This is a genomic window from Actinomadura harenae, assembly GCF_003696215.1.
GTDB classification, from domain to species: Bacteria; Actinomycetota; Actinomycetes; order Streptosporangiales; family Streptosporangiaceae; genus Spirillospora; species Spirillospora harenae.
In genome coordinates this window covers 56178-111178 of record NZ_RFFG01000008.1, presented here as the reverse complement: position 1 = coordinate 111178, position 55001 = coordinate 56178, and the positions used below count along the sequence as shown (strand labels likewise).

Here is a 55001-nt window from a genome sequence, read left to right as displayed (position 1 = left end):
CGGGATCTTGCCGAAGCTTCAACGGGGTCGAGTGCCATTCGGCCTGCGGATTGTGGAGCTCGGCGGGATCCGACTCGGTTCCGATGAAGGGAGAACGTTCGTGGCTGCTGGGACGAACCGGTACCTGTTCAAGGTCAGTACGTTGTGCAACGGTGAGGACGCCGGGTGCGGGTGTGTGGAGGTCGCCACCAACCTCGCGGACGCGGAGACCGGCGGGACGATCGGGCTCCGCGACTCCAAGACCGGCGTCACCTCGGTGTTCACCCGCCACGAGTGGGAGGGCTTCATCCAGGGCGTGAAGGCCGGAGAGTTCGACATCTGACCGACCGGCGGGCCTGGCCCTCGTCCCTGGTCGGGAGGGCCAGGCCACTCCTTATACCCAGGGGAGACAGTGGCGACGTTCGATCACGACTACTGGCGGGACGCGTCCCCGGCCATATGGGAACGGCGAGGGCTGCACTGGCACTGCCACTCGTCCCGCATGGACGGCGAGACCTACGGCAACGAAGCGGCACGACGTGACCCGGCGATGGACCACGCCCCGAAGGTGATCAGGGACTGGCTGCGAAAGCCCACCCGCACGATCCGGTGCGTGGCCACGACCCCGGAGGACGGCATCGCCTGGCTCCGCGCCCAGTGGACCCCGATCAGAGACCACATCGGCCAGGAAGCGGACGCCATCCCTGACCAGGTCAGATTCGGACGAGCCCTGCACGACCTCCGATCCGGGAACGACGTGTGCTGGGGACACTGGCTCGGCGGCACCACCCACCTCCACCTGGCGCTGATCGGCACGCCCGAGACCTGCCACTGACACCCCACGACCAAAACGCGGCGGCCGGACACCCGGACCTCCTCCTCAAACGGCGGCTCACCCGGAGCGCCCTCGAATCCGGCGAGGCACCGCTCCTCCCTGCCGCGCCCGCTCGTGGACGGCCACCGTCCAGGCCGTCCACGATTCGCCTACCGACTCAAGCGAGGAAGCCGCCGGTTGAGTCCTGTGACGCGCACGCGCGGCGCGTCGATCACCATGATCGGGACGGGTCTCACACCCCCGGGTTCCGGCCGCCGCCGGAACCCGCCCCCCGAAAGGACGCCCCGACATGAAGCACCCCAAGGCCGCCCTCGCCGCCGCCGTCGCCACGTTCGCCCTCGCCCTCGGCGGCCTGACCGGATGCGGCGCCAAGTACGCCGAGCCGTTCAAGGACGCCCCGCGCTCCGGACACGACAACGGCGTCCCCGCCGACCTCATCCGCATGCCGGACGGCTTCAGCAACGCCGCCACCAAGTGCGACCACGGCAACCGCATCTACACCGCGTACCACGGTGACCAGCCGTACGGCTCGATCGCCGTCGTCCCACAGGACCCCACCTGCCGCAACGTCACCCCCTGACGCCTCCGCCGCACCGCCACCCTCGGCGGGGCGGGGACACCCTCCAACCGCCCTCCGCCCAGCCGCGGTTCAGCCGGGCGCCCGACGCCCCCGCCCGGAAGCTCTCACCCAGGCGAACCGGCCGCCCGGCCGCTGCGGCCGGTCAGCTCCTGCGCGAGATGACCATGATGTATTCGCAGGGGGCGTCCGTCCGGTTGGCGAAGCCGTGGTCCGCGTCGGCCTGGAGGAACAGGGAGTCGCCCGCGTCCAGGGTCTCGCTGATCCCGCCGACCGCGACCGTCAGGGACCCCTCGATCACCATGAGCTGCTTCTCCGTCCCCGGCGGATACGCGGGCAGCAACCCGGTCGACACCTGCGCCGGAAGATAGTGGACGACCATCTCGGCCCGTCCCGCCCCCGGCGCCGCCGACACGATGTGCCGCTCGAAACCGGTCTCCGGGTCACGGAACACGGCCCGGTCGTTCTTGCGCATGACCACGGCCACCCCGGACGCCGCAGCGCCCGGCGCACCGATCAGATCCGACAGCGACACCTCGAGCGCATGCGCGATCCTGGACGCGACGCCGATCGTCGGGCTCTTCTCACCACGCTCGACCTTGGACAGCATCGCCCGGCTGACCGACGACCGCTCGGACAACTGTTCCAGCGTCAGGTCCGCCTCCTCACGCCGCCGCCGCACGTTCCCGCCGAACGCCCCGGCCAGGTCGTCCCCGTCCCGCGTCCCGTCCGCGCCTCCGCCTTGCCCGATCACCGTGCTCCTCGATCGCTGGGTTCCTCGCCGTCCACAGTGTATGTATTCTCCTAAAGAAGATACAGTCTCCTATAGAAGATGTGACGGAGGATTCCATGCGCCTGCTCTCGACCGGCCGGCTCCACGCCACGTTCGAACTCGGCGACCTGCGAGTGGTCTCGCTGCGGGACGGCTACATCGACATGCCGCCCACCCGCCTCCGCGACGAGGACGGCTGCGCCCTCGCCGAACTCCCCGCCGCCGTCCCCCTCGCCGGCGACAACCTGCGCCTGTCGGTCAACGCCTTCTACGTCACCGACGGCACCCGCTCGCTCCTCATCGACACCGGCGCGTCCAACGCCTGGCACGACCCCACCATGGGCCTGATCTACGAAGCCCTCGACGAAGCGGACGTCGACCGCGCCCAGATCACCGACGTGGCCATCACCCACAAACACGAAGACCACGTGAGCGGCCTCATCACCCCGGACGGCTCAGAAGCCTTCCCCAACCTCGAACGCGTCTGGATCGGCGCAGGCGACACCTCGGTCTTCACCGGACGCCTCGCCCCCCTCCGCGACCGCGTCGTCCCCGTCTCCGAAGAGGTCGCCATCAACGACTGGGCCACCGCCATCCCCAGCCCGGGCCACACCCCCGGCCACACCGTCTACGACATCGCCAGCGGCCCCAGCCACCTCCTCGCCTGGGGCGACACCGTCCACGTCCCCACCCTCCAGTTCACCCACCCAGAAGTCACCTGGGAACTCGACAACGACCAACCCCAAGCCCGAGCCGCAAGAGCAGCCCTCCTCGACCGCCTGACCCAGCCCCACCACTACGTGGCCGGCGCCCACCTCGACTCCCCAGGCATCGCCCGCATAACCCCCACCACCCCCACCAGCTACACCCTCACCTACCTGGCCCCCTCAACCACCTAACCCACCCCACCACCGCCCGCCCGCTCCCCGACCAGAGGAGCGGGCCCACACCACCCCCACCCCTCCGAGACGACCCGCCCTTAACACCCCGCCACCCCTCCCACACCCCGGCCCCCGGCCGCCACCACAACGCCACGCCCCAGCGCACACACCCGAACCCGCCCCCGCGCGAGCGTCCGCCCAGCGCTACGGCCACCCGCAGGCAGTGATAAGCCTCCGGCGGAGGCGGGAAAGTGGCCGGATGTGGCCACGGCCTGCTTGCCAAATCCCGCCTTCTCCGGCGATGCCCCGCAAGTCGCCTTGGCCTCCCGTTCGCCACTGTCGGTGACGATCGGTAGCTTCTCGTGACATGCCAGGACGACGACACGATGGCGTCAGAGCCGTCCTTCACGCCCACCCCGAACTGTCCAGCTGGGCACTGGCCACGTTCGCGGGCACCGAACTCCCCGACATGCCCTGGACGATCGGCGACAACGAGGCCAACACTCGCCCGTCCCGCGACCTCCACAGCGACGTCCTCACCATCGGAGGTCAGGCCCAGGCACCGGCCTGCCTCGTCATCAACGAGTTCGAGACCGTCCTCAGTGAGAAGAAGCTCGAACGCTGCGTCGAGTACGCGGTCGCCTGGTGGCTGTACCACTCCAAGCCGACCGCCGGCGTCCACGTCTGGTCTTCACCCCCGACCCCAGGGCGGACGAGTACCGGCGCACGGTGACCGTCAAGTGCGGAGCCCTCGCGCTCACCCTCGACATCTGCATCGTCGGCCCCAACCAGATCCCGAAGATCGAGACCACCCGGCAGGTCGCCGACAACCCCAGCGTTGCGGCGCTGTCCGTCATGGCCCACGGCCACCTGGACGGCACCTGCGAGCGCTTCCTCGGAGGGCTCAAGGACGCCGGAAGTGTCGAACACGCAATGCGATACATTGACTACGCGCTGGAGATGGTGGAAGGCGCGGCGAAGAGCAACCTGGAGGTTCTCTTGACCATGAGCACCGAGAATGAGGTCGTCAGCGAGTTCAAGCGCACCCAGCAGGCCATCGGCAAAGTGCAGGGCAAGGCCGAGGGGGAAGCCAGGGGTAAGGCTCTGGCCGCGGTTCAGCTCCTGGAGCATCGCGGGATGAAGGTTCCTGCGGACATGTGGGCTCGCGCGGACGCGTGCACCGACCTGGAGCAGGCGGAGCGGTGGTTCAAGCGCTCCCTCGACGTGGAGCGTGCCGAAGACCTGCTGGACTGACTCAATCTGATGGCGGACGGGAGCATGTGCCGTCCGCCATCACGATTTGTGAAGCTCCCCATCGCTGGACACGTCTGAGTGGCCGATCTGGAGGTTCTCCACGCATGAGCACTGACCACGAGGTCGTCAGCGACTTCAAGCGCGCCCAGCAGGCCATCGGCGAAGCCCGCGGCAAGGCACGGACCAAGGCTCAGGGCGCCCTGGAGGTCCTGGAACATCGCGGGGTGAAGGTCTCGGCGGACATGTGGACTCGCGCGGACGCGTGCACGGATCTGGAGCAGGCGGAGCGGTGGTTCAAGCGGTCGTTCGACGTCGAGCGGGCTGAAGATCTGCTGGACTGACGTGATCTGACGGCGGACGGGTGTGTGTGCCGTCCGCCGTTGGTGTGTTCAGAGTTCGTAGTCCTCGGCCAGGTCGTTCCAGGGGAGGTCGGCTATCGCCGTGGCGGCGAAGTCGGGGACGGGGGTCGCCAGGTCGTGCTGGAACCAGATGACCGTCAGCCGTGAGCGGTGGAGGACCTCGTCAAGGTTCGGGTCGACGCAGGTCGAGGTGAACGAGCCGCGGCAGTGGAAGGCGGGGAGCTCCTCGACCGGGCCGAACGGGAGACTCGAGCCCGTGCCGCGATCCGGGTAGTGGCGTTCCGGGGTGATCACGTGGCGCGGGGACGTCCGGTACGGCGTCTCGGGGCCCCTGGCCAGGCTCGCCAGGAGGCGATCGTTGAGCAGCGCGCACGGATAGCCCTCCAACAGCCCGTCGTTGGTCGAGGAGATCTCCAGGTTGTTCAGCGCGACCTGGCGGCCGGAGGTGAGGGTGATCGTGGCGAGCGGCATGGCGGGATTGTGGCAGGACGTCCCCTCCCTGGGTATTGGGTTTTGGGCCGGTTGATCCTGGTTCGGTGGGTAGCCTCGGCGGATGTCGCACAATGTCGCGCTCGCGAACGTTCTCGCTCACTGCGGTGGTGACCCGGAGCAGGCCGCCCAGTATCTGTCGCAGGCGATCGCCGGTGAGCCGCAGGACCCCGCGCCGTATGCGGCCGCCGTCGAGTTGATGGGCGGGTTCGGAGGGCTTCCGGACGATGACGCCCGGGTCGCGCCGGTGGTGGCCTTTCGGTACTTCCTGGACGGACGCATGGACGACGCCGTTCTCGTCCTCGGGGCGCTCGGCGGCGTCAGCCCCAGGATCGCGTGGGCGGACGCCCCGTGGTTCGCCGATGAGCGCTTCCTCGCCCAGGTCGGCGCCGAGGCGCTCTGTGAAGGGGGCCTTCGGCTCTTCGATCACGGCGCTGAGCCGGAGCAGGTAGGGGCGGGGCCGTGGCTTCGGGCCGCCGAGGCGGTCGCGGATCGGGTGGACGACGCCGAAGACCTGGCCAGGATGGCGATCCTTCTCCGCACCTTCGGCCGTCCGGACGAGTCGCTGGCGCTCTGCGACCGTGCCGACGCGGCCGGGTCGAGCGTGTTCACCGAGGTCGTCCGCGCGGGGACCTGGCGCGTCCTCGGGAAGCTGGACGAGGCGGCGGCCGCGTTCACCCGGGCGGTCGACCTCGAACCGGACAACTGGTCGCTTCATCTCGACCTGTCCGACCTACACGCCACCCGGGGCGACCATGCCGCCGCGCTCGCGGCCGCTGAGCAGGGGCTTCGTCACGCGCCGGACGAGCCGAAGCTGCGGGCCGCCCGCGCCGCCCACCAGGCCCGGGTCACCGGGACGCCCGAGGCGTTCGCCGAGTTCGAGCGTGAGGCGGCGCAGCTTGAGCCCGGTTACCGGGACTGGCTTCGGCGGCAGGCCGGAGGCGAGGCCGCCCGAATCCCCTAGCGGGAGGGGGCCCAGGTGGCGGAGGATGCGGGACGGGCTGGTGGTGGGACGGCTTCCAGGGGGCTGGAGCTGCCGGACGCGGGGGTCGCGTTTCGGTGGCTCCAGCCCCGGAAGGCGCTATCGAACGTCAGCAGCGTCGTTCGAGACCCGTTGCCGACCTCTCGTGGGCCCACGGCGGCCACTTGCACGGATTCGGACGGTGGTGGTGATGGTGCGGGCGCACCACGACCGTGGTCTCGTCCGTGCAGTCCCTGCGGGCCTTCCGCTCCGGGGACGCCGTGCACTGCCAGCTGACGGTGTTGTGCAACAGGCCGGGCCTGAAGGCGCGGACGGTGTAGGTGATCTCGGCGGTCTGGCCTGGGAGCAGGTCTCCGGTCCAGGTCAGAGAGCGGCCGGTGCGGTCGACGGTGCCGGTGGTCGCGCGGACGGGCCCCACGATGAAGCCGTTGTCGAGCACGTCGGCCAGGTCGTCGGTGACGGTGGCGCCGTGGAAGGTGTGGGCGCAGGTGTTGGTGACGCGGATGCGGTAGCGCACCACGCCGCCGACGAGGACCTTGGTCCGGTCAGCGGTCTTGTCCACGTGGATGTCGTCGTTGGAGCACTCCTCCGGAGGAGGGACGGGGCACGAGCCGGCCTCATAGGTGAGCGTCGCCTCCCCGTCGCCCTGGCGGACGCCGGTCTCGTACGTGGCTCCGGTGGGGCCGAGGCTGGATCCGCCTCCTCCACCTCCCGCGTACACGGTGTTGGACGTGGAGGAGCCACCGGCGCCTCCGCCGTGCGCGCCCCCGCCGCCTCCGCCACCCGCTCCCATGTGCGGGTCCGCGAGGTCGACCGCGCCGTCTCCGCCGACGCGTCCGATCGCGTCGCCGCCGGGGACGCCGGGCTGGTCGAACTCCGAGATGGGCTGCCCGCCCGCGCCGCCCGTTCCGCCGTTGCCCCCGGACGCGCCGCCGCCTCCCGCGCCGGGTTGGGCCGGGCTGCCGCCGTTGGTGCCGGCCTGACCGCCGTCGCCGCCCGGGCCCAGCGGTTCGCCGGACAGATGGCCCGCGCCGCCGCCTCCGCCTCCGGCGATGACGAGCGGCTCCAGGGCGAGAGCGACGGTCGTCGCGCCGCCTCCACCGGCGGCGACGCCGCCGTTGCCGGGACTTCGGTCGCTCCGGAAGGCGCCGGGTTGACCGCCGCCGCCGTAGCCGCCCGCCGCGGGTGTGGACGTAATGGCGGATCCGCCCGTGCCCGCGCCGCCGACGTCGATCGTCAGCACGTCCCCGGGAGTGACCGGGACGGTCGCGTGGACGCCGCCGCCCCGGCCGCCAGGGGAACCGTAGAAGGCGTCGCCGCCCGCGGCTCCGAAGGCGTCCACCTTCAGTTCGCACACTCCTTCGGGGACCGTGAACTCCTGCGGGGACCCGGTGTAGGCGAACGTCCGGATGGTCTCCTGCGCGTGGGCGTCGGCCGGCACGAGCGCCAGCGACGCGGTCATCGTGGCTCCCACGGTCAGGGACAACCACCGAGAGTTAAGAATGATCACATACAGCAACATATGTTTGATCAAGTCACGTCCCGGCACGTCTGCGGCAATGATCTCCCCATGCCCGTCATCGCCCGAAGGGTGTTGATCGCCCCGGGCGAGATGGCGGAGGATGCGCACGAGGCGGTGTCAGGAGGAGGACGGGTGGACGACGCTGAAGTGCGGGCCCAGCTGGAGCGGGTGCGGGGGCGGATCTCCGAGGAGGAGAGCGTTCCGGAGCTCGATCTTCAGGCGAATCTGCGGCTGATGGGTCTGCGGATCCGGGCCGCGTGGCTGCTCGTCGCGGACGGACGGTACGACGACGCCGTCAAGGCGGCCGAGGGGGCGAACCGGGCGCGGAGTGCGGCGATGGCGGCGTCCTCGGGGCCGGGGTACGGCGGGGCCGTCTCGTGGGAGGCGTGCGAGGTCGAGGCCGTCACGTGGCTCGCCCGGGGGAAGTGGCGGCGCGCGGAGAAGGCGGCGCAGCGGGCGCTCAGCGACTTCGACGAGCAGATCGACAACTACCGGCTCTTCGAGCTGGCGCAGCAGGCGCAGGGGAAGGTCCGTGCCGACCGGGTGTGGAAGGCGTTCGAGGACCCGGCGCAAGCGCTGGCCGAGTTCGACGCCCACGCCTACGCGATCAGGAAACTCGGCGACGGAGCCTGAGCGGTAGCGTCCGGCGTTTGATCACCAGCGCGCTGCTCTCCAACCCGGACCCGGACGACCGGGACGAGGCGCTCACCGCCCTCGTCCCGGCCCGCGTCGAGCAACTCGCCGCCGAGCCGGCCCTGCCCCTCGACCGCGTGATCGCCTGGGGCTTCGTCAAGGCCGTCCTGTCGGACGTCTGGACGGCCGAGGACTGGAACCCCGGCGACACCCGGTCCCCGCTCAGCCGCGCCCACGACGTCGCCCGGCTACTCCGCCCGCGCCTCTCCCGACTCCGCTTCGCGCATCACGACCGGCGGGTGACCCAGCTCGGCCGCGACCTGCGCCGCGTACTCGGCGTACTCGCGGACCTCCTCGTCCTCGTGGTCCAGGGCGCGTTGCAGCAGGTCGAGAGTCTCGTCGTCCGCCCGCGCGCCGCCCGTCGCCATCAGCAGCGCGACCAGGGACTTCGGCGCGTCGGCGTAGGAGTCGGCGAGCTGCGTGCGGAGCATCTGCTCGCTCCACGCCGACATGTGCTCGCCCACGGTGGACCGGATCGCGATCGCGCGCTCCTGCGTGTCCGCGCGGACGAACAGCGCCTTCACCCCCACCTCATCGCACTCCACCTCCATCAGGAGGTTGTCGCCCGCCTTCCACACGTCCGCGAGCGTCTCGCCGCCGAACCCGCCCGACCCGTACTCCTCGAACGACAGGTCCGTGGCTGCGGTGACGGCGGCGAGGAGCGCGTCGTCCACACCGTCCTCGAGCCGGATGACCAGGGCGCACCAGTAGCGGCCGCCCTCCACGATCTGGAACATCGATTCGTCCACCTTCGGGAGCCTGAAAACCCGCCAGCGTAGTGACGCCCGGCTCCCGGCGAAGGGAGATCCAGAACCTTTCCGCTCACGCGTCGCGGAGGCGGAAGAGCAGCGCGCCCAGCGCCAGGCACCCCGCGGTGTACAGGGCCAGGACGCCCAGCCCGTGCCAGGGGGAGAGCGGCAGCGCCGCGAGGTTCTTCGTCGCCTGCACCGACAGCCCGGCCTTCATCGGCGCGTACTTCTCCAGCCTTAGCTTCCAGTGCTCGGACGCCACCAGCCGCGTCAGGATCGGCACCGCGTACAGGACGCTCAGCACCGTCATGATCGCGACCCCGGAGTCGCGCAGCGCCGTCGCCAGCCCGAGGCTGAGCAGGGCGACGAGCCCCAGGTAGAGGACGGTCCCGGCGGCGGCGCGCAGGGTCGCGCCGTCCGTCAGGGGGAGTGCGGCGAACCCGTCCGAGGCCACGACGAACCGTCCGGCCACCAGCGAACCCGCGACGCCCAGCACCCCGCAGACGGCCGCGAGGACGGAGACGACCACGGCCTTGGCCGCGAACACGCGCAGCCGCCGGGGCATCGCGACCAGCGTCGGGCCGATCGTGCCCGTCCCGTACTCGGCGCAGACCGTGAGGCAGGCCAGGACGACCATCGTCGCCTGCCCGTACTGGATCCCGCCGAGCACCAGCTTCGGCAGGTCCTGCGGGCCGTCCGACGCGCTGACGGCCGTCGAGACGAGCGTGCCTACCAGCACGGTCAGCGCGCATGTCGCGAGCAGCAGCCACGCCGTGCTGGACAGCGTCCGCAGCTTCGTCCACTCCGCGTGCAGTTCCCGGGTCACGCGTCCCTCCCGCGCCACTCGCCGCCGCGCGTCACGCGTCCCTCCGGCGCAGCTGCCACCACGCGAGCAGCATCGCGGCCACCACGTACAGGACGGGGACGGCCAGGCCGGCCCACGGCGACAGCGGGTAGCAGCCGTCCTCCGGAAGACACGCCTCCGAGGTGAACGAGTAGTGCGGCGCGCTCTGCTGGATGGCGAACCCGGCTGCGGGCGTCGCGCTCAACAGGAACCGCGCCACCCCGAGCGGCAGCGCGGGCGCGAGGATCTGCGGGATCAGCACCACGACCAGCACCACCGCGATCGCCGCCGCGCTGTGCCGGAACACCGCCCCGAACGCCATCGCGAGGACGGCCACCAGCGCGACCAGCAGCGCCGACCCGAGGACCGCCCGCAGCGCCGCCGGATCGGACAGACTCCACCGCGGGAACCCCGGCGGTTTGAATCCGGACGACCGCAGCCGCGACTGCGCCATCGGGAACGCCACCGCCAGCGCGGCCGCCGACACGGCGAACACCGTCACACCCAGCACCAGCGCCTTCGCCACCAGCATCCCGCCGCGCCGCGGATGCGCCGTGAACGTCGTCCGGACGAGCCCGTGCCGGAACTCCGACGTCATCGACAGCGCGCCCACGGCCACCACCACGAGTAGCCCGACGAGCGCCCCCTGAAGTCCGCGTTGCACCAGGTCGGAGCCGCGCGGCAGCGGTCCGAACTCACCCGATCCGGTCACGGTGACCGTGCCGCCCGAGAAGGACGACCCGTCCTTCACCTCCGGCGCGGGATCGTCGCCGGGCGGCCCGCCCATGAACGGGCCGCCGATCTTCGTGTCCGTCCACGTGCCGGGATGCGCGCCCGTGACGTTCAGGTGGTCGAAGACGCCGACCGCGTGCGCGGGCAGGTCGTTGATGCTCAGCGCCCCGAAGTTCCGCTTCATCTCGGTGTACGCCGGTGACCCGGTGAAGATCCCGGCCTGCGCGGTCGCCGGGACGCTTCGCGGCGTCACCGTGCCCGCCTTCTTCCACGTCGTCCCGTCGTCCGAGACGGAGGCCGTGAACCGCGAGCCCGCCCGCGTCAGCCGCAGCCACTTCGCGGACGACGCCACCTGCTCGTCATGCAGGAAGTCGTGCTGCAACCGCACTCCGTGGCCGGGCGTCACCATCAGCGCCACGAAGGACGCGCCGGGCGCCGTGCCCGCCCTCACCATGATCCCGGCCTTCGCCCACGGCACCGTCTTCGACCCGGGCGCCCCGCCCTCCACGCGGCTCGTCAGCGACGTCACGCGCGCCGTGATCGTTCCGTCCCCGCGCAACTCCTGGCGGACGAACTGGAGCCCGTCCCGCACCTTCTTCCCCTCGGGCCCGGTCGGCGGCCCGTCCTCCCGGCCGCCCGCGTGCTGCACACTCCCGCCGGACGCCCCCAGCAGCGACACCACCACCATCGCGGCCGCCGCCGCGAGCAGCGTCAGCGTCCACCGGCGGACCGTCCGCAGCTTCGTCCACTCGGCCCGGACCTGCCGGAACAGCACGGCGCTCATGCCGCACCGCCCGGAACGCCCTGGAACTCGGCGGCGTCGCGTGTCAACTCCATGTACGCCTCCTCCAGCGTCGCCCGATGCGCGCTGACCTCGGCGAACGGCACCTGGGACGCCCCGAGCGCCGCCACCGTGGCCTCCGCGTCGAGCCCGGTCACCGTGAGCGCGTCCGCGCCGACCGACGCGACCGTCCCGCCCGCGTGGCTGAGCACCGCCATCGCCTCGGCGGGCGCGCTCGTCCGCAGCGCGACCCGCCCGCCGGACGCCGCCGACAGCAGCTCCGGGACGCTCGTGTCCGCGATGACCCGGCCCCGCCCGATCACCACCAGGCGGTCCGCCGTGTCCTCCAGCTCGCCCATCAGGTGACTGGACACGAGCACCGCGCGGCCCTCGGCGGCCAGCGACCGCAGCAGCCCGCGGATCCACACGATGCCCTCCGGGTCGAGGCCGTTGACCGGCTCGTCCAGCATCAGCGCCCGCGGATCACCGAGCAGCGCCGCCGCGATCCCGAGCCGCTGCCGCATCCCGAGCGAGTACCCGCCGGCCCGGCGCTTCGCCGCGCCGCCCGCGAGCCCCACCCGCTCCAGCACCTCGTCCACGCGGCGCGACGGGAGCCCGGCGGCGTTCGCGATCCAGCGCAGGTGGTCGCGTCCGCGCCGCCCGGGGTGCAAGGCCGACGCGTCCAGCATCGACCCGACCGCGCGCAGCGGATCCCGCAGCGACCGGTACGGACGGCCTCCCACGAGCGCCCGCCCGCCGTCCGCGGCGTCCAGGCCGAGGATGATCCGCATCGTCGTGGACTTCCCCGAGCCGTTCGGCCCGACGAACCCCGTCACCAGGCCGGGCCGCACGGTGAACGACACTCCGTCCAGCGCACTGACCTGCCCGTACCGTTTGCGCAGGCCGTCGACTTCTATCTCCATGCCTGACGACGCTAGGCGGGGCGGCGGGCGCGGCGCGTCCCCCACGTGAGCGGTCTTCGCCGTCCCCGGTTCGAGGGGCGGGTCCCCCACACGAGCGATGGCGGGATGTCCGGAACATCGGGAAGATGGCCTGCGTGCGGGGACGTGTCGGAATCGGGGGACTGCTGGCGGTGACCGCCGTCGGCGAGCTGACCGGCCACGGTCACGGCACCGGCACGCTGCTCTACGCGCTGCTGCTCTGCCTGTTCACCACGTTGCCGTTGGTCATCCCGCATGTCCCGCTCGCGGCCGTCGCCGTGTCCGGCGCGTGCCTGACCTCCCTCGCCGCGACCGGCGGCCTCACCTTCTCGGGCTGCGCCGCCCTCCTCATCACCCTCCACCTGCTCGGACGGGACGGGACGTACGCGCTCGCCGCCGTCCTCATCGTCCCCTTCGCCGTCTTCGCCCTGCTCCCGCATCCCGGCCTGACCGCGCGCGTCGCCGCCGTGCTCGCGCCCGTCGCCGCCGGGGCCGGGCTCGTCCGGTGGGCGCGCACGCAGGCCGAACGGCAGACCGCCGCCGAGCAGACCATCGGCGCGACCCTCCTGGAGAACACCGCCAAGAGCGAACGCGCCCGCATCGCCCGCGAACTGCACGACGTCGTCGCCCACCACATCTCGATGATCGCCGTCCAGGCCGAGACCGCCCGGCTCGCGACTCCCGGCATGCCCGCCGACGGCGCGAAACGCCTGCTCGGCATCGGCGACACCGCCCGCAGCGCCCTCACCGAGATGCGCCGCCTCCTCGGCGTCCTCCGCGAGGACGCGGGCGACGGCGAGCAGGCCGCCCGCAGGCCCCAGCCCGGCCTCGCCCAGCTCGTCGGCCTCGTCGAGGAGACCCGCGCCACGACCGGCTCGACCGTCCGGCTCATCGTCAGCGGGCCCGTCGCGCCCCTGGACCCCGGCGTCGAGCTCACCGCCTACCGGATCGTCCAGGAGGCCCTCACCAACGCCCGCCGCCACGCCCCCGGAACCGCCGTCGACATCGAACTCCACTACACCCCGGACGCCCTCGAACTCCGCGTCCGCGACCTCGGACCCGGCCCCCGCGACGACGTCCGCCCCGACGCGCACGGCCTGCTCGGCATGCGCGAACGCGCCGCCACCGTCGGCGGCGACCTCCGCACCGGCCCCGCCCCCGGCGGCGGCTTCCTCATCGAAGCGACCCTCCCCGGACGGCCCGCGTGACCATCAGCATCGTCGTCGCCGACGACCACGAGATCGTCCGCTCCGGCTACGCCGCCCTCCTCGGCACCCAGCCGGACTTCGCCGTCGCCGGGACCGCCGCCGACGGCGCCGAGGCCGTCCGCCTCTGCGCGACGCTCCGCCCCGACGTCGTCCTCATGGACGTCCGCATGCCCGGCATGGACGGCATCGAGGCCACCGAACGCCTCCGCGCCGCCGACCACACCCCCCGCGCCGCCGGTCACATGCCCCGCGTCCTCATCCTCACCACCTTCGAGCTGGACGAGTACGTCTACGACGCGCTCGCCGCCGGGGCCAGCGGCTTCCTCCTCAAGGACGTCACCGCCGAACGCCTCTTCGAGGCCGTCCGCGTCGTCGCCGCCGGGGACGCCCTCCTCGCGCCCGGTGTCACCCGCCGCCTCGTCGAGGAGTTCGCCCGCTCCCGCCGCCGCCCGAGGACCACGCCGTCCGCGCTCGCCGCCCTCACCCCGCGCGAGACCGAGGTGCTGCGCGCGATGGCCGAGGGCCTGTCCAACCCGGAGATCGCCGTCCACCTGGTCGTCAGCGAGGAGACGGTGAAGACGCACGTCAGCCGCATCCTCGGCAAGCTCGGCCTCCGCGACCGCACCCAGGCCGTCATCGCCGCCTACGAGTCCGGCCTGATCGTCCCCGGCGCGTGACGGTGTAGCGGGCACCACCACCGACACGGGGCCGCGCCCGGTCGCCGCGTCGAGCACCGGGTCCTAGCGTCGAAGGTGTTGATCAAGAACGCTCTCACCAGGAGATTCACCGTGCGCAAACCCGCATTCCTCGCCTTCGCCGCCGTGGCCCTGACGTCCGTCGCCACCGCCGTCCCGGCCTCGGCCGCCGCTCCCTCCACGTTGCAGCGGGACGCGGACGCCCTCCGCGACCTCGGCGTCACCGGCGTCCAGGTCCGCGTCACCGGGCCGGACGGCCGCTCCCGCGTCGTGACCAGCGGCGTCGCCGACGTCCGGACGAAGCGGCCCGTCCCGTCCAACGGACGCTTCCGCGTCGCGAGCGTCACCAAGACGCTCACCGCCACGACCGTCCTGCAACTCGTCGGCGAGGGGCGCCTCTCCGTGGACGACACCGTCGAGCACGTCCTGCCCGGCGTCGTCCAGGGCAACGGCAACGACGGACGGAAGATCACCATCCGGAACCTGCTCCAGCACACCAGCGGCCTGCACGACGACATGCCGTCGATCGACTCACCCGAGTCCTACGCCCTGCACCGCCTCGACACCCACACGGCCGAGGAACTCGTCGCGCGCTCCATGAACCACAAGCCGGACTTCGAGCCCGGCAAGGGCTGGCACTACTGCAACACCGGCTACCTCCTCCTCGGGATGGTCATCAAGAAGCTCACCGGCAACCCCTGGGACACCGAGGTGCGGAACCGCATCCTGCGTCCCCTCGGCATGGACCACACCACCTTCCCGGGCGAGTCGCCGCGCATCACCGGCCCGCACGCCCGCGGCTACCAGCTGTTCGAGACCGGCGGCCTCACCGACGTCACCGAGAACCGCGACAGCGCGTGGGCCGGGGCCGCGGGCGGCCTCATCAGCACCACCGCCGACCTCGACCGCTTCTTCCGCGCCCTCGACGCGGGCCGCCTCCTGCGCCCCGCCCAGCAGAGGGAGCTGCGCCGCGGCGTCCCGGTCCAGGGCCCGCAGGCCGTCGTCTGGCCGGGCGCGACCGACGGCCTCGGCCTCTTCTCCCGCCCGCTGACCTGCGGCGGAAGCTACTCCTTCCACCCCGGCGACATCCTCGGCTACAAGACCCGGAACGCCGTCACGTCCGACGGCCGCCGCAGCGTCGTCATCTCCATGTCCACGATGCTCGAGGACAGCCTCGACCACACCGTCCAGCAGGAGGACGCCGTCTCCGCCCTCATCGAGAACGTCCTCTGCACCACCCGCTAAAGCTCGACGCCCAGGAACTCCAGGAACGCCGCCGCGGGCGGGCTGGGCCGGTGACGCGACCAGATCAGGCGCTCCACCCGGCCCGGCGCGTCCCGGACGCACACCGTCCGCACACCCCACAGCCGCTGCGCGTAGTTCGCCGGGAGCATCCCGACCGCCAGCCCCTGCCGGATGATGTCCGCGATGAAGTCGGGGGACGTCACCTCGAACGCCACGTCCCGCTGGACGTCCGCCGCCGCGAACGCCTGGTCCGACTGGGACCGGCCGATCGTCCCCGCCGCGAAGTCCACGAACGTCTCGTCCGCCAGGGACGCCAGGTCGGTCTCCGGCACGTCCGCGAGCCGGTGGTCGGGCGCGACGACCGCGACCAGGTTGCCGTGCTCCAGCTCCAGGTCGCTCACGCCCTTCGGGACGCTCCCGGGCAGCATCCCCAGGAACCCGATGTCGAGCGCACCGTCCTTGACCTGCTCGATCAGCTCCTCGCTGATCCCCGCCCGCAACGTGATCCGCACCTGCGGATACATCTTCCGGTACCGCTTCAGCAGGGACGGCAGGTCCACCGCCGCCACCGTCGTGATCGCGCCGATCGCCAGCCGCCCCCGGATCTCCCCGGACGCCGCCGCCACCTCCGCGCGCGCCCGCTCCGCCGCGTCCAGCGCCTGCCGCGCCGCGGGCAGGAACGCCTCCCCGGCGGGCGTCAGCCGCACCCGCCGGCTCGTCCGCTCGAACAACCGCGCCCCGAGCTCCCGCTCCAGCCGCGCGATCTGGTGCGACAACGCCGACTGGACGACCCGGCACCGCTCCGCCGCCCGCGTGAACCCGCCCTCCTCGGCCACCGCGACGACGTAACGCATCTGCTGAAGATCCATTCGATCAATCTACAATCGCGATCGATCTGATGAAAAGAATGCGTTGGACTCATTGATCTTTTCGGAGGCATCCTCTTGGCATGGCGATCACGACTCACCGGCCCGCCCCCCAGCAGGCGGCGGCCGAAGGCGGCGGCCTCAGCCGCGGGCTCCTCCTCCTCATGGCCGTCGCGACCGGACTGACGGTCGCGTCGAACTACCTCCCCCAGCCCCTCCTCCACCTCATCGGCGGCTCCCTCGGCCTCAGCACCGGCATGGCCGGGCTGATCGTCACCGCCGCGCAGGTCGGCTACGGCATCGGCCTGTTCCTCCTCGTCCCGCTCGGCGACCTCTTCGAACGCCGCCGCCTCGCCGTCACCCTCTACCTCCTCACCACCGCGTTCCTGCTCATCTCCGCCGTCGCCCCCAACGGCACGGTGCTCCTGATCGGCACCGCCCTGACCGCGCTGACCTCGGTCGCCGCCCAGGTCGTCGTGCCCTTCGCCGCTTCCCTCGCCGCCCCCGCCGAGCGCGGACGCGTCGTCGGCACCGTGATGATGGGCCTGCTCCTCGGCGTCCTGCTCGCCCGTACCGTCTCCGGCGCCCTCGCCGAGATCGGCGGCTGGCGCACCGTCTACTGGGTCCAGGCCGGACTGATGCTCCTCATGGCCGTCCTGCTCCGCCGCAACCTGCCGACCCTGCACACCCCGGCCGGCATGACCTACCCGAGGCTCCTCGGCTCCATCGCCACCCTCATGCGCGAGCTGCCCGTCCTCCGCTGGCGGATGGCGGTCGGAGCGCTCTCCTTCGCCGCCTTCTCCGCCCTCTGGACGTCCCTGACCTTCCTGCTCTCCAGCGACGCCTACGGCTGGAGCGAAGGCGCCATCGGCCTCATGGGCCTGTTCGGAGCCCTCGGCTCCGTCGTCGCCAACGTCGCCGGACGCCTCGCCGACCGCGGCCGCGTCCAGCTCGTCACCGGCGTCGGCGCCGTCGTCTACCTCGTCTCCTGGCTGCCCCTCGCCCTCGGCGGCCACAACCTCGCCTGGCTGATCGTCGGCATCATCGCCCTGGACATGGCCCAGCAGGCCCTCCTCATCAGCAACCAGAACGTCGTCTACGCCCTGCGCCCCGAGGCCCGCAACCGCATCAACTCGGCCTTCATGACCGGCAACTTCGCCGGCGGCGCCGCCGGCTCCGCCCTCGCCTCCCTCGCCTGGATCCACGGCGGCTGGTCCTCCGTCGCGATCCTCGGCGCGGCCCTCTCCACCGCCCTCCTCGCGGCCTGGCTCCTCGAACGCCTCACCACCCGGTAACCCCGGATGCGACCCCCGACCAGCCGATGTCCCATCCAGCGGCGCTGCGCCCGGCCCACCCGGCCCGCAGCGCCGCGAACCTTTAGGCCCACCGCAGCCCGACCCGACGCCCCACCGCATCGATCCCGGTCACGACCACACCGACCTCTTCCCCCGCCTCGGGAACGTCCGCCATCTCACTCTCGTGGACCAGGCCCTCGATCCCGTCCGCCACCCTCACGAACACCCCGAACGGCACGCGCAGGGTGACCGTCCCCCTGACGCCCTGCCCCACTTGAACCCGCCGCGCGAACTCCTCGAACGGATCGGGTGACAGAGCCCGCAGCGACAACCGCGCCTCACCGTTGTAGGTGTCGACCCCGAGGAAGGCGCACCTGATGCGCTCGCCCACCGAGACCACCTCGGTCGCGTCGTCGAACCGCCGCCACGACAACTCGGGAATCGTGATGAACCCGACCCCGGGGTACACGGGATGCGGCGGCCCATCGTCCAACGCCACGAACACGCCGAACGACTCGATCGACGCCACCACCCCCGAAACCACCTGCCCCGGACGCAGCCCACCCAGAAACCGCCACAACCAGGCTTCGTCCCCCCGAGCGCTCCCATTCCGCATGCCGACATCCAACCCCGTGGATCCCGCAGCCGGTAGGAGCCGAAGAAGGGGTCAGGCGTCCAGCACCAGGTGCTCCCACACGCGGACGTCGAACGCGCCGCCCTTGACGTTGATCGTGAAGAACGCGCTTCCGGAGTCGCGCTCTTCCACCACGTCCGCGCCGAGGAAGCGGCCCCAGCGGTCGAAGGTCTCGCGGACGGCCGCCTCAGTCCCCGTGTCCGGTTCTCCCTGCAAGACCCGGCGGGAGCCGTGGTAGGGGAGCCACCAGTCCAAGGCGGGGAGATCCTCGGCGAGGAACGTCCCGAGGGTTCGCACGGCCTGAAGCTGGCGGCGACGGATCGCCGCGGCCCCCTCGCCCGTCAGCGGTGGCGCTTCTTCCACGGGACGGCCGCCGACCCCGAGCCACCGCCGGGGCGCCCACTTCCCGCACTCGATCTCGATCCCGTCCCACCTGACCTCGACCTTGGCGCGAACGTGCGCGAAGGACCGCTCCACCACCAGCGGAGCCTCCAGGAACTCGGCCCAGGGTTCGAGGAACGCCCGCAGCTGCCGCTCGTGCTTGCAGTCCTCGCTCTCCCCGAGCAGGCTCCCGTCCGCCTCGACCTGCCAGCGAAGCGGCGGCAGGTCATGCCGCAGGAATCCGCCCAGCACCTCCACGGCTCGTGCCTGATGGACGAGCGACCCACGAAACCCACGATTCACACCTCCACTCAACACCCCCCACCCACACCCTTCGGTCACGATGCCTCCATGACGTTGGCGACGGTGTTCACGGAGCTTCTCGGGGTGCGGCATCCGATCGTGCTTGCCCCCATGGGCGGGTCGGCCGGGGGCGCGCTGGCCGCGGCCGTCTCGCGCGGTGGCGGGCTCGGCATGCTGGGGTCCGGGGACGGCGACGCCGAGTGGCTCGCACGGGAGGCCCCGATCGTCGCCGGGCAGGGGCTGCCGTGGGGCGTGGGGTTTCTGACCTGGCGGGTCGACGTCCAGGGTGTGGAGCGGGCGCTGGAGTACGACCCGGACGCGGTGATGTTCTCGTTCGGGGATCCGGGGCCGTTCGCGGACGTCGTGCACGACGCGGGCAAGACGCTGATCGTCCAGGTCACCGGCATGGACGAGGCGCGCCGGGCCCTCGACGTGGGCGCGGACGTCATCGTCGCGCAGGGCACGGACGCGGGCGGCCACGGAGCCAGGCACGGGCGAGGCACCCTACCGTTCGTCCCCGCCGTGGTCGATCTCGTCCAAGGGGCTCAGGTGCCGGTGCTGGCGGCAGGCGGGATCGCCGACGGACGCGGAGTGGCCGCCGCGCTCGCCCTCGGCGCGGACGGAGCCCTCATCGGGACCCGCTTCCAGGCGACCCGCGAGGCCCTCGTCGATCCGGACGTCCGAAACGCCATCGTCGACGCGAAGGCCGAGGACACCAGGCGCAGCGGCATGCTCGACAGGCTGCGCCGCTCGCCCTGGCCCGCGCGCTACACGGCCCGCACGCTCGCGCATCCCCACCTCGACAGACATCGCGGACGCGAAGAGGGCGACATCGCCCGTGACCGGCGGGCCCAGCGCGACTACCAGCGTGATCTCGACCAAGGCGCCATCCCCGCGATGCCCGTCTGGGCGGGGGAGGGCGTCGACCTCATCCGCGACGTCCCGTCCGCCGAGGAGCTCGTCAGGACGCTCGCCGCCGAGACCGAAACCGCCCTCGTCCGAGCCGCGCGGGGCCCGCGAGGCAGAATGGTGGGATGAAGGACGCCTTGCTGCCTCGTTCGCTGGCCAGGTTCAACCGGATCGTCACCAACCCGCTCCAGGGCCTCTGGGCCCCGTATCTGCCGCCCTACGCGGTGATCGTGCACCGAGGACGGAAGTCCGGACGCGAGTACCGGACGCCCGTGGTCGCCTTCCGCCACGGCGACCAGCTGGTCGTCGGCCTGCCGTACGGGGCCGACAGCGACTGGGTCCGCAACGTCCTCGCCGAGGGCCGTGCCGGGGTCGAACGGCTCGGACGCCTCCGGCGCCTGGAAGACCCGCGCGTCGTCGACGCCGACACCCCGCCCGACGAGCTGCCGGGCATGGCGCGCCGCCTCGTCCGCCGCATGGACGTCCTCGTCGCCGACATCCGGCGGGACTAGGACGGAGCGGGCCCGAACATCGGCCGGATCCCCGCCACGATCTGCCGGATCATCGGGCGCTGCTCCGCGGGCGACCGCCCGCGCAGGTTCAGCACCGGGTCGATGCCGTCGTAGTACGGCGCCAGCGCCAGGAACGGCAGCGTCATCAGCAGGAAGGACGCCAGGACCTCGACGTCGGCGTCCGGATGGATGTCGCCGCGTTCCCTCCACAGCTTCAGCGCCGGGTCGATGACCTGGAGGTAGTGCTGGTTCGCGGTCTCGCGGATCACCGACCGGACGCCGTTGTCGAGCTCGAAGTTCGTCGCCGCCGTCACCCCGCGCTCCAGTGGATGGTCCGCGTAGAACTCCGACCACTCGCACAACGCGTCGAACAGCCAGCCGTCGAAGGGCTGCTCGAAGTCGAGGCGGGCGATGCGCCGTTCCATCTCCTCGCGGATCCGCCGGGACGCCTCGTCGCACACGAACGCGAAGAACTCCAGCTTGTCGCGGAAGTACTGGAACAGCGAGCCCTTGGCGATGCCCGCCTCGCGCGCGATGGTGTTCAGGCTGCCGGTCGAGTAGCCGTGCTCGCCGAACTCGCGCATCGCCGCCTCGAGCACCCGCTCGCGTTTGGCGACGTTCAGGCGGAACCATGTGGAAGTCGGCATCGGCCGTCGGCTCTCCGAAATGATCACTGGGGGTGTCAGATCACGGTGACGCGACGGTCAGCGTAACCGCCCCGCCACGTCCGCGACACCCGATCCCCGATCTTCCGCAGGCCCTGTCCCCAGGGGCTTTGCGGCCGATCGGGCCGCCCCCGCGCCCGCCGCCCGCGTCGTCGCAGGTAGACGCCGTGAAAGCCGGGAAGGATCAGTCGGCGAGGCGGAGCAGGATGCGGAGGACCTCGTCGATGATCTCGGACGCGCCGGACGCCGAGTCCGCCAGCGCGATCTCCCGCCCGGCCTCGCCGATCACGGTCGTCAGCACCATGCTGAGCACGGCCGTCGCGCGGTCGCCGCCGTCCTCGCGGCGCAGCAGCAGCCGCGTGTTGCGCTCGATCCAGCGCTGCGCCCGGCCCCGCCGCATCAGCGAGAACCCGGACGGCCCCTCACCGGCGTGGAACAGCCGCGCGGCCGACCGGCGCTCCCAGCACGTCTCCAGGTAGGCGCGCGCCCCCGCGACGAACTGCGCGATCGGGTCGTCCTCCCCGGACGAGCGCGCCTCCGCGACGGCCTCGGCGGCCCGGCGCTCCTGCTCGCCGGAGAGCTCCTCCCACAGCGCCAGGTACAGCCCGGACTTGCCCCCGTAGTGGTGGTACAGGCTTCCGACGCTGATCCCGGACCGTTCGACGATCTCGGCGATGCCCGCGTCCGCGTAGCCGCGGTCGGCGAACACCTCCTGCGCGGCGTCCAGCAGCGCGCGCCGGGTGGCGTCCGCGCGCGCCCACTGCCGGGACGCCGGCGCCCCACCGTTCTGCATCGTCCGATCGTCTCAGTACCAGTGGTGCGCCGACCACCAGGACCAGGCGCCACAGGGGTCGTGATACCGAGCCTTGATGTAGGCAAGACCCCAGGCGATCTGCGTGGGGGAGCTGTTCTTCCAGTCGGGGCCCGCGTCGGCGAGCTTGTCGGCGGGGAGCGCCTGCGGGATCCCGTACGCGCCACTGGACGGGTTGGTGGCGTGCTGGTCCCAGCTGGACTCGTGGTCCCACAGGGTCTCCAGGGAGTCCCAGCAGTTGCCCCAGCCCTTCATGGCGCTCATCCTCTTGCCCCACGCCTTGTTCTGCTTGGCGCTGGGGTTGGACTTGGCGAGCCGTTCGCGCTCCTGCTGGAACTTGAGCTGCGCGCGCGCCTTGGCGTCCCGCTTGGCCTTCTCCTTGAGTGCCTTCAGCCGCCGCTGCTGCTCCTCGTAGGCGTTCTTCTTCGCCTGCGCGATGACCCCGGCCGCGACCGGGTCCATGCTGGACGACGACAGCCGGGCGAGCATGTCGTTCGTCGAGAACGCGCCGCCGGCGGCGGCCTTCGGCGGCTCGCCGGGCCCCATCCATTTCGGGATGACCCAGACCATCGCGCCGAGCATCGCGGCGATGCCGACGAGGGTGATGGTGACGTTGTGGGTGAGGATCCGCCAGGCCTTGCGCACCTTGCCGGGCGGACGCTCCCAGGGGTCGTCGCCGGAGAACTCCGGATATTCCGCCGGATACTCGTCCGAGCGTTCTTGGGAGCGCTTCGAGGAGCGTCCGGACGAGCGCCGCTTGCCACGCCGCGGGGGGCGTGACGAGGACGACGGGGGACTCGTTCGGGTCGGTGCCATGCCCATACCTTGCCGCAAGGTCGGAGCGGGTCGTCCGTCAATCCCCTGGTACGGCGCCTGTGTCGCCCTGCTCACACCCGCGGAGAAGAGGCCGGCCGCGCTCAGATCTCCAGGTCGCCGAACGCCAGGCGCGCGGGCTGGAGCGACTCGAACAGCGGCCGGTGGAGCCCGGCGAGGCGGCCGAGCGGGCCGTCCGGCGACTCGAGCGCGACGTTCACCCGGCCCGCCAGGTCGCGTCCGGACGGCGTGATGACGACGAGGGTGGCGCGCCGGTCGCGGGGGTGGCGGTTGCGGGACACCAGGCCGTCCGCCTCGAGCTGGTCGACGGTCAGCTTCACCGAGGTCGGGTGCAGCATCAGGAACCGGCCGAGGGTGCTGAGCCGGGCCCGTCCGCCGGACGTCAGCGCCAGCGTCGTCAACAGGAAGAACCCGGTGCGGCTCAGCCCGCGCGGCTCCAGCTCCTCGTCCAGCGCCTTCTTGATCAGCTGGTAGAGGCGTCCGACGGAGCAGATGGCCATGAACGGCCACGGCTGGCCGGGCAGGCCCTGGCCGTCCCAGCGGTCATGGATCCCTGTCTCCAGCGGGTCGGCCGGAGGGGCGTCGGGCGTCGCCGGACGAGCGCCGGACGGGACCGGACGGCCCTCGTCCGGCGAGGCCGGACGGCCCGGGAGCGGCGCGGCCGCCGGGGCCGCGGGGCCGTCGAGATCTTGGTGCACCAGCAGATCCTAGCCCCGGACCCGACGGGAAGTAAGTACTCGCTTCTTAGACCTTTTTCTCATAGAGTGCTCCAGATCACAGGCGGTGCCGGTGTGTCCGTGTGATGCTGCTGCCACCTGTGTGCTGTACCCGTGCTCGACCCTGAGTGTGCTCGACCCGCGTGTGCCCGACCGGACCACCCTGTGCTCCATCGGACGGCCCCCGCCGCCCGAACACCCCAGGAGGCACGAATGCTCCGTCGCCCCGGCCCCCCGGGGGCGAGATGGCCCTGAGCCTCACCGGCGTGCCGGATCTCGCCCGGCGGCGCGCCGCCCGCGCACTGGACGAGACGGGCCTGCTGTGCGTCACGTTCCTCGAAGGGCTCCGCCGCACCTGGGACGTGCGCCAGTGGTGGGGCGAGTTCATCGAGCAGTGCTGGTTCCTCGCCCGGGTCACCTCGATCCCCGTCATGCTCATCGCGATCCCGCTCGGCGCGACGATCTCGCTCCAGGTCGGGGACATCGCCCGGCAGCTCGGCGCGGCGTCCGCGACCGGGGCGCTGCTGATCGCCGCGATGGTCCAGCAGGTCGCGCCGCTCGCCGCCGCGCTGCTGGTGTCCGGGGTCGGCGGCTCGGCCATCACCTCCGACATGGGCGCCCGCAACATCCGCGACGAACTCGCGGCCATGGAGGTCATGGGCATCAACCCGATCCACCGCCTGGTCACCCCCAGGCTGTGGGCGGCCAGCACCGTGTCGGTCCTGCTCGCCTCGGTGGTGATCGTCGCCGGAACCCTGGGCGGCTACTACTTCAACGTCATCCAGCAGGGCGTCAGCCCCGGCGCGTTCTTCGACGGCGCGACGACGCTCCTCCAGTTCCCGGACCTGGTGATCACCCTCTTCAAGGCGTGGGTGTTCGGGTTCATCGCCGCCGCGGTCGCCTGCTACATGGGCATGAACTGCGACTACGGCCCGGTCGGCGTGGGACGGGCGGTGAACCGGGCGGTCGTGGTCACCTCGATCGTCGTGTTCGCCTCGAACTACGTCCTGACCACGATCTACCAGGTCCTGTTCCCCCCGAGGTTCTGAATGGTCGCCATCTCCCCGGTCCGGCGGATCGGCCGCGCGGTGCGCGGCCGGACGGCGAACCTGTCCGCCTCCTTCAACCTTCCGGTCTTCCTCGGCCGCGTCCTGTACGGGCTGCTGTTCGACATCATCCTCAAACGCAAGTACGGCCGGACGCTGGCCAAGCAGGTCAGCGACATCACCGTCGGCGTCGGCGCGCTCGTCATCGGCGGCGGCATGATCTTCGTGATCGCGACGATGTCGCTGGCCACCGGCGCGATCGTGGGCCAGCAGGGCTATCCCGGGCTGGAACGCATCGGCGCGGAGGCGTTCACCGGCCTGGTCGCGTCCTACTCCAACGTCCGCGAGGTGACCCCGATCATCGCGGGCGTCGCGCTGGTCGCCCAGGTCGGGACGAGCTTCACCGCCGAGATCGGCGCGATGCGGATCTCCGAGGAGATCGACGCCCTGGAGGTCATGGGCATCAACTCGCTGGTCTACCTCGTGTGCACGCGCGTGGCGGCCGGTGTCATCGCCCTGGTGCCGCTCTACCTGGTCTCACTGTTCATGGCCTTCTGGGCCACCAGGTTCATCTCCGTCTCCGTCTACGGCCTGTCGCCCGGCATCTACGACTACTACTTCCACCTCTACCTGCCGCCGATCGACGTCCTCTACAGCGTGATCAAGGTGGCGATCTTCGCGTTCATCGTGATGTTCGTCCACTGCTACCGCGGCTACTACGCGGCGGGCGGGCCGGTGGGCGTGGGTGTCGCGGCCGGGCGCGCGATCCGGGAGTCCACGATCCTCATGATCCTGATGAACCTCCTGCTCAGCTACATCTTCTGGGGTCACGGCGGCACGGTGAGGTTGACCGGATGAGCGACGAGACCCTCTCCGGGAGGACCCGGACGCTGTTCGGCGCCGTGGGCGTGGGGGCGCTCGCGGTCTCCGTCGCCGCGCTGGCGCTGAGCGCGATGCCGGGAAGCGGCGGTTCGACGTACTTCACCGCCGAGTTCCACCGCGCGGGCCAGGGCCTGGACCCGGGCAAGTCGGACGTGAAGATCCGCGGGATCACGGTCGGGACCGTCCAGAAGGTGAAGCTCGACCGGGACGGCCGGGTGACCGTCCGGATGCGCGTCGACAAGGGCGTGCGGCTGGCGCAGGGGACGAGCGCGCGGATCGAGCCGGTGTCGGTGTTCGGCCCGAAGGACCTCGTCCTCGACCTCGGCAGGAACGAGACGACCGGCCCGTACCTGAGGAACAACGCCGACCTCGGGCAGGGCAAGGACCCGGTCGAGCTGTCCGACACCGCGTGGCCCGCCTACAACCTCACCAAGGCCATCAACCCGGACGAGCTGGCCACGATCCTGCACACCTTCTCCGCCGGGCTGGACGGCCAGGGCCCCGCCCTCCGCCGTGCACTCTCCAACGGCGCGAAGGTCATCGACGCCACCGACCAGGACAAGGCCCAGCTCAAGACCATCATGGACAACGTCGCCGGGCTCGCCCCCACGCTCGCCTCACGCGGCGGGACGATCAACCAGATCGTCGGCGACGTCAACCGGATCGCGCCCGTCGTCTACGACCGCCCCGACAAGATCGACCAGATCCTCGACGGCGCGAGCGAGCTGACCGGACGCGTCGGGGACTCGCTCCGCGACCACGGCGGCAACATCGGCAACCTCGTCGACGGCGCGGGCGACGCCGCCCACGTCGTCCACGGCCAGCAGAAGAACATCCCGGTGCTGCTGGACGACCTGAACGGCTTCTTCACCCTGCTCGTGAAGGTCATCAAGGTCCCGGGCCCGAAGGGCACGATGATCGCCAACGTGGTCGGCCCGCTCCCGGTCGACCCCTGCAAGGTGTTCATCGACATCTGCGCCGTCACGCCCACGACCACGGTGTTCGACCAGAAGGCCAACGTGGACCAGAAGAACGACGGCCTGAAGCGGGTGACGCGCCGGTGAGCCCCCGCATCCGCCTGCGCGGGAAGGCCGCCCGCGGCCCGGACTACGCGACCACGGCGAAGTTCCTGGTGTTCGTCGTCGTCACCGGGATGCTGACGTTCTTCATCGGCCAGCAGATCCTCGGCACGAGCTTCAACGCCCGCTACAAGCTCACCGCCGAGTTCGACGACGTCACCGGCCTGCTCACCGGCGACCAGGTGAAGGTCGCGGGCACCCCGGTCGGCCAGGTGAAGAGCATCAAGGTCAAGCAGGGCCGGGCCGTCGTCGGGATGGCCGTCGACAAGGACCTCAAGCTCCCCGACGACTCGACCGCCGCGATCCGCTGGCGCAACGTCCTCGGCCAGCGCGTCGTCTACCTCGAACCCGGGCAGAGCTGGACGATGCTGCGCGGCGGCGCCCGCGTCCCGCACACCCGGTCGGTCGTCGACCTCGGCGAGGTCGTCAACGCGATCCAGCCGCTGGTCAACAACCTCGACCCGAACCAGCTGAACCGGATCCTGTTCGCGCTCTCCCAGGCCCTGGACGGCAACGAGACCGCGATCAACACGCTGATCACCAACCTGGACGGCCTGCTCCAGACGTTCGGCTCGCGCAAGCAGACCATCCAGCAGCTCATCAAGGACTACTCGGCCGTCACCGATGCCGTCGGCGTCCGGGACAAGCAGATCGCGCAGAGCGTCGACAACCTGCGCGACCTCGCGAAGGTGTTCGCCGACAACAAGCAGGTGCTGGAGAACGCCGTCGTCCAGGTGTCCGGCGTGACGACCAACCTCAACGCCGTCCTCGGCGGCAACGACGCGCAGCTCGCCCGGATCATCGACAACCTCGGCAAGTTCAGCGACACGTTCCGGATCAACGTGGACCAGCTGGAGAAGATGGTGCAGACGCTCCCGCTGCCGCTCCGGCAGCTGTTCGCCACCACCAACGGCGGCCACTTCCTCCGCACGGACGTCATGTGCCTGAACCTCGTCGAGGGCCCCTGCCCGTTCCCGATGAGACTGCCGAACGAACCGGGGAACGACGGGCCGTCCCAGCAGGACCTCGCCAAACTCAAGTCGATCCTCAACGGGGGGCGGTGACCGATGCCGCTGTTCCCCTCGCTGCGCGACGTCAACCAGAAGCTCGTCGCCGTCGCGACCCTCGGCGTGATCGGCGCGGGCTGCGTGTTCGCGTTCGCCGTCGGCCAGCTCCACCTGTTCGACCAGGGCTACGCGATGAGCGGCGCCTTCACCGACACCGCGGGCATCAAGAAGGGCCAGGACGTCAAGGTCGCGGGCGTCAAGGTCGGCCGCGTCACCGGCGTCCACCCGAGCTTCAGGACCGGCACCGTCATCGTGTCGTGGCAGGTCGACAAGGGGATCGACCTCGGACCCGACACCCACGCCGCGATCGAGACGACCACGCTCCTCGGCGGACGCTACCTGCGGCTCAGCGGCCCGGTCGCCCACCCCTACATGGCGAGCCTCCCCGAGGCGCGGCGGCGGATCCCGGTCGACCGCACCCAGGTCCCCTTCACCGTCCCGGACGCCCTCCAGGGCGCGAACAACATCATCGGGAAGCTGGACGAGAAGTCCATCAGCCTCCTGCTCACCGAGATGTCGAAGATCAGGTCCCCGAACGCGGCGAAGCTGAACGAGATGCTCCGCAACCTCCAGTCGCTGGCGCGCGCGCTCAACGACTCCTACCCCGAGGTCGAGAAGCTCGTCGAGGGCTCCAAGACCATCACCGGGACGCTCGCCGCCAAGGAGGGGCAGCTCAAGGAGATCATCGACAACAGCCGGATCCTGCTGCGCGTCCTGGTCGAACGCCGCGACCAGCTCGCGTCCACGATCGGGCAGGGCAGCCGGACCGTCCGGACGCTGTCGAACACGATCTCGCGCAACCAGCGTCAGCTCGACACCCTCCTCGACAACCTGCACCTGCTGACGACCCGGCTCGCGCCGAACATGGACGTCCTCAACACCGACCTGTCGCTGCTCGGGCCGACCTTCGAGGGCGTGTCCAACGTGCGCGGCAACGGCCAGTGGATCGAGGGCGTCCTGTCCGGGCTCGGCCCGCTCCAGCCGAACGGCCCGATCTCCACGCCCATCGACCCGCCCGGTGGGAAGACCGCCGACCAGACCGGCGCGCGAGGGGGAGGCAACTGATGACCCGCAGGAAAGGCGTCCTGGCCGGCGTCTGCGTCGTGCTGGCGACCGTCCTCGGCGGCTGCTCGCTGTCCCCGGGCGGGGGCGGCGGGAACCGCGAGATGACCGTCTACCTGCCGAAGGCCCGCTCCTTCTACAAGGAGTCGAAGGTCATGGTCATGGGCGCGGACGTCGGGTCGGTCGACTCCGTCCAGACCGACGGCGACCGCATCCGGGTCCGCTTCCACATCTCCCGGGACGTCCCGCTCCCCAAGGGCGTCCAGGCGGCGATCGTCCCGCTGAACCTCGTCGGCGAGCGGAACCTCGTCCTGCACCCCGCGTGGAAGCCCGGCGACCCCAAGGAGACCTCCGACACCATCCCGATCGAGCGGACGACCGTCCCCGTCGAGGTGGACGACGCGCTGAGCTCCTTCACCAACCTCGCCAAGGCGCTCGACCCGACCAAGGTGCAGCCCGCGCTCGACCGGACCGCGAACTCCTTCAACGGCAACGGCACGACGTTCAACGCGACGCTCGAGCAGAGCGCCCGGCTCGTCCAGAACGTCGCGGGCCAGGACAAGAACCTCATCGCCGTCGCGAGCAACCTGCACCGCCTCGCCGGGGTCGTCCGGGGACGCGAGCAGGTCCTCGGCGAGATGATCCAGGACTTCAGCGCCGCCAGCCGCGTCCTCTCCGGGGAGCGCGGCGAGATCCAGGACCTCGTCCACGGCCTCGTCGACCTCTCCCGCAACGGCCAGAAACTGCTCGACAAGTACAAGGGGCAGCTGCCGGAGGACCTCGCCGTCCTCACCCGCGTCGCGCTCATCCTCAAGGGCAACGCGGCGCGCCTCGCCCAGCTCGTCAAGGCGCTCCCGACGCTGAGCGGCGCGCTCATCAACGGCTACAACCCGAAGAACAAGTCGCTGCAGATCCGCGTCGCGACCGACGCGTTCCTGCGGACGTGGCTCAAGTCGATCCTCCGGGACGACGACGTCGGCTGCCCGCTCCCCAAGCCGAACTCCAACTGCCCGTGGCCGGGCTCGGGCGACCTCACCGGAGGCCACTGATGCGCGGACGGACGCTCGCGGCCCTGCTCCTCACCCTCACGCTGGCCCTCACCGGCTGCTCGTTCCAGACGTTCGGCGCGCCCAAGGGCAAGGTCCACCTGACCGCGGACTTCGACGACGCGCAGGGCCTGGTCGCCGGGCACAGCGTCCAGATGTCGGACGTCAAGATCGGCACCGTCCTGTCGGTCAGGCGGGACGGCTACAAGGCCAAGGTCACCATGGCGATCATGGACCGGTACCGCCTGCCGCAGGGCACCCGGGCCGAGATCAAGGTGACCTCGTTGCTCGGCGAGAACTACGTCGACATGATCCTCCCGCCCGGCGGAAGCATGGACCGCGGCCCCTACCTCGCCAACGGCGCCCGCATCGGGGACGCCACCGTCCAGCCCGCGTTCGAGCAGGTCATCGGCCAGACCGGCCCGCTGCTGAAGTCCCTGGCGGGCAACGACATCAAGACCATCGTCAACGCGGGCGCCACCGCCCTGGACGGCCAGGGGCACAAGCTCAACAAGACCGTGAAGCAGACGTCCGACCTGGTGAAGCTGTTCGCCGACCAGCGCGCCGAACTCGGCGCGTCGATCGACGACTTCGCCCGCCTCGGCCACTCGCTCGCCGCGGGCAAGGACGCCCTGAACCGCGCCCCCGGCGAGATCGCCAAGACCACCGACCTGCTGAACAAGGACAAGGACAAGATCCTCAAGACGATCGACCGGCTGAGCTACGCGGCCGCCGAACTCAACGACAAGGTCCTCTCCGGACGCGTCGCCACCTTCCGCCGCCTGCTGAACGACGTCGACCCGATCATCGCCGAGCTCGGAAGCGAGCGCACCCGCCTCACCAACCTGGTGAACGGCCTCGTCTCCTTCGAGCAGAAACTGCCCCTGGCCAGCTACGACGGCAACCTGATGATGTACCCGGTCCTCCGTGTCATCTGGCCCGACGGGACCCCGGTCTTCCCCGGCCTCGGCGGTTCCGGCGGTTCCGGCGGCTCGGGCAAGAAGGGCGCCAAGAGCACCAAGGGCACCAGCGCGCTCCCGCCCAAGGTCCGCGACGCCTTCCCCTCCCTCGACTCCCTCCTGGAGCCGCCTCGATGAACAGGCGAATCGCGATCAACCTCGGGGTGTTCGGCGCCCTCGCGGTGGTCATGACGGTGTGGGCGTTCACCAACGTCGTCCGGTTCGACGCGATCGAACGGCCCTACCACCTGACCGTGGAGTTCGAGTCGTCGCCCGGACTGCACCCGAACTTCGAGGTCGACTACCTGGGGGTGCGCGTCGGGCACATCCAGCAGGTCAAGCTCGTCAAGGACCGGGTGGTGGTGCGGCTCGGCATGGACCGGGGCGTGAAGATCCCGCAGGGCGCGACGGCCGCGGCGGCGCGCAAGTCGGCGGTCGGCGAACCGGTGGTCGAGCTGACGCCCGCGCCCGGCATGGGGCACGCGCCGCCGATGCGTCCGGGCACGGTCATCCCGAAGGAGAAGACGTCCGTCCCGCCGAAGTACAGCGACCTGTTCGCGGCCGTCCTCCAGACGCTCGACGCGATCAAACCCGAGGACGCCAAGATCATCACGCACGAGCTGGCGGCCGGCTGGTCCGGACGGCAGGACTCCCTGCGCCAGATCATCCAGGGCGGCGACCAGCTCGCCGGGACGTTCGCGCAGAACACGCGGATGCTGGACGGCCTGGTCAAGGACCTCGCCCGCATCTCGACCGTCCTGAACCAGAACCGGGACGCGCTCGGCGAGGGCGTCGACAACCTCGCGTCGCTGACCGGCGCGCTCAGCCAGGTGCGCGGCGAGCTCGCCGAGCTCCGCGACCGCGGGCCCGGCCTGCTCGACTCGGTCAACACGCTGCTCGACAAGAGCGGCGACGACCTGAACTGCATGGTCGACAACCTCGGGACGCTGCACCTCAAGCGGTACGACCCGGCGATCCTCACCCACCTCGGGCAGATCTTCCAGCAGGCGCCCGCGCTGGGGAAGGTGCTGAACGGCATCATCGGCGAGAACCAGGGCCAGACGGTGCTGAACGTGGCGTTCATGTTCACGCTCAAGACCCAGGCGGCGCTCGAGTACAAGTACCCGCAGCCGCAGCCCCAGGTGACGACCCCGCCGACATGCCCGGGCGGCCGGGTGCCCGGAGCCGTCCCGCAGAAGCCCTACCAGGGCAAGAACACCGGGGAGACGCTCCCGGCGCACGACCCGGCGCTCGACCGCCCCGCGAACATCGACGCGAAGAACGCCTCGGGCAGCAGCGGAAGCCCTTCATCCGGGCCTCCGGCTTGGCTAATGTACGTCCCCCCGGTGGTCGCCCTGATGGTGTTGATCAGGGTGCTGATGGGGTCGGTGCCCGTGATGTCACGCCTGTCCCGCCTGCCCCGGCCGCGCCGCCGCCGCAGGAAGTGAGTCCATAGTCCCGCGAGGAGTGCTCCAAGTGACTGCGAAGACCACGAACCCCGGCAACGACGAGGCCGCCGACGAGGCCGCGTCGTCAGAGGCGGAGGTGGTCGCCAAGGACGACCATGAGGCCGGGGAGGCGAAGCTCAGGACGGCCCCGGCCAAGCGGAAGCGGCGCGTCCGGGTCATCGAGGTCATCGAGGACGACGACGACCTCGACGAGGTGCTCGAGGCCATCGAGTCCGGCGAACTCCTCGACGAGCAGTCCGAGGCGAAGCCGCAGCCGAAGGCGGAGAAGCCCAAGCCGCACCCCAGGCCGAAGCCCCTCCTCGTCGAGGACGAGCCCGAGGAGGAGAAGGCCGCCGAGCCCGAGGCGAAGGCGGCCGCGCAGGCGCCCCCGGACGGCGGCGGCCCCGTCCTGGAGTCCGCCTGGGGCGGCTTCAGGATGAACCGCAGGTCCGCGGTCGCGACCGTCGTGACCATCGCGCTGATGGCGAGCCTCGGTGTCTGGCAGTGGACGACCGCGTCGAACCTGTCGGGCCAGAAGCAGGAGCGGGCCGACGTGGAGAAGGTCGCCGCCGCCTACGGGGACGCGGTGTTCACCTACAACGCGTCCAACTACCAGGGCCAGATGGCCAAGGTCCAGAAGCTGCTCGCGGGCGACCTGCTCGACCTCTACAAGCGCTGCACGCTGCCGAACCTGGGCGAGAACTTCAAGTCCAACCCGAACCTGGCACTGACGTCCCGGACGAGCAGGGTGTTCGTCGGCGACGTGGACGGCAGGTTCGCGACCGCGGCGGTCGCGACCGACATCACCGTCCAGAGCAGCCAGGGCACGACGTCCGCCCCGGCGAGCCTGATCCGGCTGTCGCTCGCGAAGAGCGGCGGCTCGTGGAAGGTGACGCAGCAGTTCGCGTCCGGGGTGAACCAGCAGAGCAACGACTGCTCCGGTTCGAGCCAGATCCCGGTCAGCCCGGGCGGTCAGAACGGCCAGACCGGCAACGGCGGCAAGCCGTCCTCGACCCCCTCGGCGAAGCCGACCAACTAACCCGTCGGCGACGCCGACGACCTGACGCGTCGGCGAAGCCGACCAACGGACACGGACGCGGACACGGACGCGGGCCCGGACGGAACCGGGCCCGCCCGCTCCCCGCCTACGGCGTGACGAGAACGGGCCGGTCACAGACCCCGCGCACCGGATAGCAGGACGAACTGATCCCGCTCAGGTCGAAGCTGTACAGCGAGACCAGTGCGACGTTCGGCGAGGTCACCTTGAGCGTGACGGTCCGCCTCCTGGTCGTGTCGCAGTAGATGTTCCGGGTGGTCCGCTCCTTCGACCGACCGCCCGCGACGTACGCGAACACGTGGCAGCCGTCCGCCGCGACCTCGGTGGTCGTGAACACCGCGCGGTCGGCGTACCAGGTCACGGTGCCCTTCATCGACGACCGTCCGTACGGGACGCTGAACCGGCTGGTCTTCACGGCACCGGACCCGGACCCGGCGGACGCGGGGGCGGGGGCGGGGGAGGCGAGGCCGACCGTGGCGGCGGCGGCCAGAGCGAGGACGGCGGGTTGACCCCAGGCGCGCATGGGAGCTCCCGAGAGGTTGGGGGACTACGGGAGCACGAGCCTAGGGAGCCCCACGCGCGTTGATCAACTCGTCCGTCCGGAACCTGTGCGAGTCAGGACGGAAGGTCAGGACGCGGAGGCCGCCGGCCGTCCGCCCTGAGGGGTGGAGGCAGGGCGGGCGGACGGCGGGCGGGGCGGGCGGCCAGAGAGACGGAACGGTCTGAGTCGGAACGCTCAGAGACGGAACGGTCAGAGACGGAACGGTCAGAGGTAGCGGGCGGCGGCCTTCTCGGCGGGGGCGTCCGCGCCGGTGACGCCGTCCGGCCCCTTCGGGACGCCGTCGTCGATCCCCTCGGGGCAGTTGACCGTCACGCGGTGCATCTTGCGGCGCTGGGTGTAGTCCGCGACCGCGTAGTGCTGGGTGGGACGGTTGTCCCAGAACGCCAGCGTGCCGACGCGCCACTTCAGCCGGACCTGGAACTGCGGGTCGCGGACGGCGTCGAACAGCAGCGGCAACAGCGCCTCGTTCTCGCGCCGCGACAGCCCGATGAGCCGCGTCACCGACGACCGGTTCACGTACAGGGCCTTGCGCCCGGTCTCGGGGTGGACGCGGACGACCGGGTGGACGGACGGCGGGTTCTTCTCCTGCATGGCGCGCAGGTCCATGCGGTGGCCCTTGTCGATGGCCTTGGTGACCGACATGGTCAGGTCGTGCTCGGCGTACAGGTCGTCGCAGAGCCGCTGGAGCCAGGGCGCGAGCGAGTCGTAGGCCATGTACATGTTGGCCCAGAGCGTGTCGCCGCCGACCTCGGGGAGCATCACGGCGCGCAGCAGCGACCCCATCGGCGGGACCTTCATGAAGGTGTTGTCGCTGTGCCACTGGTCGCCGCCCTCGCCCTTGGGGTCGGTCTGGTCCAGGACGTGGACGGCGCTGCCCGAGGTGTCCATCGGCGGCATGTTCGCGGTGCCGAACCGCTTGGCGAACGCGACGTGCTCGTCGTCGGAGATGTGCTGCTCGCGGAAGAACAGCACCATGTGCCTCAGCAGGCCGTCCCGCAGGGTCTGGACCTGCTCCTCGTCCAGGGGCTTGCCGATGTCGACGCCGCTGACCTCGGCGCCGATGTTCGCGGTCATGGGCTGGAACTCGATCATGTCCTGGTGCCTCCATCGGGGGGTGCGGACGGCGGCCGGGGGCGGCGGCGCTCGCGAAGCCAAGCAATCGCTAGGTTGACTTTAACCGATGGAGGCGGACGCCTGTCCAGAGGAGACCGGGACGGACCTGGGGGATCAGCGGGAGTAGTGCTCCACGACGAGCTGCTCGTCGCAGACGACGGGGATCTCGGCGCGCTCGGGCAGCCGCGACAGCCGCGCGGTCAGCGCGTCGTGCACGACCTCGAGGTAGGGAGGGACGTGCTCGGCGTGCGCGCCCGCCGCCGCGACCTGGAACGGCTCCATCGAGCGGCTGCGCTCGGCGATCTGGACCACGTCGCCGGGCCGCACCTGGAAGGACGGCCGGTCCACCCGGTTCCCGTTGACCAGGACGTGCCGGTGCACCACGAACTGCCGGGCCTGGTAGATCGTCCGGGCGAAGCCGGAGCGCAGGACCACCGCGTCCAGCCGGCGCTCCAGGTCGACGATCAGGGCCTCGCCGGTCTTGGCCCCCTTGACCTTGGACGCCTTGGCGAAGGCGTTGCGGAGCTGGGCCTCGCGGATGTTGTACTGCGCGCGCAGCCGCTGCTTCTCGCGCAGGCGGATCTTGTAGTCGGACTCGTTCTTCCGGGCCCGTCCGTGGACGCCGGGCGGATAGGGGCGCGCCTCGAAGTACCTCACGGCCTTCGGCGTGAGCGGCAGGCCGAGAGCGCGGGACAGACGGACCTTCGGCCCGGTGTTGTTCATGGATTGACCTCCCGACGTGGGACATGCTTACTTAGGTAAGGCTAACCTACATAGTCAAGGAGGCAGGGATGCACCAGCCGAGGCCCACGGCGGCCGAACGGGCGCGGACGGCGGCCTACGGCATCGCCGGCGCGGTGCTCGTCGCCCCCGGCGTCCCCTACGACCCGGTGCCCGCGCACACCACCGACGAGAACGGCGCCCCGCTGCTCCTTATGCCCCGCAACTCACCCACTGTGGTGGCTCTCACGGGCGCCGACGATCTCCCCGCCACCCTCCGGATCAGCGACGTCGCGCCCGTCCCGCTCGCCGACCGGGTGCGCGGCCGCGCCTGGCTCCACGGCTGGGTCTCCGAACTCCCCGCGGGCGAACGCCGCGCCGCCGCCGACCTCCTCGCCCGCCTCCACCCCCGCCCCGAACTGCTCGACCTCGCCGCCGAGCCCGACCCCGCCGCCGACCCCGCCGACCCCGTCGACTCAGCCGAGTCCGCCACGTCCGACTGGACGATCCTGACCATGGACCTCGCCGAGATCGAGATCGCCGACGCCTGGGGCACCGCCGACCTCGGCCCCGAGGAGTACCGGGACGCCCGCCCCGACCCGTTCGTCGCGGTCGAGGCGTCCCTGCTCGGGCACCTGGACGCCGCGCACCGCGCCGAACTGGCCCGGCTCGTCCCCGGCGCCGAACCCGGACGGGTCCGCCCGGTGGCGCTCGACCGGCACGGCCTGTGGCTGCGCGCGGACGGCGGCGACCTCCGCGTGGGCTTCGGCGGCGAGGTCGGGGACGTCCACGGCCTGCGCGGCGCGTACCGGCGGCTGTTCGGCTCCGGCGCGTCCGGGCGCGTCAGGGGTTCGTGACCACGTACGTGCCGGGGATCCGCGCTCGGTACGTGGTCCCGCCGCGTAGGGATACGGGTCCGATGGCCGTGGAATCCCGGATGTAGGTACGGGTCGGTGCGCGGGATAGTTCTCTCACCGGCCGAGAGCGCCCCGCCCCAACGGGCAACGGGCCCCGGCCGCCGGAGCTCCTTCGCGGGGTGGGAGTTCCGGTGGGCGGTCCCTCTCCTTCCGAGGGGGCGGGCGCTCCGGTCGGGCAGCACGACTGGACGGCGAGCACGGACCAGACGTGCGGCCGTCGACAAGTGGGGTTCGGCGGCCGCATGGGGACGGGGTCGCCGCACCGGGACCGGGGGCTCTCGGTGCGGTGGAAACCCGGACGAACCGATCGGGGGATCGGGGCGTCCAAAAGAACGACGCACCTCTTCGGGGGAAGCGGGGCGTCAGGCGGAAGGACGGACCGGCGGGGGCCGGAACGTCCGCGGGGGAGGCGTCCCGATGGGGGCCGGGACGCCCCGCACGACACGCCCAGGTCGGGGGACCGGGGCGGACGGGGAGCCCGTGCTCCGGGTCGGGGGATCCGGAGCCGCGGCGACGAGGCGGACGCACCCGGTCTCGGGGGACCGGGTGCGCCGTCCCGCGACACGCGCTCCCCACACCGAACGACACACGACACCCCCACGCACCGGAAGCCGCACAGACGCACCCGCACACCGCAAGGCGTGCGGGGCGCGTTCCTGCGCGCCGGACGGCGTGTGGGGGACAGACCTGCGTGCCCGGCCGGGGGGCCGGGGACGCGGGGCGCTCCGAGGCGGCACGGACGGGCCTGCGCCCGTCCCGCCGCGGCGGGGTGCTCCAGGGGGCGCGGCGACGGGTGGGGAGTCCCGGAGCCGCGCGGCGCGACGGTCCTGCGGTACGACCCCACGTTCCGAGGACGGTCCTGCCGAAGCCTTCACCTCGGGAGACGCCCGGCACGGGCGCTCCCAGGGACGCCCGCGCGACGGTCCTCCCGGAGAACGCCCCGCCAGGGCCGTTCCCACGGGACGACGTCAGGCGCGGGCCCTCCCAGGGACGCCCCGTGAGGGGCCGTCCCGGCGGGACCCCGAGCGAGGCACATCCCGGAGAACGCCCCCAGGGCGTTCCCGCGGGACGTCCTCGCGCACGACGGCGGTCCCCGGTCCGGCTCCCCTCGCCGGGCCGTCAGAGGTAGAAGCCGGTCGCGGTGCCGGGGGCATCCGGGCCGTCGGCGGGGCGCGGCTCTCCCTTGCGGAGAGCCGCCAGCTCCGCCAGCGTCGCCCCGTCCGGGCCGATCGACCTGCGGGCCGCGTCGTCGGCCTCGTCGCCGAGCCAGGCGACCGACTCCGCGCGTCCGAGCCGTCCGACCTCGATCTGGGCCAGGCAGCGCCCCGGGCGGACGACCGCCGGGTGCAGCTGCGCCAGGTCCTCGTTCGTGGTGATCGCGACCAGCACGTCCCGGCCCTGCCCGAGCATCCCGTCGGTCAGGTTCAGCAGCCGGGACAGGCCCTGCCCGGCCGACTGCTTGGCCTCACCGCGGATCAGCTCGTCGCAGTCCTCCAGGATGAGCAGCCGCCAGTCGCGCTCCTCGTCGTCCTCCTCGCCCATCGTCGCCTGGAACAGGTAACTGGGTGAGGAGAACAGCACCTCCGGGTCGAGGACGCAGTCCGACCGGCACCACTCCTTCCACGAGCGCGCGAGCGCCCGCAGCGCCGTGGTCTTGCCGGTGCCCGGCGGACCGTGCAGCAGCAGGATCCGGCCGTCCACCTCGCCCGGCGTGAGCGCCATGACCCGGTCGAGCGCCGTCGCCACGCCCGCGTTGTAGTTGCGGCGGACGTCGATCCACGGATCGGCCGTGATCGACCGTTCGGTGCGCTGCGGACCGTGCCTGCCGTGGTGCCAGAACCCCATCTCCACGTGCGTCTCGGCCGGCTTCGGCGGCTCCGTCGCGTCCCGGACGGTCTCGTCCAGGACGGACGCGGCGAGCTCGTCGTCCACCGCCGACACCGCGACGTACGCGGTGCCGTGCGAATAGCGGTTCACCAGCAGCGTCCAGCCCTCGCCCACGGCGAGCACGGACTTCTTGTCCTTCTCGTGCGCCACCCGCAGCAGCCGCGCCCCCTCCGGCAGCAGCGGCGCGTCCTTGCGGACGTCGTCCAGCCGCGTCGACCGCGACCAGGGCTGCTCCCCGGACGCGAACGGACGCAGGGACAGCACGTCCATCACGTCCGCGGGCGAGTTGCCGTCGTTGAGGTTGAGCACCACGGGCAGCGTGAGATCGTCACCGGAGGCCGTGGCGACCTCCGGAGCCTCGACCAGATGCAGGAACTCTCCGTGCCCCTCTCGTGATGCCGTCATGTCCTCGATGATCGGTAGCCGGAGCCGTCCGCGTCCAGTGGTTTACTTCTCTTCCGTTTCGTCCGACTTGACAGCCGGCGCGGAGTCGGTGCCTGCCGCGGACGCGGAGTCGGTACCCGCCGCGGACGCGGAGTCGGTGGCCGCGTCCTTCGGGGGCTCGGTGGGCTCGGTGGTGGGCTTGGGGGACTCGGCGGCGGGCTTCTCAGTGGCCGCCTTCTCAGCGGCGGCCTTCTCGGCGGCGGCGCGGGCCTCGCGGCGGGCGCGGCGCTCCTCGGCCTCCTGGGCGTCCAGCGCCTCGGCCTCCTCGGGGGTGGGCGCGGATCCGCCCAGGTAGGCGGGCTGCCACCAGGTCTCGGAGCCGGACGGGATGTCGGGGTACTCGCGCTGCGCCTTCTCCAGCAGCTCGGAGATCCGGGCGCGCAGGTCCTTGGTGACCTGGTCGTAGTCGTCGCCGCGCTTGGGGTACATCGGCTCGCCGATGAGGATGGTGACCGGGACGTTCCGCTGGAACAGGCGCTTCTTGCGGCCCTTGGTCCACATCCGCTGCGGGCCCCAGATCGCGATCGGGATCAGCGGGACCTTGCCGGCGACGGCCATCCGGACGGCGCCGCTCTTGATCTCCTTGACGGTGAACGAGCGGCTGATCGTGGCCTCGGCGAAGACGCCGACGATCTCGCCGCCCTTGAGCGCGGTGAGGGCCGCCTTGAAGGAAGCGGCGCCCGCGTCCCGGTCGACCGGGATGTGGTGCATGCCGCGCATCAGCGGACCGCCGATCTTGTGATCGAAGATCTCGCTTTTCGCCATAAAGCGGGCAAGTCGCCCAGCGGGGTGGACGGCGAGCCCGGCGAAGATGAAGTCGAGGTAGCTGATGTGGTTGCTGACCAGAACCGCGCCCCCGGTGGGCGGGATGTGCTCGGTCCCCTCAAGGCGGATCTTCAGGTTCAGGGCCCTGAACAGGCCGAGCGCCGCCTTGATCACCGGTGGGTACACGTATTCCGACATGCCTGCAACCTACCTTGCCCCGCACCTCCGCCCAGCAAGATCACGGGCGGTCGTGCCGGATGGATCGCGCGGGAGGGGCCGACTCTGAGAAGCTGTGTGGGACAGCGGTGGGCTCCGGTGAAGGGGGGTTGCGCGATGGATCCGGAGATGACCGGCGGTGGCCGGGCGGGCGCTCCGCGCGACGCGGCCTCCGACGTGCACGCCCTGATCCGCGATCTGCTCCCCGTCCTGGCGCCGAGCGCCTGGCTGGACGCCGCGACCTCCGAGATGGTCCTCACGATCGGCCACTCCCAGGCCCGCGCCTCCACCGCGACCGTCCTGGAGCGCTGCGCCGACCAGCCCCGCACCCGCTGGCCCAGCCTCGTGGACGAGTGGGTCCGCGAGGTCGGCGACCGCGCCTTCCGCGCCGTCGGCGAGATGGAGCTGTTCGGCGACGTCCGCGAGCTGCTGCGGCTGCGCATCGTCCCCAAGCTCGCGCCCCGCGACCGGGAGGGCCTCGTCGTCGTCCCGGCGGGCGACCACTTCGACGCCGTCGTCGTGATCGACCACCCGCGCTACGGCGGCCCGCTCACCCGCGACCGCGCCGGGCTGCTCGGCCTGCGCCGCCTCGGCTACGTGATGACCAACACCCACGACCGGGAGCTGGCCGACGTCGAGGTCCGCGACCAGCCGCTGCTCCCCGGACGCGACGTCCGCGTCGTCACCAAGCCCGGCAGCCGCTACGTCTCGGCCCTGCTGTCGGAGGTCCACCAGTTCCTGCCGTCCCCGAACGAGCACGGGGCCCTGGTCGGCGTCCCCAGCCACAACACCCTGCTGATCTACCCGATCGCCACCCGTGCCGTCGCGGACGTCCTCCCCGTCTTCGCCGACGTCGTCGCCGAGATGCACGCGGCCGCCGACGACCCCTGCGCGCCGGGCGTGTACTGGTCCCACGGCGAGCGGCGGCTGACGCCCGTCCTCCCGACCCCCGGCGGCCCGGCCAACAGCGAGTTCACCGACCTCCTCCAGACCCTGCCCGAGGAGTAGGCGAGCCGTGCCCCCGGGCGCCCGTCCGGGCGCCGGAAGCACGGCTCGTGGCGTTCAGGGGGTCAGGGGATCTTCCAGTCGACGGGCGACGCGCCCTGCTCGGCGAGCAGCTGGTTGGCCTTGCTGAAGGGACGGGATCCGAAGAACCCGCGGTCGGCCGACATGGGGGACGGGTGGGCCGACTCGATGCACGGGACGCCGCCGAGGAGGGGACGCAGGTTGCGGGCGTCCCGGCCCCAGAGGATCGCGACGAGCGGACGGCCCCGGGCGGCGAGGGCGCGGATGGCCTGCTCGGTGACCTCCTCCCAGCCCTTGCCCCGGTGCGAGGCGGGCTTGCCGGGCATCACGGTGAGGGCCCGGTTGAGGAGCAGGACGCCCTGCTGCGTCCAGGGGGTCAGGTCGCCGTTGGACGGCTGCGGCAGGCCGAGGTCGTTGCCCAGCTCGCGGTAGATGTTGATCAGCGAGCCGGGCAGTGGGCGGACGTCCGGGGCGACCGAGAAGGACAGGCCGACCGGGTGGCCGGGGGTCGGGTACGGGTCCTGCCCGACGATCAGCACCCGGACCTCGGCGAACGGCTGCTGGAAGGCGCGCAGGATGTGGGGGCCGGCGGGGAGGTAGCGGCGTCCCGCCGCGACCTCGGTGCGCAGGAACTCGCCCATGGCGGCGATCTGGGGGGCGACGGGCGCGAGGGCGTCGGCCCAGCCCGCCTCGACGGTCTCCGCGAGTGGTCGTGCGGTCATGGCGCACCAGCTTAGCCAGGGTGGGAATCTGACCACATGCGGACGGTAGAAACAGGTAATTTTCCAACTGTCCACGCGAAGGCGCCCAAGTTAAGCGGGTGAAACGTCCCGTTAAGTCGGCGTTACTTCCTGACATCCCGCATTGACCTACCGTGGCGTACCGCATAACTCCTTGAGGCAGGGCATCGCCCCGACGACGCCCACCACGACGCCCACCACGGCGGACCGACCACCTCCAGCAGGGCCCGGCGCACGATCCAGCGACGAGAGCGGGACACCAGCAGATGACGCAGCTGACCACCCTGGACGCCACCTTCCTCCACGCCGAGAGCGGCGGCACACACGCCCACATCGCGGGGCTCGGCATCCTCGATCCGGGGGCGCTGCCGGGCGGCCGGGTCACGGTGGCCGCCGCCGTGGAGCTCATCCGCGAGCGCGCGCACCTCGCGGCCCGGCCCCTCCGGCAGCGGCTCGCCGCCGTCCCCTTCGGCCTCGACCACCCCTACTGGGAGGACGACCCCGGCTTCGACCCCGCGCGGCACGTCTCGGAGATGACGCTGCCCGCCCCCGGCACCGCCGCGCAACTCGCCGAGGCCATCGCGGAGCTGCACGCGCGGCCGCTCGAACGGGGCCGTCCACTGTGGGAACTGGTGCTGGTCCAGGGCCTGGAGGGCGGCCGGGCCGCCGTGTACGTCAAGGCGCACCACGCCGCGGTCGACGGCGTGCTGGCCGCCGAGACGCTCGCCGCGCTGCTCGACCTGTCGCCCCAGCCGCGCGAGCTGCCCGCCGACGACGCCGCCCCGCTGCGGGCCCCGAGCCCGTTCTCGCGGGTCGGCACGGGCCTGCTGAGGACCGCGGCGCACCCGTTCCGCGCCGCGCTGTCGGTGGCGCGCACGGCCCCGCACCTGGACGAGGTGCCGGGCGTGGCGGCGCTGCCCGGCGTCGCGCGGGTCTCCCACGCCGTCCAGGGCGCGCTCGGCATGGAGCCGGTGCCGGAGGCCCCGCGGGTCAGCGCGCCGCCGACGCCGTTCAACGGCCCGGTCGGGCCGCACCGCGCGGTCGCGTTCGCCGACCTGCCGCTGGCGGAGGTCAAGCGGGTCCGGACGGCGCTCGGCGGCAGCGTCAACGACGTGGTGATGGCGGTCTGCGCGTCCGCGCTGCGGACCTGGCTGGACAAGCGCGGCGCGCTCCCGGACGGCCCGCTCGTCGCCGGCGTCCCGGTGTCGCTGCGCCCCACGGGCGCCGGCGGGGCCGGGAGCGAGGCGGGGAACCAGGTGTCGCTGATGTCGGCGCCGCTCGCCGTGCACGTCCCCGACCCGGCCGACCGGTACGCGGCCGTCCGGGACGACATGGAGCGGGCCAAGCGGCGGTTCGTCGGATCGTCCGGGGCGTGGGTGCGGGACCTCACCGGGCTGGTGCCCGCGCCGCTCGCCGGGCCCGTCGCGCGGCTCGCGCTGAGCGTGCTGCCGGGGCTGCCGGTCCGTCCGCTGAACCTCATCGTGTCGAACGTCCCGGGCCCGCAGTTCCCGCTGTACCTGTGCGGCGCGCGGGTCCTCGCGTACTACCCGCTCTCGGTGGTCAGCGGCGTCAGCGGCGGCCTGAACATCACGGTGTTCTCCTACGACGGGACCGTCCACGTCGGCCTGGTGACCTGCCGCGACCTCGTCCCGGACCCGGACGAGCTGGTCGACCACCTCGCCGACGCGCTGAACGAGCTCACGGCGCTCGCCGGGGAGTGATCCCCAGGGCGCGCCGGTGCCGCCACGCCAGTCGCAGGGCGGCGGCGCCGGCGGGCTGCGCCGGCTCGGGCACGGACCCGTCGAAGTCCGCGAGCCGGACGCGTCCCTCCTCGTTCTCCCGGACGAGCCGCTCGCCGAACAGCGCGTCGAACGCCTCGTCCTCGAACACGACGACGGTCAGCAGGTCGAGGGCCAGCGTCAGCGGGTCGGCGCCGAGCCCGAGATGGTAGGCGCGCAGGGAGCCGTCGCGCAGCGCCCCGGTCATCCGCCGGTGGAACGGCCATGCCTCCTGGTCGAAGTCGTCCGGGTACTCCTCGGACGCGCCGAGCAGCTCCTCCGAGTACTCGCGGACCATCGTGAACCACGGGTCGAGCTCGGCGGCGCGTCCGGTCAGCGGCTGGAACAGCCCGACCGGCATCACGTGGTGCAGCCCGCCCGCGTGCGCGACCATCGCCGGGTCCCGCCAGTGCAGGACGTACCGTCCGGACGTCGTGACCGTCAGCGTCGTGATCGCGAGCAGCGACGGACGCCGCGTCAGGTCGGTCGGGTCGCCGACCGCCGTCCGCACCGGAAGCCCGGGGACGTCCGCGACCAGCTCGTGCGCGACGGCCTCGCCCACGTTCACGCCGTCGAAGTAGTGGGCGGGGCCGAAGGTCAGCGTCAGGTCGTCCACGGCGAGGAGCCGGTAGGACGACCTGTCCTCGAAGACGCGCGGGCGCGCGAGGGCCGCCATGGCGTCCGCGTAACTGGTGAAGCCCTCTGGAAGGCCCGCCATGGGCGATGTGACGGCGGGAGGATCCGGGAGGGGCACCCAGTGCGTCCGGACGTCCGCCAGGGGCGCCGGGGCGTCTGGGATCCACTCGGGACGTGTCAGCAGGGTCGTGTCCTCGACGCGCGGGACGTCCGGGTACAGCGCCGCCGCGGCGAGCCCGAATCCGTACCGGTCATCGTTCAGGCGTGCCCGCGTCTGCTCCCACATGTCCCTCACGCTACATAAGTGAGCTTCAGCAGCAGGCTTCCGCGATGCTCCCCGGGCGGACGTCAGGTGAGGGCGGCGCGCAACGCGTCGAGCGTCGCGGCGTCCAGTCCCATGCCGTCCCGGAGGAAGTCGTCGAACGAGCCGAACAGGGCGTCCGCCTCGTTGAACGCGGCCTCCAGGTAGGCGGGCCGCTGCTCCAGCAGCGGGCGCAGCAGCTCCGGCTCGGCCATCTGGCCCATCTCGCCGATCGCCTCGAGGATCTTCCCGGTGGTGCGCCGCAGGTAGTGGTTGGAGCGGAGGAAGTCGTCCATGATCGTGGCACGCTCCACGCCGACCGCGGCCAGCAGGACGGCGGCCAGCCAGCCGGTGCGGTCCTTGCCCGCCGTGCAGTGGAACAGCAGCGGCCCCGACCCGGCGTCCGCGACGAGCCGGACCGCGTCGGCGAACCGGCCGCGCTCCGCCTCGTCCCGGACGAACGTCCGGTTGATGTCGATCATGAGGCCCTCGAGCCGGCCGTCCCCGAACGCCTCGCGCTGCCGGACGGCGTCGCCGCTGCCGATCACGTCGTAGAACACGCTCAGGTTGCCGCCGCCGACGGGGAGGTGGACGGTCCGCACGCCGTCCGGGAGCCGGTCGCGGCCGTTGGTGTCGACCTCCATGGGGGTCCGGAAGTCGATGACCGTCCGGACCCCGAACTCCGCCAGCCGCCGCACGTCGGCGTCGCTCAGCCGGGTCAGCGCGTCCGCGCGCAGGACCCGGCCGGACGCCGTCGCGCCGCCCCCGGGCAGGGGATGCCCGCCCAGGTCGCGCACGTTGTCGGCGCCGTCGAACGGGAGGTGGCCGTGAGAGTCCTCGAGCAGCATGACCTCATCGTCCCGGACGCCGGACAAAAGGGACCAACTGGGGTCAGTTGGACCGCAGTTCGAGCGTGCAGCACTTCGGCCCGCCGCCCGCCTTGCGCAGCTCCGCCAGGTCCACCGGGACCGGCTCGAAGCCGTGCTCGGCCAGTGTCTTGACCAGCCCGGTGGCCTCCGCGTTCACCACCACGTTCCGGCCGTCGCTCACCGCGTTCAGGCCGAGGACCGCCGCGTCCTCCTCGGTCGCGATCACCGCGTCCGGGAACAGCCGCTCCAGCACCGCGCGGCTGCCCGGCGAGAACGCCCCCGGGAAGTACGCGACGTTCTCGCCGTCCAGCGGGAACAGTGCCGTGTCCAGGTGGTAGAAGCGCGGGTCCACCAGCCGCAGCGTCACCACGGGACGGCCCAGGAACTCCTGCGCCTCCTGGTGCGCCGCCAGGTCCGTCCGGAACCCCGTCCCGGCCAGGATCAGCCGGTCCATCGTGAGGAAGTCGCCCTCGCCCTCGTTGGTGTGCTCGGGGTCGCGGACGTCCGGGAACCCGTTCGCGCGCAGCCAGTCGCTGTACGCGGGGCCCTCGGCCGCCCGCTCCTCGAAGGTGAACCGGGCGCCGTACGCCCGCCCGCCCACCACCAGCGCGCCGTTGGCCGCGAACACCATGTCGGGCATGCCGGGCAGCGGGTCGATCAGGCTCACCTCATGCCCGAGCGCCAGGTACGTCGAGCGCAGCTCCTCCCACTGCGCCACGGCGAGCTCCGCGCTCGCCCCGGCCGACGGGTCCATCCACGGGTTGATCGCATAGGTGACCGCGAAGTGTTCCGGACGGCACATCAGGTAGTGCCGCCGGAGCGCCGTCCGCTCCGGGATCGCCGGTGCGGCGGACGGCTGCTGGGTGGGGGTGACGGTCATGACACGCGCTCCTGCTCAGTCCACGGGCCTCAGATGATCGAAAGCCTAGGAACGCCGCGCCCCACACCCAACCCCACGAAATTGCGCTGACCAGGAGTTTCGTTGCGTCTACCCCGCCCACCCCGGCGATTCGTTGCGCCACCCCACCAGCCCGGCACTCCGGGCGCAAAGCGCCCTCCGCGCCGGGCGCGCGCCCACCACTCGCGTGCGCCGGCCCGCCCCCGCGGGCGTGGCGCTGTGGTGCGCAGGCGTCGGGAGGCTCTGCGGCAGTGGATCGCCTGCCGTTCGTGGAGGGAAAACGCACGCGGCCGTCCCCGCGGGGCGGGGACGGCCGGTGTGAGCGCCGTGGTGGTGCCGGGTCGCTAGAGGTTGATCATGTGGCCGGCGAGGCCGTGGACGGCCTCCTTGACGGCCTCGCCCAGGGTCGGGTGGGCGTGGATGTTGCGGGCGACCTCGTGGACGGTGAGGTCCCACTGCTGGGCCAGGGTGAGCTCCGGCAGGAGCTCGGTGACCTCGGGGCCGATCAGGTGGCCGCCGAGGAGCTCGCCGTACTTGGCGTCCGAGACCAGCTTGACGAAGCCGACGTCCTCGCCCATGCCGAGGGCCTTGCCGTTGGCGCTGTACGGGAACTTGGCGACCTGCACGTCGTAGCCGAGGTCGCGGGCCTGCTGCTCGGTGTAGCCGAAGGACGCGACCTGCGGCTGGCAGTAGGTGGCGCGCGGGACCATGACGAAGTCGATCTCCATGGTCTCGGCGTCCGCGATGGTCTCGGCGGCGACGATGCCCATGGCCTCGGCGGCGTGCGCGAGCATCAGCTTGGCGGTGACGTCGCCGATCGCGTAGATGTGCGGGACGGACGTGCGGCAGCGGCCGTCCACGTCGATCGCGCCGCGCTCGGTCAGCTGGACGCCGGCCTTGTCGAGGCCGTAGCCCTCGACGTTCGGGGCGAAGCCGATGGCCTGGAGGACCTTGTCGGTCTCCAGGACCTTCTGGGCGCCGTCCTTGCCGGTGATCGTGACCTTGACCTTCGCGCCGGAGTCGTCGATCGCGTCGACCCGGGTGGAGGTGAGGACCTCGATGCCGAGCTTCTTGTAGCGGCGGTTGAGCTCCTTGGAGACGTCGGCGTCCTCGTTCGGGACCATCCGGTCGAGGAACTCGACGATCGTGACCTTGACGCCGTAGTTGTGCAGGACGTAGGCGAACTCGACGCCGATGGCGCCCGCGCCCGCGATCACGATGCTCTCGGGCAGCTCGGAGGAGAGGATCTGCTCCTCGAACGTCACCACGCGCTCGGACAGCTTGGTGCCCGGCAGCAGGCGGGTGTGCGCGCCCGCCGCGATGATGCAGTTGTCGAAGGTCACGGTCTCGGACGAGCCGTCCTTCTTGGCGACCTGAAGGGTGTTCGGGTCGGTGAACGTGCCACGGCCGTCGAAGGTCGTGATCTTGTTCTTCTTCATCAGGAACTGGACGCCCTTGACGAGCTTCTCCGAGACCTGACGGCTGCGCTGGTAGGCCACCCCGTAGTCGAACGACACCGGGCCCTCGGCCTTGATCCCGTACTTCTCCTGCTCGGTGGTGAAGATGTGGGCCAGCTCGGCGTTGCGCAGCAGGGCCTTCGAGGGGATGCAGCCGACGTTGAGGCAGACACCGCCCCAGTACCGCTCCTCGATGATGGCCGTCTTCAGGCCCAGCTGGGCCGCGCGGATCGCGGCCACATAGCCACCCGGGCCCGCGCCCAGGACCACGACGTCAAAGTGTTCGCTCATTCCTCCGACGATATTGCGCGCGGAGCAGTGCTCGCATCTTATGCGCCGTCACCGGGGAGGCGTTCGTCACACTGTGTCAGGGTCGGCCCTGGTTGCGGGACGGTAACGTTCAATGGACGCCCGTCCCCGTCACACCTCCGGAGGAGTAGTCCAAGGTGCGGATCCCCAAGCCTGTCAACGCGGCCCTCGACTGGGCGGAGCTGCATTTCGGCGCGCTCGCGGCGGTGGTGGCGCTCGTCGTCGCGGCCGGGGCGGCGCTCGCTCTGCCGCGCCTGGTGGGCCTGCCGCTGGCGGGGTTCGTCCTCGGCACGGCCATCGGCGGTTTCCTGGTCTACGCGCGGATGTCCAGGCGACTCGCGCGGGCGCGCAAGGAGAACGACGACCTCCTGCGGGAGAACGGCGCGATGCGGCACCGCAACACGGTCCTGTCCAGCGGCGTGATCACCCGCCAGTCGCAGACGACGCAGGCGCTCCTGATGATCCCGGACGACGAGGACCTCGACGGTGGCGGGAGCGGCGGCACGAACCGCACGCAGAGCACCGTCCAGCTCCCCGAACTTCCTGACGGGTTGTAAGCCCCTTCCCGCCCCACGGCGACCCGATGATCACGCAGAGTGATCGTCGGGTGATCGACTTCTTCCAGGCCCGGGCGCCGTCGCGCGCTCCCGGCGCCCGGGCCGCGCGCGCCCGGGCGCGCGCCCGGGTAAGGGTCACCTAAAGGATCCACCTTCTGTGACACAAGGTGAGGTAATACTTCCGTTGTGTCAGTGTGATTACGCTGGGTAGTGTCACTGCTGCACGCGGTCCATCCTCCGGCAACGTGTCGGTCAGGCAAGGCCGTGCGCGAGAGCACGCCATTCGGCGGCCGACACACGAACCGGAACGGTGGTGTCCAGCGTGACCGAACAGCAGACCGACCAACAGCAGCGGAGTCTGGGGACGGCGGCGGCGCGGAACCTCGCGACGACGACCAAGTCCGTGCCCCAGATGCAGGGCATCTCCTCGCGCTGGCTGCTCAAGCTGCTCCCGTGGGTGCAGTGCGGGGGCGGTGCGTACCGGGTCAACCGGCGGCTGGCCTACACCGTCGGGGACGGCCGGGTCGAGTTCATCCAGACCGGCGCGAACGTCCAGGTGATCCCCCTCGAGCTCGGCGAGCTGCCGGTGCTGCGCGGCTACGAGGACGAGGACGTCCTCGGCGACCTCGCGGGCCGGTTCGAGCAGCGCGAGTACGAGCCGGGCGACGTGATCGTGGCCGCCGGGCAGCCCGTCGACACGGTGGTGCTCGTCGCGCACGGCAAGCTGGAGAAGGTCGGCGAGGGCGAGTACGGCGGGGAGGCCGTGCTCGGCACCCTCGCGGACGGCTCGTTCTTCGGCGCCGACGCCCTGCACGGCGAGGCGCACGACTGGGCGTACTCGGTCCGGGCCGTCACGGCCGCGACCGTCCTGACCCTCGCGGCGTCCCGGTTCCGCGAGCTGGCCGACCGCGCGGAGAGCCTGCGCGAGCACGTCACCGCGTTCCGGGACCGTCCGGAGAGGGCGGCCAGCGCCGAGGGCGAGGCCGAGATCGCGCTCGCGGCGGGCCACGACGGCGAGCCCGTCCTGCCCGGCACGTTCGTCGACTACGAGCCCGAGCCGCGCGAGTACGAGCTGAGCGTCGCGCAGACCGTCCTGCGCGTCCACACGCGCGTGGCCGACCTGTACAGCCAGCCCATGGACCAGGTCGAGCAGCAGTTGCGGCTGACCGTCGAGGCGCTGCGCGAGCGGCAGGAGCACGAGCTGGTCAACAACCGCGACTTCGGCCTGCTGAACAACGCCGACCTGCGGCAGCGCGTGCACACCCGGTCCGGCCCGCCCACCCCGGACGACATGGACGAGCTCCTCACCCTGGTGTGGAAGGAGCCCGCGTTCTTCCTCGCGCACCCGCGCGCCATCGCCGCGTTCGGCCGCGAGTGCAGCCGGCAGGGCGTCTACCCCGAGCCCGTCGAGGTCCAGGGCCACCACCTCCCGGCCTGGCGCGGCGTGCCGATCTACCCGTGCAACAAGATCCCGGTCAGCAGGACCCGGACGAGCTCGATCATGCTCATGCGGACCGGCGAGTCCGCGCAGGGCGTCGTCGGCCTGCACCGCACCGGCCTCCAGGACGAGGTCCAGCCCGGCCTGTCGGTCCGCTTCATGCAGATCGACGAGCAGGCGATCATGTCCTACCTGGTCAGCGCCTACTACTCCGCCGCCGTGCTGGTTCCGGACGCGCTCGCCGTGCTGGAGAGCGTGGAGATCGGGGTGGCGCAGTGACCACTCCCGCCAACGGGAACGGCGACGGGGCCGGGAACGGCTCCGGCAGCGGCTCCGGCAATGGGGGCCACCAGCTGAGCCTGTCGACCAGGGCAGCGCGGAACCTGGCGACGACCACCAAGTCCGCGCCCATGATGCAGGGCATCACGCCGCGCTACCTGCTGCGGCTGCTGCCCTGGGTGGAGGTCGCGGGCGGCACCTACCGGGTGAACCGCCGCCTCGCGCACACCGTCGGGGACGGGATCGTCGAGTTCGTCAACACCGGCGCGGCGATCAGCGTGATCCCGGCCGAGCTGGCCGAGCTGCCGCAGCTCGCCGGGGTCGACGAGCCGCTGCTGCAGGACGCCGCCGGACGGTTCGTCCAGCGCGAGTACGAGCCGGGCGACGTGATCGTCCAGCCCGGCGGGCCGGTCGACCGGGTGCTGCTGGTCGCGCACGGGAAGGTCGAGCAGGTCGGGCGGGGCGAGTACGGCGCGGAGGTCGTGCTGGACCTGCTCGCCGACGGACGCTACTTCGGCGCCTCGGCGCTGCTGCCCGCGCCGGGCGAGTGGGAGCACGCCTACCGGGCGGTCACCCCGACGACCGTCCTGGTCCTGTCGAACGAGCAGATCGGCGAGCTGCTCGGCCGCTATCCGGAGCTGCGCGAGCGGCTGGCGACGTACGCCGACCGGCCGCTCCCCGCGACCAACGCCAAGGGCGAGGCCGAGATCGCGCTGGCGTCCGGGCACGACGGCGAGCCCGTCCTGCCCGGGACGTTCGCCGACTACGAGCCGGCCCCGCGCCAGTACGAGCTGAGCGTCGCGCAGACGCTGCTGCGCGTCCACACCCGCGTCGCCGACCTGTACAGCGACCCGATGGACCAGGTCGAGCAGCAGATGCGGCTGACCGTCGAGGCGCTGCGTGAGAAGGAGGAGGACGAGCTGATCAACAACCGCGACTTCGGGCTGCTGCACAACGCGGATCTGAAGCAGCGGATCCAGACCCGGTCCGGGCCGCCGACGCCCGAGGCGATGGACGACCTCCTGAGCCGCCGCCGCGGGACCAGGTTCTACCTGGCGCACCCGCGCACGATCGCCGCGTTCGGCCGCGAGTGCACCCGGCAGGGCGTCTACTCGGGGACGGTCGAGCGGTTCGGCCGGCGGATGACGGCCTGGCGCGGCGTGCCGATCTTCCCCTGCGACAAGATCCGGGTCAGCGACTCCGGCACCAGCGCGGTGCTGGCGATGCGGATCGGCGAGGACGACCAGGGCGTGATCGGCCTGCACCGCACGGGCCTGGCCGACGAGCTCCAGCCCGGCCTGTCGGCCCGGTTCACCGGCATCGACGACAAGGCGATCATGTCCTACCTGGTCTCGGCCTACTTCTCCGCGGCCGTCCTCGTGCCGGACGCGCTCGGTGTTCTGGAGAACGTCGAAGTCAACCGATGACCGCTCTTCCCCTTTCCCCCGCATCCTCCCCCCTCATCCTCACCAGGAGGCCGTAGTGCCCCGCCGACGCACCGCGCCGACGCGCGCCGCAGCGACCGTGCCAGCGGTCCCGTCCGCGACCGAGGCGACATCGAGCCCCGCCCCGCCCGCCGCCCGGCGGCCGCCCGGCCCGGCCGACCCTTCGGCGCCGTCCGGATCGTCGTCGGCGGGGCGGACGCTCACCTGGGCCCGGGACCTGATCGACCCCGGGTTGCGGGAGGCCGTCCGGACCATGCCGGACTCGATGGCCCGGATCGCGGCGTACCACTTCGGCTGGGAGGACGCCGAGGGCGAGCCGGCCCGCGCGGACGGGGGAAAGGTGCTGCGGCCCGCGCTCACGCTGCTGTGCGCGGAGGCGGTGGGCGGCACGGCGCAGGCCGCGCTGCCCGCCGCCGTCGCGGTGGAGCTGGTCCACAACTTCTCGCTCCTGCACGACGACGTGATGGACGGCGACCTCACCCGGCGGCACCGGCCGACCGCGTGGAACGTGTTCGGCGCGGGCGCGGCGATCCTCGCCGGGGACGCGCTGCTCGCCCGCGCGCTCGAACTGCTCGCCGGGCCGGGGGAGGGCGTCGCCGTGCTGTCCCGCGCGGTGCTGGAACTGGTCGAGGGGCAGTCGAGCGACATGTCGTTCGAGCGCCGGTCGGACGTGGGCCTGGCCGAGTGCGTCCAGATGGCCGACCGGAAGACGGGCGCGCTGATCGGGGCGTCCTGCGGGCTGGGCGCGCTCGTCGGCGGCGGGTCGGCGGAGCGGGCCGCCCGGCTCACCGCGTTCGGGCACCGCCTCGGGCTGGCCTTCCAGCTCGTGGACGACCTGCTCGGCATCTGGGGGGACCCGGCCACCACCGGCAAGGCGGCGCACTCCGACCTGCGCAGCCGCAAGAAGTCCCTGCCGGTGGTCGCGGCCCTGACGTCGGGCACGGCGGCGGGAGGCGAGCTCGCCGCCCTCTACCACCAGGACCGTCCGCTCGGGGACGCCGAACGCGTCCGCGCGGCGGAGCTCGTCGAGGCCGCGGGCGGGCGCGAGTGGGCGCGCGCCCGCGCCGCCGAACTGGTGGACGAGGCCCTCGCGGAGCTCGACGCGTCCCGTCCGGTGGGCGCCGCCGCCGACCACCTCCGCGACCTCGCCGGCCTGGTCACCACGCGGGACCACTGATCACCTACTGAGACCACCTGACGAGCCCGGCGCCGCGGCACGCCATGCCGCGGCGCCGGGTCTTTCTTCAGCCCTTCGGCCCTTCAGCCTTTCGGCCAGGTGGAGAGCAGCTGGTGGAGGGCCTCCAGGGCCTTCTCCCAGGACGCCTGCACGCTGCGCGGATGCCCGAACGCGCCGTTCGCCTCCAGGGAGATGAACCCGTGGAAGGTGCTGCGCAGCAGCCGGACGGCGTCGGTGAGGTCGGGGTCGGGCAGGTCGTAGGCGCGCATCATCGCGGCCGTGACCTCGACGCCCCGCGATCCCTTCGCTGGATCCTTCGGCGGGTCGTCCGCCTTGTCCTTCGCGATGTTCGGATCGACGGGGATCTGCATGGCGGCGTAGCGGCCGGGATGGTCGCGGGCGTAGTCGCGGTAGGCGTCGGCGAACGCGACCAGGGCGTCGCGTCCGGCGCGTCCGGCGACGGCGTCGGCGATCCGCTCGGCCTGCTCGTCGCCCGCCTGGAGCGCGACGCGGCGGCGCAGGTCGGCGAGGCTCCGGATGTGCGAGTAGAGGCTCGCGTCCCGGACGTCGAACCGGCGCGCGAGCGCCGAGACCGTCACGTTCTCGATGCCCCGCTCGTCGGCCATCTCCGCCGCCGCCTGGACGATCTTGTCGACGGTCAGCCCCGCTCGGGCCATGCGTCCCCCTTGCGAATCGTGGTCGGGCGGCTCTGGTCGGTCGGTGGGAGTGGTCAGGCGCTGCGGGCGTAGCGGGCGGGCGGGACGCCGACCGTCGCGGTGAAGTCGCGGACCAGGTGGGCCTGGTCGAAGTAGCCGAGGTCCGCGGCGAGCGCGGCCCAGTCGACGGCGTCGCCCGCGTCCGCGCGGGTCGCGGCCTCGTGGAGCCGGGCGCGGCGCATCACCCACTTGGGGCTCACGCCGACGTACTCGGCGAACAGCCGCTGGAGCGTGCGGGTCGAGACGCCCAGGACCCCGGCGGCCTGGTCGACGCGGAACAGGTCCGGCCGCGCGATGAGCCGGTCGACCATCCCGGCGACCTCGTCCGCCACCGGGTCGGGCTCGGGCAGGCGGTCGAGCAGGAACCTCTCGGCCGGGACGGCGAGATCGGCGGTCTCCCGGTGCGCGAGGACGTCCCGTCCGGCTTCGGCGACCTCGGGGCCGAAGATCTCGGCGGCCGGGACGACGCGGTCGGCGAGCGCGCTCACCGGGCCGTCCAGGAAGGGACGGAAGCAGCCGGGACGGAACTTCACGCCGAGCACCTGCCCCTCGCCCTCGAGCCGCCGCACGAACAGGTCGCGGACGACCCCGTAGACCAGGGGCTCCGGCTCCTCGAACACCAGGTGGACGCTCGGGTAGGACAGGACCTTGCTGTCCTGCGGCTCGTCCACCCGCCAGCGCACGTGCCAGTACAGCTCGACGAACCGGGCGGCCTCGCCGGACGGGGCGTGCCGCCCGGTCACGACGGCCTCCACCTGCCGTCCCGGGTACAGGACGCCGCGCGCCACGCCCTCGCTGGGGGCCTCGCTGTCGCAGGGTGCCGCGTTCTCCACGGACACCACCCTAGCTGGCGCGAATCTCCAAGAACCGGGAGGTGGCGGGCCCTTAGCGTGGTCGTCATGAAGGACCTGCACTCTCACATGAAGGAATGCGCCGCCGAGGCCGCGCGCGTGGCCCGGGGCGTCCGGGCGGACCGCTGGGACACCACGACGACCTGCGCCGACTTCGACCTGCGGACGCTGGTGAACCACTGGGTCCTGTACACCTCGCACGGCCTGGAGCACCGCGCGCGGCGTGAGGCCCTGCCGGACGAGCTGACCGAGCGCGACTTCACCGCCGACCCGGACTGGGCCGTCGCGTACGCCGCGCAGCTCGACCGGGCCGTCGCCGCCTGGGCCGACCCGGCGGTGTGGGAGGGGGACATCGACCTCGGGGAGATGTCCGTCCCGGCGAAGGACATCGCGGGCATGGTGATCAAGGAGATGGCCGTGCACGGCTGGGACGTCGCGGCGTCCACGGGGCAGGAGTTCGCGATCTCGGACGAGGCCGCCGCGTTCGTCCTGACGGTGGTCGAGGAGAACGCCGAGATCTACCGGCAGTACGACGGGTTCGCCGACCCGGTGGAGATCGACCCGGCGGCGCCGGTGTTCGCGCGGGCGCTGGCCCTGTCGGGCCGCGACCCGGACTGGACCCGCTGACCCCGGCCGGCCCCGGCCGATCCTGAACGGAACACCGGCACGGCGGTCGGGCCGTGCCGGTGTTCTGGCGTTTTCGCTCATATGTTCGATTAGAGTGCTCGGTGTGACGACCGAGCACGTGCCCTTCCTGTGCCCGCGCGGGCACCGCCTGGGGCCCGGCCGC

At 71.9% G+C, this 55001-nt stretch carries 59 protein-coding genes (1 of these 59 only partly in view); 33 read left to right on the top strand and 26 right to left on the bottom strand.

The window, feature by feature from the left end:
* Window positions 1–100 precede the first annotated feature (100 nt).
* The 3 genes from EBO15_RS45820 to EBO15_RS06660 all read left to right on the top strand — a co-directional run bounded on the left by EBO15_RS45820 (window position 101) and on the right by EBO15_RS06660 (window position 1394).
* Window positions 101–322 (top strand): DUF397 domain-containing protein, encoded by a 222-nt coding sequence (locus EBO15_RS45820; protein WP_233616019.1) that lies wholly within the window; start codon window positions 101–103, stop codon window positions 320–322.
* A gap of 69 nt (window positions 323–391) precedes the next feature.
* On the top strand, window positions 392–814 hold the full coding sequence (locus tag EBO15_RS06665; RefSeq protein WP_122193409.1) for a hypothetical protein: 423 nt from the start codon (window positions 392–394) through the stop codon (window positions 812–814).
* Window positions 815–1103: 289 nt separating this feature from the next.
* On the top strand, window positions 1104–1394 hold the full coding sequence (locus EBO15_RS06660; protein WP_122193408.1) for a hypothetical protein: 291 nt from the start codon (window positions 1104–1106) through the stop codon (window positions 1392–1394).
* Between the two features lie 142 nt (window positions 1395–1536).
* On the opposite strand, the gene EBO15_RS06655 is transcribed toward EBO15_RS06660, so the two are convergent.
* A complete protein-coding gene (locus EBO15_RS06655) occupies window positions 1537–2145 on the bottom strand; it encodes a helix-turn-helix domain-containing protein (protein ID WP_122193407.1) in 609 nt (202 codons plus the stop codon).
* 95 nt (window positions 2146–2240) lie between these two features.
* Here EBO15_RS06655 and EBO15_RS06650 point away from each other — a divergent pair, with 95 nt between their 5' ends.
* The 4 genes from EBO15_RS06650 (at window position 2241) to EBO15_RS06635 (ending at window position 4639) form a co-directional block, all read left to right on the top strand.
* Window positions 2241–3062, top strand: coding sequence for an MBL fold metallo-hydrolase (locus EBO15_RS06650; RefSeq protein WP_122193406.1), 822 nt, complete (start codon window positions 2241–2243; stop codon window positions 3060–3062).
* A 349-nt stretch (window positions 3063–3411) separates the two neighbouring features.
* Window positions 3412–3777, top strand: coding sequence for a hypothetical protein (locus EBO15_RS06645; RefSeq protein ID WP_122193405.1), 366 nt, complete (start codon window positions 3412–3414; stop codon window positions 3775–3777).
* Complete coding sequence (locus EBO15_RS06640) at window positions 3774–4298, top strand: hypothetical protein (protein ID WP_122193404.1); 525 nt, start codon at window positions 3774–3776, stop codon at window positions 4296–4298. The genes EBO15_RS06645 and EBO15_RS06640 overlap by 4 nt, the downstream gene beginning before the upstream one ends.
* 104 nt (window positions 4299–4402) lie before the next feature.
* Entirely contained in the window at window positions 4403–4639 is a 237-nt protein-coding gene (locus EBO15_RS06635; protein ID WP_199744363.1) for a hypothetical protein, read from the top strand.
* Between the two features lie 48 nt (window positions 4640–4687).
* Here EBO15_RS06635 and EBO15_RS06630 read toward each other — a convergent pair whose 3' ends face one another.
* On the bottom strand, window positions 4688–5128 hold the full coding sequence (locus tag EBO15_RS06630) for a hypothetical protein (protein WP_122193403.1): 441 nt from the start codon (window positions 5126–5128) through the stop codon (window positions 4688–4690).
* Between the two features lie 82 nt (window positions 5129–5210).
* On the opposite strand from EBO15_RS06630, the gene EBO15_RS06625 reads away from it, so the two are divergent.
* Entirely contained in the window at window positions 5211–6110 is a 900-nt protein-coding gene (locus EBO15_RS06625) for a tetratricopeptide repeat protein (protein ID WP_122193402.1), read from the top strand.
* 127 nt (window positions 6111–6237) lie between these two features.
* Here EBO15_RS06625 and EBO15_RS06620 read toward each other — a convergent pair whose 3' ends face one another.
* Window positions 6238–7590, bottom strand: coding sequence for a DUF11 domain-containing protein (locus EBO15_RS06620; RefSeq protein WP_122193401.1), 1353 nt, complete (start codon window positions 7588–7590; stop codon window positions 6238–6240).
* A gap of 192 nt (window positions 7591–7782) precedes the next feature.
* On the opposite strand from EBO15_RS06620, the gene EBO15_RS06615 reads away from it, so the two are divergent.
* Entirely contained in the window at window positions 7783–8283 is a 501-nt protein-coding gene (locus EBO15_RS06615; protein ID WP_122193400.1) for a hypothetical protein, read from the top strand.
* A 248-nt stretch (window positions 8284–8531) separates the two neighbouring features.
* Here the strand turns inward: EBO15_RS06615 and EBO15_RS06610 are convergent, their stop codons facing one another.
* From EBO15_RS06610 to EBO15_RS06595, 4 genes are all read right to left on the bottom strand, one after another.
* Window positions 8532–9092 carry a hypothetical protein gene (locus EBO15_RS06610; RefSeq protein ID WP_147481395.1) on the bottom strand — a complete coding sequence of 187 codons (561 nt, stop codon included), beginning with the start codon at window positions 9090–9092 and terminating at the stop codon, window positions 8532–8534.
* Window positions 9093–9165: 73 nt separating this feature from the next.
* Window positions 9166–9918, bottom strand: a complete 753-nt coding sequence (locus EBO15_RS06605) for an ABC transporter permease (protein ID WP_122193398.1) — start codon at window positions 9916–9918, stop codon at window positions 9166–9168.
* A 31-nt stretch (window positions 9919–9949) separates the two neighbouring features.
* Window positions 9950–11452: a DUF1349 domain-containing protein gene (locus EBO15_RS06600; protein ID WP_122193397.1), complete on the bottom strand. Its 1503-nt coding sequence runs from the start codon at window positions 11450–11452 to the stop codon at window positions 9950–9952.
* Complete coding sequence (locus tag EBO15_RS06595) at window positions 11449–12372, bottom strand: ABC transporter ATP-binding protein (RefSeq protein ID WP_122193396.1); 924 nt, start codon at window positions 12370–12372, stop codon at window positions 11449–11451. Before EBO15_RS06595 ends, EBO15_RS06600 begins: the two co-directional genes overlap by 4 nt.
* Window positions 12373–12506: 134 nt before the next feature.
* On the opposite strand from EBO15_RS06595, the gene EBO15_RS45150 reads away from it, so the two are divergent.
* From EBO15_RS45150 to EBO15_RS06585, 3 genes are all read left to right on the top strand, one after another.
* Window positions 12507–13598, top strand: a complete 1092-nt coding sequence (locus EBO15_RS45150) for a sensor histidine kinase (RefSeq protein WP_199744362.1) — start codon at window positions 12507–12509, stop codon at window positions 13596–13598.
* Window positions 13595–14275 (top strand): response regulator, encoded by a 681-nt coding sequence (locus tag EBO15_RS45145; protein WP_199744361.1) that lies wholly within the window; start codon window positions 13595–13597, stop codon window positions 14273–14275. The genes EBO15_RS45150 and EBO15_RS45145 overlap by 4 nt, the downstream gene beginning before the upstream one ends.
* A 111-nt stretch (window positions 14276–14386) precedes the next feature.
* The gene (locus EBO15_RS06585; RefSeq protein ID WP_122193395.1) at window positions 14387–15538 is read left to right on the top strand and encodes a serine hydrolase domain-containing protein; all 1152 of its coding nucleotides are present in this window, start codon (window positions 14387–14389) and stop codon (window positions 15536–15538) included.
* On the opposite strand, the gene EBO15_RS06580 is transcribed toward EBO15_RS06585, so the two are convergent.
* Window positions 15535–16407, bottom strand: a complete 873-nt coding sequence (locus tag EBO15_RS06580) for a LysR family transcriptional regulator (RefSeq protein WP_122193394.1) — start codon at window positions 16405–16407, stop codon at window positions 15535–15537. The genes EBO15_RS06585 and EBO15_RS06580 overlap by 4 nt on opposite strands.
* 80 nt (window positions 16408–16487) lie before the next feature.
* On the opposite strand from EBO15_RS06580, the gene EBO15_RS06575 reads away from it, so the two are divergent.
* Window positions 16488–17699: an MFS transporter gene (locus EBO15_RS06575; RefSeq protein WP_122193393.1), complete on the top strand. Its 1212-nt coding sequence runs from the start codon at window positions 16488–16490 to the stop codon at window positions 17697–17699.
* Between the two features lie 82 nt (window positions 17700–17781).
* Here the strand turns inward: EBO15_RS06575 and EBO15_RS06570 are convergent, their stop codons facing one another.
* Both EBO15_RS06570 and EBO15_RS06565 read right to left on the bottom strand, forming a co-directional pair.
* Complete coding sequence (locus tag EBO15_RS06570) at window positions 17782–18315, bottom strand: S1 RNA-binding domain-containing protein (protein ID WP_122193392.1); 534 nt, start codon at window positions 18313–18315, stop codon at window positions 17782–17784.
* 51 nt (window positions 18316–18366) lie between these two features.
* Window positions 18367–18972: a hypothetical protein gene (locus tag EBO15_RS06565; RefSeq protein ID WP_122193391.1), complete on the bottom strand. Its 606-nt coding sequence runs from the start codon at window positions 18970–18972 to the stop codon at window positions 18367–18369.
* Between the two features lie 93 nt (window positions 18973–19065).
* Between EBO15_RS06565 and EBO15_RS06560 the strand changes: the two genes are divergently transcribed.
* Together EBO15_RS06560 and EBO15_RS06555 are read left to right on the top strand one after the other, a co-directional pair.
* Window positions 19066–20055: an NAD(P)H-dependent flavin oxidoreductase gene (locus EBO15_RS06560; RefSeq protein ID WP_122193390.1), complete on the top strand. Its 990-nt coding sequence runs from the start codon at window positions 19066–19068 to the stop codon at window positions 20053–20055.
* A complete protein-coding gene (locus EBO15_RS06555) occupies window positions 20052–20438 on the top strand; it encodes a nitroreductase family deazaflavin-dependent oxidoreductase (protein WP_122193389.1) in 387 nt (128 codons plus the stop codon). Before EBO15_RS06560 ends, EBO15_RS06555 begins: the two co-directional genes overlap by 4 nt.
* On the opposite strand, the gene EBO15_RS06550 is transcribed toward EBO15_RS06555, so the two are convergent.
* The 4 genes from EBO15_RS06550 to EBO15_RS06535 form a co-directional block, all read right to left on the bottom strand.
* Entirely contained in the window at window positions 20435–21085 is a 651-nt protein-coding gene (locus EBO15_RS06550; protein ID WP_122193388.1) for a TetR/AcrR family transcriptional regulator, read from the bottom strand. The two genes, EBO15_RS06555 and EBO15_RS06550, sit on opposite strands and share 4 nt — an antisense overlap.
* Window positions 21086–21287: 202 nt before the next feature.
* Window positions 21288–21896: a TetR/AcrR family transcriptional regulator gene (locus EBO15_RS06545; protein ID WP_122193387.1), complete on the bottom strand. Its 609-nt coding sequence runs from the start codon at window positions 21894–21896 to the stop codon at window positions 21288–21290.
* A gap of 12 nt (window positions 21897–21908) precedes the next feature.
* Window positions 21909–22730 (bottom strand): aggregation-promoting factor C-terminal-like domain-containing protein, encoded by an 822-nt coding sequence (locus EBO15_RS06540; RefSeq protein WP_122193463.1) that lies wholly within the window; start codon window positions 22728–22730, stop codon window positions 21909–21911.
* Between the two features lie 101 nt (window positions 22731–22831).
* Window positions 22832–23446: a MarR family winged helix-turn-helix transcriptional regulator gene (locus EBO15_RS06535; RefSeq protein WP_233616017.1), complete on the bottom strand. Its 615-nt coding sequence runs from the start codon at window positions 23444–23446 to the stop codon at window positions 22832–22834.
* Between the two features lie 263 nt (window positions 23447–23709).
* On the opposite strand from EBO15_RS06535, the gene EBO15_RS06530 reads away from it, so the two are divergent.
* From EBO15_RS06530 to EBO15_RS06490, 9 genes are read left to right on the top strand one after another with little or no spacing between them, the layout of a single operon-like run.
* Window positions 23710–24513: an MlaE family ABC transporter permease gene (locus EBO15_RS06530; RefSeq protein ID WP_122193386.1), complete on the top strand. Its 804-nt coding sequence runs from the start codon at window positions 23710–23712 to the stop codon at window positions 24511–24513.
* The gene (locus EBO15_RS06525; protein WP_122193385.1) at window positions 24514–25368 is read left to right on the top strand and encodes an ABC transporter permease; all 855 of its coding nucleotides are present in this window, start codon (window positions 24514–24516) and stop codon (window positions 25366–25368) included.
* On the top strand, window positions 25365–26456 hold the full coding sequence (locus EBO15_RS06520; protein ID WP_122193384.1) for an MCE family protein: 1092 nt from the start codon (window positions 25365–25367) through the stop codon (window positions 26454–26456). Before EBO15_RS06525 ends, EBO15_RS06520 begins: the two co-directional genes overlap by 4 nt.
* On the top strand, window positions 26453–27535 hold the full coding sequence (locus EBO15_RS06515) for an MCE family protein (protein WP_233616016.1): 1083 nt from the start codon (window positions 26453–26455) through the stop codon (window positions 27533–27535). Before EBO15_RS06520 ends, EBO15_RS06515 begins: the two co-directional genes overlap by 4 nt.
* Window positions 27536–27538: 3 nt before the next feature.
* On the top strand, window positions 27539–28603 hold the full coding sequence (locus tag EBO15_RS06510; RefSeq protein ID WP_122193383.1) for an MCE family protein: 1065 nt from the start codon (window positions 27539–27541) through the stop codon (window positions 28601–28603).
* Window positions 28603–29649, top strand: a complete 1047-nt coding sequence (locus tag EBO15_RS06505) for an MCE family protein (RefSeq protein ID WP_122193382.1) — start codon at window positions 28603–28605, stop codon at window positions 29647–29649. Before EBO15_RS06510 ends, EBO15_RS06505 begins: the two co-directional genes overlap by 1 nt.
* Window positions 29649–30743, top strand: coding sequence for an MlaD family protein (locus tag EBO15_RS06500; protein ID WP_122193381.1), 1095 nt, complete (start codon window positions 29649–29651; stop codon window positions 30741–30743). Before EBO15_RS06505 ends, EBO15_RS06500 begins: the two co-directional genes overlap by 1 nt.
* Entirely contained in the window at window positions 30740–32053 is a 1314-nt protein-coding gene (locus tag EBO15_RS06495; RefSeq protein ID WP_122193380.1) for an MCE family protein, read from the top strand. Before EBO15_RS06500 ends, EBO15_RS06495 begins: the two co-directional genes overlap by 4 nt.
* Window positions 32054–32081: 28 nt before the next feature.
* A complete protein-coding gene (locus tag EBO15_RS06490) occupies window positions 32082–33092 on the top strand; it encodes a hypothetical protein (protein WP_122193379.1) in 1011 nt (336 codons plus the stop codon).
* A gap of 106 nt (window positions 33093–33198) precedes the next feature.
* Here EBO15_RS06490 and EBO15_RS06485 read toward each other — a convergent pair whose 3' ends face one another.
* The 3 genes from EBO15_RS06485 to rpsD form a co-directional block, all read right to left on the bottom strand.
* Complete coding sequence (locus EBO15_RS06485) at window positions 33199–33633, bottom strand: hypothetical protein (protein ID WP_122193378.1); 435 nt, start codon at window positions 33631–33633, stop codon at window positions 33199–33201.
* 243 nt (window positions 33634–33876) lie between these two features.
* Window positions 33877–34764, bottom strand: a complete 888-nt coding sequence (locus tag EBO15_RS06480; RefSeq protein WP_122193377.1) for a TauD/TfdA dioxygenase family protein — start codon at window positions 34762–34764, stop codon at window positions 33877–33879.
* A gap of 135 nt (window positions 34765–34899) precedes the next feature.
* A complete protein-coding gene (gene rpsD / locus EBO15_RS06475) occupies window positions 34900–35508 on the bottom strand; it encodes a 30S ribosomal protein S4 (protein ID WP_122193376.1) in 609 nt (202 codons plus the stop codon).
* A 68-nt stretch (window positions 35509–35576) separates the two neighbouring features.
* Here rpsD and EBO15_RS06470 point away from each other — a divergent pair, with 68 nt between their 5' ends.
* A complete protein-coding gene (locus EBO15_RS06470; RefSeq protein WP_122193375.1) occupies window positions 35577–36362 on the top strand; it encodes a DUF2470 domain-containing protein in 786 nt (261 codons plus the stop codon).
* Between the two features lie 1179 nt (window positions 36363–37541).
* Here the strand turns inward: EBO15_RS06470 and EBO15_RS06465 are convergent.
* Together EBO15_RS06465 and EBO15_RS06460 are read right to left on the bottom strand one after the other, a co-directional pair.
* Window positions 37542–38714: a DUF5925 domain-containing protein gene (locus EBO15_RS06465; RefSeq protein WP_122193374.1), complete on the bottom strand. Its 1173-nt coding sequence runs from the start codon at window positions 38712–38714 to the stop codon at window positions 37542–37544.
* 42 nt (window positions 38715–38756) lie between these two features.
* Window positions 38757–39716 carry a lysophospholipid acyltransferase family protein gene (locus tag EBO15_RS06460; RefSeq protein ID WP_122193373.1) on the bottom strand — a complete coding sequence of 320 codons (960 nt, stop codon included), beginning with the start codon at window positions 39714–39716 and terminating at the stop codon, window positions 38757–38759.
* 147 nt (window positions 39717–39863) lie between these two features.
* On the opposite strand from EBO15_RS06460, the gene EBO15_RS06455 reads away from it, so the two are divergent.
* Entirely contained in the window at window positions 39864–40742 is an 879-nt protein-coding gene (locus EBO15_RS06455; protein WP_122193460.1) for a hypothetical protein, read from the top strand.
* A gap of 62 nt (window positions 40743–40804) precedes the next feature.
* Here EBO15_RS06455 and EBO15_RS06450 read toward each other — a convergent pair whose 3' ends face one another.
* Entirely contained in the window at window positions 40805–41482 is a 678-nt protein-coding gene (locus tag EBO15_RS06450) for a uracil-DNA glycosylase (RefSeq protein WP_122193372.1), read from the bottom strand.
* Window positions 41483–41766: 284 nt separating this feature from the next.
* On the opposite strand from EBO15_RS06450, the gene EBO15_RS06445 reads away from it, so the two are divergent.
* Entirely contained in the window at window positions 41767–43221 is a 1455-nt protein-coding gene (locus tag EBO15_RS06445; RefSeq protein ID WP_122193371.1) for a WS/DGAT/MGAT family O-acyltransferase, read from the top strand.
* Here the strand turns inward: EBO15_RS06445 and EBO15_RS44060 are convergent.
* The 4 genes from EBO15_RS44060 to lpdA all read right to left on the bottom strand — a co-directional run bounded on the left by EBO15_RS44060 (window position 43199) and on the right by lpdA (window position 47730).
* Complete coding sequence (locus tag EBO15_RS44060; RefSeq protein WP_158628143.1) at window positions 43199–44200, bottom strand: transcriptional regulator; 1002 nt, start codon at window positions 44198–44200, stop codon at window positions 43199–43201. The two genes, EBO15_RS06445 and EBO15_RS44060, sit on opposite strands and share 23 nt — an antisense overlap.
* Before the next feature lie 62 nt (window positions 44201–44262).
* Complete coding sequence (locus tag EBO15_RS06435; RefSeq protein WP_122193370.1) at window positions 44263–45063, bottom strand: tyrosine-protein phosphatase; 801 nt, start codon at window positions 45061–45063, stop codon at window positions 44263–44265.
* 43 nt (window positions 45064–45106) lie between these two features.
* The gene (ddaH, locus tag EBO15_RS06430) at window positions 45107–45964 is read right to left on the bottom strand and encodes a dimethylargininase (protein ID WP_122193369.1); all 858 of its coding nucleotides are present in this window, start codon (window positions 45962–45964) and stop codon (window positions 45107–45109) included.
* Window positions 45965–46326: 362 nt separating this feature from the next.
* Window positions 46327–47730: a dihydrolipoyl dehydrogenase gene (lpdA, locus tag EBO15_RS06425; protein ID WP_122193368.1), complete on the bottom strand. Its 1404-nt coding sequence runs from the start codon at window positions 47728–47730 to the stop codon at window positions 46327–46329.
* 155 nt (window positions 47731–47885) lie between these two features.
* Between lpdA and EBO15_RS06420 the strand changes: the two genes are divergently transcribed.
* From EBO15_RS06420 to EBO15_RS06405, 4 genes are all read left to right on the top strand, one after another.
* Window positions 47886–48305 (top strand): hypothetical protein, encoded by a 420-nt coding sequence (locus tag EBO15_RS06420; RefSeq protein ID WP_122193367.1) that lies wholly within the window; start codon window positions 47886–47888, stop codon window positions 48303–48305.
* A gap of 322 nt (window positions 48306–48627) precedes the next feature.
* Window positions 48628–50022, top strand: coding sequence for a family 2B encapsulin nanocompartment shell protein (locus EBO15_RS06415; protein ID WP_233616015.1), 1395 nt, complete (start codon window positions 48628–48630; stop codon window positions 50020–50022).
* Window positions 50023–50096: 74 nt separating this feature from the next.
* A complete protein-coding gene (locus tag EBO15_RS06410; RefSeq protein WP_233616026.1) occupies window positions 50097–51449 on the top strand; it encodes a family 2B encapsulin nanocompartment shell protein in 1353 nt (450 codons plus the stop codon).
* Window positions 51450–51504: 55 nt separating this feature from the next.
* Window positions 51505–52644: a family 2 encapsulin nanocompartment cargo protein polyprenyl transferase gene (locus EBO15_RS06405; RefSeq protein ID WP_267898386.1), complete on the top strand. Its 1140-nt coding sequence runs from the start codon at window positions 51505–51507 to the stop codon at window positions 52642–52644.
* 83 nt (window positions 52645–52727) lie between these two features.
* On the opposite strand, the gene EBO15_RS06400 is transcribed toward EBO15_RS06405, so the two are convergent.
* Together EBO15_RS06400 and EBO15_RS06395 are read right to left on the bottom strand one after the other, a co-directional pair.
* The gene (locus EBO15_RS06400) at window positions 52728–53321 is read right to left on the bottom strand and encodes a TetR/AcrR family transcriptional regulator (protein ID WP_122193366.1); all 594 of its coding nucleotides are present in this window, start codon (window positions 53319–53321) and stop codon (window positions 52728–52730) included.
* A gap of 53 nt (window positions 53322–53374) precedes the next feature.
* On the bottom strand, window positions 53375–54193 hold the full coding sequence (locus EBO15_RS06395) for a helix-turn-helix domain-containing protein (RefSeq protein ID WP_233616014.1): 819 nt from the start codon (window positions 54191–54193) through the stop codon (window positions 53375–53377).
* 66 nt (window positions 54194–54259) lie between these two features.
* Between EBO15_RS06395 and EBO15_RS06390 the strand changes: the two genes are divergently transcribed.
* Both EBO15_RS06390 and EBO15_RS06385 read left to right on the top strand, forming a co-directional pair.
* Window positions 54260–54838, top strand: a complete 579-nt coding sequence (locus tag EBO15_RS06390; protein ID WP_122193455.1) for a TIGR03086 family metal-binding protein — start codon at window positions 54260–54262, stop codon at window positions 54836–54838.
* A 103-nt stretch (window positions 54839–54941) separates the two neighbouring features.
* On the top strand, window positions 54942–55001 hold the 5' portion of the coding sequence (locus EBO15_RS06385; protein ID WP_147481394.1) for a hypothetical protein. Its footprint extends 171 nt past the window's final position; 60 of the gene's 231 nt are visible here — the first part of the coding sequence; its start codon is at window positions 54942–54944; the stop codon falls past the right edge of the window.

Excerpts from the sequence above, each read along its gene's own strand:
- EBO15_RS06520 (WP_122193384.1), top strand. The coding sequence starts at position 25,365 with ATGAGCGACGAGACCCTCTCCGGGAGGACCCGGACGCTGTTCGGCGCC.
- EBO15_RS06470 (WP_122193375.1), top strand. The coding sequence starts at position 35,577 with ATGCACCAGCCGAGGCCCACGGCGGCCGAACGGGCGCGGACGGCGGCC.
- EBO15_RS06495 (WP_122193380.1), top strand. The coding sequence starts at position 30,740 with ATGAACAGGCGAATCGCGATCAACCTCGGGGTGTTCGGCGCCCTCGCG.
- EBO15_RS06600 (WP_122193397.1), bottom strand. The coding sequence starts at position 11,452 with ATGAGCGCCGTGCTGTTCCGGCAGGTCCGGGCCGAGTGGACGAAGCTG.
- EBO15_RS06650 (WP_122193406.1), top strand. The coding sequence starts at position 2,241 with ATGCGCCTGCTCTCGACCGGCCGGCTCCACGCCACGTTCGAACTCGGC.
- EBO15_RS06545 (WP_122193387.1), bottom strand. The coding sequence starts at position 21,896 with ATGCAGAACGGTGGGGCGCCGGCGTCCCGGCAGTGGGCGCGCGCGGAC.
- EBO15_RS06560 (WP_122193390.1), top strand. The coding sequence starts at position 19,066 with ATGACGTTGGCGACGGTGTTCACGGAGCTTCTCGGGGTGCGGCATCCG.
- EBO15_RS06660 (WP_122193408.1), top strand. The coding sequence starts at position 1,104 with ATGAAGCACCCCAAGGCCGCCCTCGCCGCCGCCGTCGCCACGTTCGCC.
- EBO15_RS06630 (WP_122193403.1), bottom strand. The coding sequence starts at position 5,128 with ATGCCGCTCGCCACGATCACCCTCACCTCCGGCCGCCAGGTCGCGCTG.
- EBO15_RS06450 (WP_122193372.1), bottom strand. The coding sequence starts at position 41,482 with ATGACCGCACGACCACTCGCGGAGACCGTCGAGGCGGGCTGGGCCGAC.
- EBO15_RS06485 (WP_122193378.1), bottom strand. The coding sequence starts at position 33,633 with ATGCGCGCCTGGGGTCAACCCGCCGTCCTCGCTCTGGCCGCCGCCGCC.
- EBO15_RS06530 (WP_122193386.1), top strand. The coding sequence starts at position 23,710 with ATGGCCCTGAGCCTCACCGGCGTGCCGGATCTCGCCCGGCGGCGCGCC.
- EBO15_RS06505 (WP_122193382.1), top strand. The coding sequence starts at position 28,603 with ATGACCCGCAGGAAAGGCGTCCTGGCCGGCGTCTGCGTCGTGCTGGCG.
- EBO15_RS06580 (WP_122193394.1), bottom strand. The coding sequence starts at position 16,407 with ATGGATCTTCAGCAGATGCGTTACGTCGTCGCGGTGGCCGAGGAGGGC.
- EBO15_RS06390 (WP_122193455.1), top strand. The coding sequence starts at position 54,260 with ATGAAGGACCTGCACTCTCACATGAAGGAATGCGCCGCCGAGGCCGCG.
- EBO15_RS06400 (WP_122193366.1), bottom strand. The coding sequence starts at position 53,321 with ATGGCCCGAGCGGGGCTGACCGTCGACAAGATCGTCCAGGCGGCGGCG.
- EBO15_RS06620 (WP_122193401.1), bottom strand. The coding sequence starts at position 7,590 with ATGACCGCGTCGCTGGCGCTCGTGCCGGCCGACGCCCACGCGCAGGAG.
- EBO15_RS06455 (WP_122193460.1), top strand. The coding sequence starts at position 39,864 with ATGACCGGCGGTGGCCGGGCGGGCGCTCCGCGCGACGCGGCCTCCGAC.
- EBO15_RS06435 (WP_122193370.1), bottom strand. The coding sequence starts at position 45,063 with ATGCTGCTCGAGGACTCTCACGGCCACCTCCCGTTCGACGGCGCCGAC.
- EBO15_RS06575 (WP_122193393.1), top strand. The coding sequence starts at position 16,488 with ATGGCGATCACGACTCACCGGCCCGCCCCCCAGCAGGCGGCGGCCGAA.
- EBO15_RS06595 (WP_122193396.1), bottom strand. The coding sequence starts at position 12,372 with ATGGAGATAGAAGTCGACGGCCTGCGCAAACGGTACGGGCAGGTCAGT.
- EBO15_RS06500 (WP_122193381.1), top strand. The coding sequence starts at position 29,649 with ATGCGCGGACGGACGCTCGCGGCCCTGCTCCTCACCCTCACGCTGGCC.
- EBO15_RS06510 (WP_122193383.1), top strand. The coding sequence starts at position 27,539 with ATGCCGCTGTTCCCCTCGCTGCGCGACGTCAACCAGAAGCTCGTCGCC.
- EBO15_RS06465 (WP_122193374.1), bottom strand. The coding sequence starts at position 38,714 with ATGACGGCATCACGAGAGGGGCACGGAGAGTTCCTGCATCTGGTCGAG.
- EBO15_RS06635 (WP_199744363.1), top strand. The coding sequence starts at position 4,403 with ATGAGCACTGACCACGAGGTCGTCAGCGACTTCAAGCGCGCCCAGCAG.
- EBO15_RS06570 (WP_122193392.1), bottom strand. The coding sequence starts at position 18,315 with ATGCGGAATGGGAGCGCTCGGGGGGACGAAGCCTGGTTGTGGCGGTTT.
- EBO15_RS06480 (WP_122193377.1), bottom strand. The coding sequence starts at position 34,764 with ATGATCGAGTTCCAGCCCATGACCGCGAACATCGGCGCCGAGGTCAGC.
- EBO15_RS06550 (WP_122193388.1), bottom strand. The coding sequence starts at position 21,085 with ATGCCGACTTCCACATGGTTCCGCCTGAACGTCGCCAAACGCGAGCGG.
- EBO15_RS44060 (WP_158628143.1), bottom strand. The coding sequence starts at position 44,200 with ATGTGGGAGCAGACGCGGGCACGCCTGAACGATGACCGGTACGGATTC.
- ddaH (WP_122193369.1), bottom strand. The coding sequence starts at position 45,964 with ATGACCGTCACCCCCACCCAGCAGCCGTCCGCCGCACCGGCGATCCCG.
- EBO15_RS06525 (WP_122193385.1), top strand. The coding sequence starts at position 24,514 with ATGGTCGCCATCTCCCCGGTCCGGCGGATCGGCCGCGCGGTGCGCGGC.
- EBO15_RS06625 (WP_122193402.1), top strand. The coding sequence starts at position 5,211 with ATGTCGCACAATGTCGCGCTCGCGAACGTTCTCGCTCACTGCGGTGGT.
- EBO15_RS06445 (WP_122193371.1), top strand. The coding sequence starts at position 41,767 with ATGACGCAGCTGACCACCCTGGACGCCACCTTCCTCCACGCCGAGAGC.
- EBO15_RS06540 (WP_122193463.1), bottom strand. The coding sequence starts at position 22,730 with ATGGCACCGACCCGAACGAGTCCCCCGTCGTCCTCGTCACGCCCCCCG.
- rpsD (WP_122193376.1), bottom strand. The coding sequence starts at position 35,508 with ATGAACAACACCGGGCCGAAGGTCCGTCTGTCCCGCGCTCTCGGCCTG.
- EBO15_RS06555 (WP_122193389.1), top strand. The coding sequence starts at position 20,052 with ATGAAGGACGCCTTGCTGCCTCGTTCGCTGGCCAGGTTCAACCGGATC.
- EBO15_RS06460 (WP_122193373.1), bottom strand. The coding sequence starts at position 39,716 with ATGTCGGAATACGTGTACCCACCGGTGATCAAGGCGGCGCTCGGCCTG.
- lpdA (WP_122193368.1), bottom strand. The coding sequence starts at position 47,730 with ATGAGCGAACACTTTGACGTCGTGGTCCTGGGCGCGGGCCCGGGTGGC.
- EBO15_RS06645 (WP_122193405.1), top strand. The coding sequence starts at position 3,412 with ATGCCAGGACGACGACACGATGGCGTCAGAGCCGTCCTTCACGCCCAC.